Consider the following 47678-nt stretch of genomic DNA (forward strand, 5'->3'; position numbering starts at 1 on the left):
CAGATGCAGCTCACGTTTTTTGTTTTCATAAACAGTTTCATGAAACCGGATAATTATTAATTTTTTAATAACTTTTCGCTGAAAAGTGTTAATTTCCGAAGTTCGACAGTTTGCGTAACATAGATCTCTGCAAATCCTTGCTAGATAAGATTTTTTGTAATGCTAGGTAGTTTTAGGCTGTTTCAGCTTTTTAGGGCCTGCCGAAATTTTTTTCAAAATTTTTTTCATTGTGTCTTTCATCACTACCTCATGGGTCAGTTCTGTGAGTCCACAACATTCCAGGAGATCAGAAATGAGTTCTGAGTTGTTGTAGTCAGGCTGATAACCATTGCCGTTATCTACCTCTATTACACGTATGTCCTTCAAAGCCTGAATTATCTGTTCAATTGAGTATTTTCCGTCGGGATACTTCAGTTTATTCTCGTTTAAGGAAGCAATTTTCTGTTCAACTCCTCGAAGCAGTACCAGAGCCATAAAACAAACAAGAAAATGAGCCGTTATCCTCTGATCCTTGCTATGATAGAAAGGCCGTGATTCCAGATCTGTTTTCATAATCCGGAAACATTCCTCAATCTCCCACCGCCGGGCACTGATTGCAGCAATCTGCTCGGCAGGCATCTTGTCAGCAAAAATATTTGTAGTTACAGCATAAAAGCCGTCAAACCTAGCATCTTCCTCTATCTTTTGAGTGTTTAGGAAAGCAGAGGCATTAACAGCTATTTCACCATCTTCTGTTGAATACGTCTTTTCAATGAGAGATTTGGGGCTATGGTCACTTTCACGGTCAAAAGTCCTGTTCTCAATCATTTTTGCTGCTCTTTTGATTTTTCGTTCTCTCAGAGACCTCAAAAATTCGTAGTACTTGATGGAGAATGTGACAATCAGTCTGGCATCCATGCCTTCAGCTGTTGTCCGCTCCTTGAAAAAAATCGTGTGATAATGCTCTGCATAGCAGGCTGGATCAGACAGTTTGCTGAGATCAAAATTTGTTTTAGTCACCCGCTTTCCGGCTGTATCAAGAGAAAAATAAGACCATCCGGTCTTCTCGACAGACCATTCCTTCAGATGGAGTTTCAGTTTCTTGATTGACTGGGTGCATATGAAGTGCCGCTGCCCGCGGAATCCCATTTTTACCAGCAGGTCATCTTCTCCAACATTGTTGAAAGATCTGTTGGCATCACCCGAAAGCCCCGCATCGGTACAGACTGTGATATCAGTCGTTTTGAAGTTCTTTATAAGCTCTTTTTCAAGTGGAACTATGGTCGTCTGCTCATTGGTATTGCCGGGGTTGATACAGAAACCCAGAGGGATACCGTTGCCGTCCATGAATAACCCCATTTGGACGATTGGATTTGGACGATTCTCTTTTGATTTGCCGTATTTTCTCAGTGTATGGTTCTTCTTCCAATCATCCGGAATATCATCCCTGTCACAATCTTCCAGTTCCTTTTCAGAATAGAAATTGGTGCAGTCGTAGTAGAGATGGTTCACATCACGTTCGCAGACATTCGCTGTGTACTGATACAGTCTGTCCTGAACAAGACTGACGTCTTCGTTTAGAACATCCATGGCTCTGTAGATGTGCTGCAGTTCGATTTCATACTTTTCGAAGAACCTGTGCTGGAAGTCATTAACCAGTGCCAGTTTTGACGATGGGAACAGGATCCGTCCGAAGAGCATGACCTTGAGAACCTCTGTAAGGTCATATCCGGTAATGTGAGGATGTTTGTCCTGAAGCTCCTCGCATATCCGGTTCATTCCAAACTCGTAGTACAGTTTCTCCAGAATCAGATAGCCAGCATTGAAGATGTTGCTTTTCTTGTCCTTAAGGTGATCCTCCCTGAGTTTGATTACAATCTCACGCTGGTTTTCTGACTTTTCCTTCAACGCCCTGGCATTCAGTGAATTCACATAGTTCCTGCACCAGGCTTCAGCGTCATCAACCTTATACTTCTCTCTTATGGCACTGGCACAACCTAACTTCTCAATCGTCCTTGATGTTCTCCTGCCAGTTTCTGTCCGGCAGTCTTCAATAACAAAGTAATAGTAGTTGTCCGGCTTTCCGGTGTGGCTTAGTCTCATGGTAACAGTGGATGGTTAGTTCAACAGACAAACTATAGTATAACATATTACGAATGTTACGCAATATTTTTAATAACTTTTTTAGGCAAAAAAGCAAGCCACCATTGGGCTTCGGGCAATTTTGTTTAAGATCAACTGTCGAACTTCCGGGAATCCTTTAATTATCAGGAATGGTATTCCTGCTTTTAAAAGTGCTGTGAACACGCTGGTACAGTGTTTTTTGAATACGGTTAATCTGAAACCGGCAGCGGGAATTCTATCACAAAAAGGCTTAATTAACTATTCCGGATCCTGAACCAGCGGGGGGTTCTTTCCCGGTATTCCCGGTATTCAGGACAGGTTTTTTCGAGAAAGGCCTCCTCCATGAGAATCTGGCGTTTTAAAAAGTGCCTGACACACAGGAGCGTCAGGGGAAGCAGGGCCGGGGAGAAAATAAGTCCCCATCCTGAAAGCAGAAAAAAGTGGGAAAGATACATGGGATTCCGGCTCCGGCGGTAGATTCCTTCCGTAAAAATGCGGTGCGGCGTTCTCGATAGGGGGTGCGGGCTTATCCGGTACCTGATAAAGGGGGCCAGCGCCAGAGCGGCGATGATGATTCCTGCAGTGATGAGCGTAAGTCCTAAAGCGGTCAGCGGCAGCGCGGATCCGGTCAGAAGATCGCCGGGCAGGTTTCGGAATTGTTCCGTAATCAGGGAGAGCGGACTTTCTTCAGGCCGGACATCATTGCTTTCCGCAAAAAACGGCCTTGCCAGATAACAGGCAAAATGGACCAGAAAGCATTCTCCGGTAACTGCCGGAGGAATAAGCAAATAAGCTTTGATATTGCTAAAAACAGATCCTGACATGGTTATTTCATACTGGTGCGCGTTACGTGCCGTCATGCATTATTCTGCCATGACGGTATCAGATGCAGCTCACGTTTTTTGTTTTCATAAACAGTTTCATGAAACCGGATAATTATTAATTTTTTAATAACTTTTCGCTGAAAAGTGTTAATTTGCTGTAATCAAATGTGATATAATTCAAAAAAAGTAGAAAAGGTTTTCACCTTAAAATAACTGATTATATCTGGATGAAAGATGCGTTTCATTTTTTCACTTGCCCTGGGCTTACTGATCCTGCTGTGCTCTTCGGCCGTATTCGGAGAAGTACCGGTCATTTATGTTACCGACAGCAATGTTCAGATGGATATTTCGGGACGCATCGAGGTCAACCGCGAGTCTCCGAAGGCTCTGTGGCCGTGGGAGGTTGTCGGTCCCTGGGAAAAATACAGTGTTGAGCCCGTAAAGTGGGCAGGCAGCGATAACCGGGTGCGCTGGTTCCGGTTCCGGGTGGAAAACCGCAGCGGAGACAGTGCCAGTCTGGTGCTCAGCGTCAACAATATCTTCATTAACAAGGTCGATGTATTTGTTCAGAACCAGCGGGGACAGCTCATCAATGTCTGGCATACCGGCATTGACCGGGGGCTCAGCTCCAAATTTTTTCCGTCCAGCGGCTGGGATTTTCCGATTTTTACCCGTAATCATGAATACAGCACTATCTATGTCAGACTGATATCGAATCTGGATACCCAGTTCAATTTCGGTCTGGTAGATGTAAAGAAATTTAATTTTCAGGACACCGCAGACAAGGTAATAAACGGAATTACGGTGGGCATCATGCTCATCGTATTTATTTCTTCTCTGGTGTTTTTTATTTTTCTCCGGGAAAAGCGCTATCTTTATTACACCATTCTGGCGCTTTCAGTGACCTCCTGTATCTGGATCTCCGGAAGCTACCTCACCCTGATATCCCGGTTTTTCAGCGGCAATGCGGATCTGGTCCGGAATTATGTCTGTGCCGGTCTTCTGGCTCTGGCCGGGTTTTCAGGATCGGTGTTTACCTTCCTGCCGTATTTCCGGACGGCGCTATTCAGATATTATCAGATTGTCTTTACGGCTCTGGGCATTATCGGTGTCGCCGCGGTCTGGTTTCTGCCCGAAAAGGCCGGTTTTTTCTATATGCTGTCCTGCTATGCCGTTACGGCGGCGATCGGAGTCTATTTCATTTTCCGGGCGCTCCGGGAGCAGAACTACATTCACCTCTGCTATGTGTTTGTCGCGGAGCTGTTCCTGGCGGGAGTTACCGTTCCGAATCTGGCACTTCTGGGCTATCTGGGCTTCGAGGCTGACACGCACCGGTATTTCTGTCTGGTTTCCGGTCTTCTCGGGATTATGGTTTCCATTTCCATGGGCTACTGGGCCTATTATGAAAGAACCCGGGGCGATGAGGCCGCCATCCAGGCTGCTGAAAACAGCAACCGGCTGAACCAGTTCCTGAATCACAGTACCTCCGGACTTTTCATTATGTCCTGGACCGGGCGCATTCAGGAGGTGAATCCGGCCTTTGTTGCACTGGTAGGGAATCCGGCAAATGACAGCTCTGACGGCAAAAGCTACTGCTCCTTCTCCAGTCTCTGCTGCGAGCCTGATGTATTTGATGACTTTTTTGCAAGGCTGGTACGCAAGGTAAATACGGTACTTGACGGGATGAAGAATGACAGCATTCCCTCGGTGAGCGACGTCAGGAATCTGGATATCAGAGGGCGGGAGGGGAAAACCGTGCCGGTGAAGCTCACTTTGACCTTTTTGCCGACCTATGATCTCAGAAGATGCCTGAATTCCCAGGGCAAGGTCAGCAACAGCATGTACCAGTTTATCGGCGAGTTTTCTGACATGAGTCAGGATGAAAGCTACATAAGTCAGCTGCGTTTCCTGGAAAATAATGATCCGGTGACCGGAGTCTACAACCGCAAGTACTTTATGGAAATGCTGAACCGGGAGCTGGGGCTGGAGGGGGCCAACAAGGGAGTGCTCTGCTTTATCCGGATTCAGAATCTTAACTATATCAACGACGTGTCCGGCCATACCTATGGCGATGAAATTCTGCACCGGATAGCGGATTGCCTGAAATCCGGCATCAGGACAGAGTTTGACGTGTTCAGGATTAACGGCAACGAGTTTGCGGTTCTGATGCGTTCGTGCTCCGCCCGAGATGCTCTGGGTTATGCCAAGGAATGGCGCCGGAAGCTTATAAGTCTCAGGCTGAACGTTTCCGGGAATATGCATGTCATCACCATGAACATGGGGCTGGTGCTTATTGATACTGCCAGAGGAAATGTTTCCGCGCTCCTGTCCTGTGCCAATGCCGCCTGCCGGATTGCCATGGACATGGGGCCCAATACCTACCACCTGTTTATTTCCGATAATGCCATAAACCGTCTTCCTGCCTATACTGAGACCGTTTCTCTGGTTACCAGGATTCATCAGGCTCTGGACAGCGGTTCCATTTTTGCAGTCAGACAGAAGATTCTGAACATGCGGTACCGGAACCGGAAGTGCTACGAGCTTTTTGCCAGAATCATCGGGGATCGGCGGGATGTTATTGAGCCCTCCTCGTTTGTGTCCCGGTGCTATGGCTTCAATATCATGTCCAGAATTGACAGCTGGATGCTGGAAAGCCTTAACAGAATATACCGGGACAATCCGGAGGGCTTTAAGGATATTGATGTGGTCTTTGTCAATATCAGTTCGGAAACCATCTGCGATCAGGATTTTGTTTCCAGGCTCCGGAATCTTCTCAACAACAATCTCGCTCTTACCAGGGTTATCTGCTTTGAGATAGACGAGGATGATGTCAGTCATCATCTGGATTCGGTGCTGAACTTTATGAACAAGTTCCGGAACAGCTGTCTCGGTTTTGCCCTGGACAATTTCGGGAAGAGCGGCTGTCTCGGCTACATGCTGAAGCTGCTGCCGATTTTGTATATCAAGTTTCATCCGGACTTTACCCAGAACATCAGCCGCGACGAAAGCAACCTTATCATCATCAAATCGCTGATTCAGATGGCCCGTGGGCTTCATATGCATACCATGGTGTCCCAGATTGAAAACGAAGATGATTTCCGGATCTTCGAGGAGCTGGGGGTGGATTTCTGTCAGGGGTGCTATATCTGTCCTCCCAGTCCGGTAAGTCAGGACTACCAGGTCTCGGAAGCGCAGAATGATGTTCCGGAGGAATGCGGAGCGGTCAGAAAGGCCTGACCGGCCAGAGTGCCAGGCTCCACCGGCCGGCAGATTTTTGTTCCGGCTCTCAATTGTCATTAAAGTCTAAGATAAAGTATAATCACCGGCAGTTTTTGCCGGTTTTTTTGTTGCGGAGGAGCTTTCCCTCCGGTACGGATTTAAGAGGAATTTATGAGTGATTTGAATGAGCTTGTGAGCCAGGCTCAGGCCCGGATTGCCGAGGCCGGAGATGAGGCTGCCCTGGAGGCCGTAAGGGTCGACTATCTGGGGAAAAAAGGCCTTTTTACAGAACAGATGAAGGGACTCGGCAAGCTTTCTCCGGAAGAGCGTCCCAAAATGGGAGCGGTTATCAATGCTGCCAAGACCCAGGTAACCGAGGCTCTTAATGCCAGAAGAGCGGCAATTGAGGCGGAGATTCTGAACTGCCGGCTGGCTTCAGAGACCGTGGATGTTACCCTTCCCGGCCGGAGGGCGGAATCCGGCACCCTGCATCCGGTTACCCGTACTATCAGAAGAATCGAGGAGATTTTTGAGTCTCTGGGCTTCACTACCGAGTCCGGCCCGGAAATTGAGGACTGCTTCCATAATTTCGATGCGCTCTGCATTGAGCCGGATCATCCGGCACGCTCCGAGCACGATACCTTTTATTTCAATGACAACCTGCTTCTGCGCACCCAGACTTCCGGAGTGCAGATTCGCACCATGGAGAAGAAGGCTCCTCCCATCCGGATTATTGTGCCCGGAAGAGTTTACCGTCCCGATTATGATATGACCCACACGCCGATGTTTCATCAGGTGGAAGGCCTTCTGGTGGATGATCACAGCACCTTCGCCGAGCTTAAGGGGGTGCTGCACAGCTTCCTGGTCAACTTTTTCGAGGAGGAGCTGGAGGTGCGGTTCCGTCCTTCATACTTCCCGTTCACCGAACCCTCCGCCGAGGTCGATGTCAGGAGAAAGAACGGCAAGTGGCTGGAGGTTCTGGGCTGCGGGATGGTAAATCCCCGCCTCTACAGCAATGTAGGACTGGATCCGGACAGATATCACGGTTTTGCCTTTGGTCTCGGAGTGGAGCGTCTGGCTATGCTGCGCTACGGTGTAAACGACCTCAGGGCGTTTTTCGAGAACGATATGAGATTCCTGAAGCAGTTTGGCAAGTAAAACCGGCCGCCGGTCAGAATTAGGAGATATTTTTAAATGATTTTCAATAAGCAGTGGCTGGACGAGCTGGTACCGAACAGCCTTTCGGCAGACGAGGTTTCGGACATTATCACCATGGCCGGTCTCGAGGTTGATTCTGTGGATCCTGTAACCGGGGAGTTTTCCGGGGTGGTAGTGGGCGAGGTGCTGACCTGCGCCGATCATCCGGATTCCGATCATCTGCACATTACTACCGTCAGGGTTGGTGAAAACGAGGTTCTGGACATTGTCTGCGGGGCCCCGAACTGCAGACAGGGGCTTCGGGTAGCCTGCGCCAAGGTGGGGGCTGTGCTTCCCGGAAATTTCCGGATCAAGCCGGCCAAGCTCAGAGGCGTTCCGTCCAACGGCATGCTCTGCTCCGCAAAGGAACTGGGACTCAGCGAGGAAAGCAACGGCATCATCGAGTTCCCGGCCGATGCTCCGGTAGGTACTGATATTCACGATTACCTGGGGCTTGACGATCAGGCCATAACTGTGGATCTTACTGCCAACAGAGCCGACTGTCTCAGCATTCGCGGCATTGCCCGGGAATTCGGAGTTCTTACCGGCACCGATGTGCGCTATCCGGAAATCCCTGCTGTTCCCGCCTCCATAAGTGATACCTTTCCGGCTCAGGTTGCGGACACCGAGGGCTGCCCCCGCTATCTTACCAGGGTAATCAGAAATGTGGATCTCTCCCGGAAGAGCCCACTCTGGATGCAGGAGAAGCTGAGAAGACTGGGAATGCGCAGTCTGGATCCGGTGGTGGATGTTACCAATTATGTCATGCTGGAACTGGGGCAGCCGCTGCACGCCTTTGATCTGGACACGCTTCAGGGCGGAATCACCGTCAGAAAGGCCAGATCAGATGAAAAAATCGTGCTTTTAAGCGGACAGGAGGCTTCTCTTTCCCCGGATACTCTGGTGATTGCCGACGATGCCGGAGCGGTGGCACTGGCGGGAATCTTCGGAGGAGACCGCACCGGAGTAAAGGCCGGCACGGTCAACATTCTGCTGGAATCAGCGTTTTTCAGCCCAAAGGCCATCAAGAACCGGGCCAGAAGCTATGGTCTCGATACCGAGGCTGCCCACCGCTTTGAAAGAGGGGTGGACTACCGGATTCAGGCTGCAGCCATGGAAAGAGCTACCAGATTCATTCTGGACATCGCCGGCGGCGAGGCCGGTCCGGTTTCCGAGACCGTGTGCGAGGAGAAGCTGCCGCAGCCGGAGAGAATCAATGTTCCCTTCAGCCTGATAAAGGAAGTGCTGGGTGTTTCCATAGAGCGAAACGCGGTCACTGACTATCTGACCAGACTGGGCATGGAGCCGGAGGTCAGCGGCGATGCGGTGTCCGCTATCAGCCCCAGCTGGCGCTATGATATTGCCATTCCGGTGGATATCTGCGAGGAAGTGGCCCGGATGTACGGCTATGACCGGATTCCGAACGTGGATCCGGTGGCTCCTCTGCGCATGATTCCGCGGCATGAGGCGCAGGTTTCCTCCTGGGACGTGAAGTCCCTGCTGGCAGATATGGGCTATCATGAGGTGATTACCTACAGCTTTGTGGACGACCGCTCTCTGTCAGTGCTTAATCCTGCGGAAAAGCCTATCATTCTTCCGCATCCGATTACTTCGGAAATGAACGCCATGCGAACCACCCTCTGGGCCGGACTGGTGAATGCAGCCCTTTACAATATGAACCGGCAGGCCAGCGACCTCAGGCTTTTTGAAACGGGACTGACCTTTATTTCTGATCCGGATGCGGAAAACGGTATCCGGCAGGAGGAGATGGCCGGCGGTCTTATCACTGGAGGAAGTTCCCGTGAAAGCTGGTACGGAAAGCCCCGGGATCTTGATTTCTACGATATCAAGGGCGATGTGGAAAGACTTCTGGAGATTACCTCCGGCAATGCGGAGTTTGACTTCGTTACCGGAGTGCATCCGGCACTGCATCCCGGGGTTTCTGCCGCCATTCTCCGTAACGGCGAGCATGTGGGAGATGTAGGGCTTATCCATCCTTCCGTGCAGAAGGCCCTGGGACTTAAAAAGAAGGTATTCCTGTTCCAGATAAAGATGCGGGCTCTCTCGGTCAGAGGCATAACCGCATATGCCGATTTCTCGAAATTCCCGTCAATCCGCCGCGATTACGCCATGGTGATTGACAGCAGTGTTCCGGCAGCAAGGATCCTGAATACTGTCAGAAGAAATGCCGGAGCGCTCCTTCAGGATGTTAATATTTTTGATATCTATGAAGGCGATAACATTGCTGCGGGCAAGAAGAGTGTGGCTTTCAGCGTGGTGCTGCAGTCTCCGGACCGTACTCTCGAGGACAGTGATATTCAGGAAATTAATGACCGTATAGTGTCCAGCCTCAGAGAAAGCTTCGGGGCCGAGCTAAGGGAATAATTTTCCGGACATTAGCAAAAACAGTCTGTTAAAGGAGAGGCGGAAATGCTGTCTCTCCTTTTTGTTGCCGGCTAAACAGACTGGCGGCAGCAATAATGGCCGGGAAAGCCCGGTACGGCAGAGATAAACGGGGAGAATTATGGCAATGACAGCTGATTGTGCCGATTATAATGATGGCGGCGAGAGTGCCGGATGTGATTTTTGTAAGGAATATATTCCGTTTTCAGAGGCCGAGATCCGGATGTTCGGCAGCGTATTCGGCACTGCTGATCCCGAATGCTGTCCGGAAGGGGCTCCGGATTTCGGACGTGCCGGGATTCCGGAGAATGTTTCCGGCATGGGAAGCTTCCGGAGACAGCGGGGCGGCGGAAAGTCATTTCCGGCCCCGCAATACGGCAATCCGGCCCGGGATGACAACCAGAGCCGGGTTTATCTGAATGTGCCCTATGCCGAAAAGGATGCTGCCAGGAGACTGGGGGCCCGCTGGGATGCTTCCCGGCGGAAGTGGTATGTGCCGGACGGCTCGGATCTCGGACCGTTTCAGAGATGGCTGAATCTTTCGGAACGTTTTTAGGACGGTTCTTCGGGGGAAATCTGCAATGGATGAAAAAAAATATCTCTACAACACCAATAAGACACTTAAAAGACTGCGGCATCTGACGGGAGATGCCATCAGGGATTTCAATATGATTGAATCCGGAGACCGGGTGATGGTATGCATGTCGGGCGGCAAGGACAGCTACGCGCTTCTGGATATCCTTTCCAGTCTCCGGAAGAGTGCGCCGGTGGATTTCGATCTGATTCCGGTACATCTTAATCCGCATCTTCCCGGATATCCCCAGGGAGTAATGGAGGAGTATCTCCGGGGTACCGGACTTCCGTACCATATTATTGATGAGAATGTCTACGGCATTGTGCGGGAAAAGATTCCCGACGGCCACAATATCTGCTCTCTGTGCTCCCGGCTGAGACGGGGGATTCTCTATCGGGTGGCGGGAGAGATCGGGGCTACCAAAATTGCCCTGGGGCACCATGCGGATGATGTTCTCGGTACCTTCTTTCTGAATCTTTTTTATTCCGGAACTGTCAAGGGCATGCCGGCGAAGCTTCATACAGATGACGGCCGTCATATAGTGATAAGGCCGCTGGTGTACTGCCGGGAACGTGATATTGTCAGACTGGCAGAAGGCCGGGGCTATCCCCTGTTTCCTAAAAATCTGTGCGAGTTTGGAGAAAACAAAATGCGGGGGGAGATCCGGGAGATGATTGCCGCATGGGATCGGAAGTATCCGGGACGAAGCATGAATATGTGCAAGGCCATGGGACGGATCAGTCTCAGTCATATGCTGGATCGCCGGCTTTATGATTTTGACAGAGACGAAATTATTGCCGGAAGCCGGGCCGGAACTGAGAGGCCGGATCCGGAACAGCACCGGAACCCTGTGGCAGGGGAGTAGCCCCGGATCTCCGGGGCGGGAAGGGCGGAAAACCGGGAATCACGTACCGGCAGAAATGCCGGACACAGTCAGAGCCTTGCGCTCTTCTTCAGCACCAGAAGGTCACAGTTAACCGCATCCACAATTTCCTCGCAGATATTTCCTACCAGCGCGGCGGCAATACCGGTGCGGCCGGTATGTCCTATGAGCACGGCACAGGCATTGAGATCAGCGGCTATCTTGGGAATCACGTCATCCGGCTGGCCTTCGATTACATGGCAGTTTTCCGGAGGAATCCGGTGCCTTGCGCCAAAGGCCTCAATCTGTTCGCGGCTGTGCTTCATTACAGCTTCCGAATAGATATCCGGAGTAAATCCCGGGATTTCTACAATGGAAACCGGCATCAGAGGCGGGGTGGCGTTAAGCAGGTGGATTCTGCCTCCCATAAGACGGGCCAGCTCCTGAGCATTGCGGAGCAGTCTGATGTTCATCAGTCTGATATCCCGATCCTCCGTGTCGGAAAGGTTCAGTGCTACCAGAATATTTGCTCCTTCGGGCCAGGGATGGTCTTTGGCGATCAGTACCGGAATGTCGGAGGTGCGGAGGAGCTGCCAGTCTGCGGGGGTAAAAACAACTCCGTCCAGAATGCCATGGCTGTCGGCGCTTTTAATCACCAGATCATAATTTCCGGATTTGATTTCAGCGGTAATGGCACTGGGCAGACTGCGATGCCATACCACCTTGCCGGTGATTGATGTGCCTTCGCAGTGCTGTGCTTTCAGTTCGTTTTCAAGCCAGTTCTCGCTGTTTTCCAGAATGCTGTGGCGCATGGCGGTCTGCTCGTCAATATTCAGCAGTGTGGTGATATCGTAGGAAAAGTCATAGATGGCAAGAAATGCGGTGATCCGGGTGTCCGGGGAGAAGCGGACGATTTCCAGAGCTCTTTCCAGGGAAGGCTGTTCGTTCCGTTCCGGTTCAATAACAGCCAGAATATTCTTAAATTTGCGCATGGGATACCTCCACAATTTTAAGATGTATATTCTGATTGTAGAAAATTTTGGGAAATTTTTCCTTGCAGTACTTCAATTAACGGCAGGAAAAACGGGGAGATTACGGGTGATTTTCAGATTTGGCGGCCTGGCACAGATTGCCGTTTTTAACATCCCGGAGCAGCACCTGATCCAGAATGGTAATATAACGGCCCTTAACTGTAATGATACCGGCATCATGCAGCCTGGAAAACAGCCTGCTGATGGTTTCCACAGAAAGGGAAATGCAGTTTCCGATCTCATAGCGGGTCATGGTCAGCTTTATTACATCCGGTGAGAGATTGCGTCTGGTCTGGGCCTCGGAAAGGTGCAGCAGGAATGATGCCAGGCGCTGGGGTGCTGTTTCCCGGGAAATCATCATGAGAAGCTCCTTTTTGACGGAGATTTCCTGGCTCATGAGTCTCATAAAGCGCATGTTCATTTCCTGATGCCGGTACAGTGCTCTGGAAAGCTGAGCATAGTCAATTTCGCAGATGGAGGTATTTTCGAGAGCCTGGGCAAAGGATTTATGCTTTTTTTCAAAAATGGCATCAAAGCCGACAATTTCTCCGGATATGGAAAAACCGGTGATCTGTTCGTCTCCGGCCTGGCTCAGCGAATAAATTTTAAGGCTGCCGCTTTTTATGGCATAAAGTCTGAGCAGAGGATCTCCCGCTTTGTAAAGAATCTCCCCTTTGTTAAGCCCCCGCCTTTTATCTATAATGTTGTTGAGCGCCGAGAGATCCGAGGACGTCGGGCTTTTTCCGGGAAGGCAGATTTCGCAGTAGGGACATTTATCGCAGGACTGGCATTTCTGGTCCGGGAGAGTTTTAACTGTCATGGCCACCTCTGTTTCGGGATCTCGGGAATTTTAGCATTTTTTAGGGTATTTTCCATGCCGTTATTGAACGTGTTTTCCGGTTCCGGAGCGGCTGCGGCACCGGAGCCGGATTTCAGGGAGACTCTTTTTTTCCGGAGCAGCTCTGAAGAAGGGAGCGACTATGAGTCTTCATGAAAAAATCTGGTTTCAGGGAAGTCCTCTTATGTGGCTGCTCTGGCCTTTTTCCCTGATATTCGGTCTGGTTTCCGCACTGAGACGCCAGCTGTATTTCCGGAATATTCTGCCCTCGTTCCGGAGCCGGATTCCGGTAGTGGTGGTGGGTAATATTATGGTGGGGGGAAACGGAAAAACTCCGGTGGTGATTGCCCTGGCGGAGTACCTGGCCTCCCGGGGCTTCCGGCCCGGGGTGGTAAGCCGGGGGTACCGGGCGCATCCCCCGGTATATCCCTATGAGGTTATTCCGGATTCCCCTGTCGGCGAGGCCGGAGACGAGCCCTTGCTTATCCGGCTTAAAACCGGAGTACGGGTGGTCATTGATCCCCGGCGGTCCCGGGCTGTCGGGTATCTGGAAAACGCTCTGGATGTGATTATTACCGATGACGGTCTTCAGCACTATGCTCTCGGGAGAGATATTGAAATCGTGGTGGTTGACGGCAAGAGACGTTTCGGGAACGGACGGCTTCTTCCCATGGGACCGTTAAGAGAACCTGCTTCCCGGCTGGCGGAGGCGGACTATGTGCTCAACAACGGCGGAGAGAAAGAGGGGGAGTATCCGGTAAGGCTGGTTCCCGACAAGGTACGCCGTCTTGACGGCATGGAGGCGGTTCTTCCTGAGGGGACAGAGGTCTGCGCCCTGGCGGGCATCGGAGATCCGGAACGCTTCAGAAGAACACTCCAGGATGCGGGGTTCCGGGTTTCGCGGAGCATTCCTGTTCCTGATCACGGCTTTGTTACGGAAGCTGAAGTGCGCCGGATTGCCGGAGGTCTTCCCGTGATTATGACCGAAAAGGATATGGTGAAGTACGGCAGAAATCATATTGAGGGTTTTTACAGCCTGGGTGTCCGGGCGGATCTGCCGTCAGAATTCTATGACAGACTGACGGCAGATATCAGCAGAATTCAAAAAGAGAGAGGTATAAGATAATGCATTATACGGTTGTTATTCCATCACGCTATTCTTCGACGCGGCTTCCGGGAAAGCCGCTCCTTGACATTATGGGAAAGCCTATGGTGGTGCGGGTGGCGGAGCAGGCGGTCAAAGGCGGTGCCGACCGGGTTATTGTGGCTACCGACGATACCCGTATCAGGGATGCCGTTTTGGCCTCAGGAGTTAAGGCTGAAGTCTGCATGACCTCTCCGGATCATAATTCCGGTACCGAGAGAATTGCCGAGGTGGTCAATGTCCTCAAGCTGGAGGATCAGGAGATTGTAGTAAATGTTCAGGGAGACGAGCCTCTGATTCCCCCGGAGAACATTGCCCAGGTGGCAGATCTTCTGGAATGCTCCCAGGCCCCCATGGCCACACTGTGTGCCAGGGTTACCGGCGAGGATGTGTTTGATCCCAACTGCGTGAAGGTGGTTATCAACCATCAGGGAGATGCGCTTTATTTCAGCAGGGCGTCAATTCCCTATGAGCGGAACAATTTCCGGGACGGCAACAGGGAGGCTCTCAGAGGACATGCCCGGCATATCGGAATTTATGCCTACAGAGTGGGCTTTATCAGAAAGTATCTGACTCTGCCGCCCTGTGAAATCGAGGCCATGGAATCCCTGGAGCAGCTCAGGGTGCTTTATCATGGCTACCGGATTGCCGTAACCTATGCTGAAAAGGATCCTATGGTGGGGGTGGATACTGCCGAGGATCTGGAGAAGGTCAGAAAGATCTTCAGCGAAATGGCCGGTAAATAGCTTTCGTTCCCGGAAGCAGGCGACGGGCTGGGCTCTGATTTGTCGGGGCCCCGCCCGTTATTGTTATCCTGTTTTAAAATTTCCGGAACAGGCCGGGGCCGGCAGTTTTTCATCGGACTTCTGATTTCAGAAAGATGCGGCGGTTTCGGAGACTGTAACATAAAATCACACAATAGCGGCTGGGAATCCGTTAAATGCTTTCTAAATATGGTATATTGCATACGGAGTTTTTTTTAAGCTGATTGCAGTCAGCCTTGATTTATTTAAGGGATAAAAACATGAGTTACAACTATTCGAATCCAGTGGTATCCTCTCTGGAGAGAAATTCCGAAGTTCTGGCAGGAACCTCCGGCCAGCTTATGACTCTTGAGGGAACTGCCAAAAAGGCCGTAATGCTTATTGCTCTGTGCCTTATAACCGGCTTTATGATGTACTTTAAAGCTGAGGGCATGGTTGCCGATATGATAGTAAACGGCGGTTCCGGCGGGGGGCTGTACGGGATTACCACGATGGCTCTGATTGTCGGTGCCGTGCTGGGACTGGTAGGAACCTTCTTTCCGAAATCAGCCAAGGTGGTAGCTCCCATATACAGCATTGCCGAAGGTATTTTCCTGGGCGGGGTTACTGCAGTGTTTGAATCCAGGTATCCTGGTGTCGGTTTTGCGGCTCTCAGTGCCACAGTGGTGACTGCTCTGTCCATGTTTATTGCCTTCTCCACCGGCCTGATAGCAGCAACTCCCTTCCTGAAGAAGTTCCTGATGATGGCTGGCATTGCCATTATCCTGACATACATCATCAATCTCGTGATGCATCTTTGCGGGGGCAGTGGCATTGAGACCATTCAGGTTGAGAATCATTCCCTGCTCAGCTATGGTGTTCAGACTCTGATCTGCGCAGTGGCCTCTCTCTTCCTGATCTGGGATTTTGACAATATTGCCAACAGTCACGGCCGGGTAGGCAAGGAATACGAAATGGCCTATGCTATGGGACTTCTGATGACCCTGGTATGGATGTACCTGGAATTCCTGAAGCTTTTTGCAAAAATCAATTCCGATAACTGAGGCGTTGCCTAAAAGACGGCGGAACAGTGCCGGATAAATCAGGGGCGGGGATATTTCCTCGCCCTTTTGTGTTTTTCTTATTTCAGAATGAAGGAAGCACAGGTGCTGACTGAAAAAAAACGGCAACAGAGAATCGTTAAGCCCCTACGGGAAAGGGAGATCTGAAATAAAAAAACGGGAGATGTCTCCCGTTCTTTATAATCTCAGATAATGCCGCCGGGCGGTTTATCTGATGTTCTGAGGATTGCCTTCCAGAAGGTGGTGATGCAGCTCGGCAATAGCCTGTTCTGCCTGAGACTGGTCAACCAGGAAGCAGAGGTTGTGAGAGCTGGCACCGTAGCAGATCATCCGGATGTTGACATTCATGATGGAGGAGAATACAGCAGCACCGGTTCCGGAAACCTGGCTCATGCCGTTTCCGATAAGAGCGATGAGAGCCAGGCCCTCGGTAACTCTTACACTGCAGATGCTCTTAAGCTCTGCCAGAAGTCTGTCGCTGAGAACTGACTGTCCGCTGGACTGAGAGCCGGTATGGTCAAGGGTAATGGCCACACTTACCTCTGAAGTGGTAATCAGGTCAACGGAAATGCCGTACTTGGCGAAGATGCTGAAAATGTTTGCCAGAAAGCCGCAGGCTCCAATCATGTTCGGGCTCTTCAGAGTCAGGAGAATCTGATCTCTTCTGAGGGCTACCGCTCTGAAGGTCGGCTTGGTGTTGGTCTGGGATCTTACCCAGGTACCGCCGGATTCCGGATCCTTGGAGGAACCTACAAATACCGGGATATTGCGGCGTACGGCCGGGAAGATGGTGGCCGGGTGCAGAACCTTGGCCCCGAAGGTTGCCATTTCTGCAGCCTCGGAGAAGGTGATTTCCGGAATCACGTGTGCTTCCTTTACCAGACGGGGATCGGTGGTGTAAATGCCGGGTACGTCAGTCCAGATCTGAATGGCCTTGCAGTTGCCGATGGCCTCGCCCAGAAGAGCGGCGGAATAGTCGGAGCCGCCGCGGCCCAGGGTAGTGGTCTGACCGATGGCGTTAGAGCCGATGAAGCCCTGGGTTACCACAATGTAATCATCAAGAAGCGGAGTCAGGAGTTCCTTTGCGGTATTGCTGAGCACCTCGATGATCGGGGTGGCCTTGCCGAACTGGTTGTTGGTGCGCATTACGGAACGCACGTCGAACCACTTGGCGTTGTAGCCCTTGGACTTGAGAACCTCGGTAAAGATCTTGGTGGACATGATTTCGCCGTAGGAAACAATGCGGTCGGTGAGAGCGTCGTCATGCTCGATGATAGCGTGCTTGGCCAGATCACGGATTTCGTGGATGAGCTTTTCGATTTCCGCAGTGATTTCGGCTGGGCGGCCGAGATCGTCAAGAATAGAGAACTCAATATTGCAGATCTTTCCCATTCTTTCTTCAATGCTGGCCTCGTCGAGAGTTCCGGAGGCAAGTTCAACAAGAAGATTGGTGATGCCGGCACTGGCGCTTAATACCACCAGTTTGGTGTCCAGATTGGAGGTAACAATTTTGACACAGTTGCACATGGCTGCATAGTTGGCAACACTGGTGCCGCCGAATTTGGCAACGCAAACCTGATTCATTTAAATCTCCTGATAAGTGTTTTGTTTGAGTTACCTAAGGAAAAAGATTTGGAGGCGGGGAATACTGATATCCGCCAGAAGCCCTTCACCTTAGTGTGACAGCCTGAAGGATTCAGCCTTCATGGCCGACAGCCGCACCGTGTTCCAGCGGTGCTGCCGCCTCGGCTTTTCATTCCCTCTCCGGCCGAACTGGAATTCCCGGGATGCCGGATACCTAAGAAAAGCGCCTCTTCTGGTTCAAGTAAGAATTGGTTAGCAAAATACCTTTTTAGGGGGTTTTTGTCAATACCTGATATAGTTCACAATTTAAAGATTTTGAAGATGTGGCAGTGTGTCTGATTTTGTGGGGGTTTACGGGAATTTGTGTGTGAACTGCCGCTTCAAAAGAGGGCTTGCGCTGCGGGGCGGGCTTAATGCCCGGAGTCCGCAAAAAAAGGGAGCACTTGGCTCCCTTTCAGGCGTGAACCTATCAGTAATTGATTTTTCTGAAGAAGATCTTGGACATTCTCTTGTAGTTGTAATGATCCTGCTTTTCCTTTGGCAGATCCTCGATGCTGCCGGAGACAAAGCCCTTCTCCAGGAAGAAGTGAGCGGATCTGGTGGTGAGAACGAAGAGGTATTCCATTCCCTGTTCCCGGGCCAGCTCCTCAATTTTGTTTATAAGCACAATGCCGCGGTTTGATCCCCGGTAGTTCGGGTTTATGGCCACGCAGGCCAGTTCGGCCTTCTTTTCCTCGGGATAGCAGTAAATGGCTGCTGAAGCGATAACCATGCCGTCGCGTTTGATAATGACATAGTGATCGATATCCATTTCCAGCTTTTCCCGGCTGCGGTGTACCAGAATTCCCTGTTCCTCCAGCGGTCTGATGAGTTCCATAAGGGAGGGAATGTCGTTGATGGTGGCTCGGCAGACGGTTTCGGCGCTTTCCCGGACGATCTGAGTACCGATACCGTCTCTGGTAAAGAGCTCCTGGATCAGGGCGCCGTTCTGTTCGTAGGATACCAGATGGCAGCGTTCCACGCCTTCCTTGCTGGATTCAATGGCAGCGCTGAGGTAGCGGCAGGTGGAATTATGGGTTTCCGGATCAATTTGTTCAAGATACTTTTCGGCATCGCTGGGGAACATTTCGGCAATTACATCGCCATTCCGGTCTCTGATAAGCTCTTCGTCAGAGCAGTAGGTGATAAGCTTGTTGGCTTTTATGGCCACGGCAACAGAAGCGGCGATCTGCTCACTGTTGATGCAGAAGGTTTCACCGGCAATGGAATATCCCACCGGGGCAATGAGTACTACGGAATTGTTATCAAGCTCTCTCCTGATATTTTCCCCGTCAACCCGTCTGACCATACCGCTGTGCATATAGTCGATGCCGTCAACAACGCCGAGAGGTCTGGCGGTTACGTAGTTTCCGGAAACTACATTGAGCCGGCTTCCCTGCATTGGGGTGTTGATAAGCCCCATGGAAAGCTTGGTGGTAAGATCAATTGACATGATGCCGCAGACCTTTTTGATAACAGCGAAGGTTCTGTCATCAGTAATGCGGATGCGCTTATGGAAGCGGGTCTCGATTTTTTCCCTGGCCAGTTCCTCGTCGATCTGCTCCTTGGCTCCGAAAACCAGTACCAGCTTCATGCCAAGACTTTGAATCAGGGCAAGATCACTGATAATGTTATCGATCTGGGGGCTGGCCAGAACCGATCCCGGAAGAAGAACCACTGTGGTGGCACCTCTGTGATGCTTGAGATACGGGGCACTGTGTCTGAATGCCTCCACCAGGCTGTCATTGTTAACTCTCATGTTCATGTTCCTTAAAAATGAGGGAAAAAATAAGGACAACTCCGCAAGAAAGACCTAAGCCTTTCAGGTTCTGCCTATTGTAAGATAATTTGAGATCAGTGTCAGAATTTTTGCCCCTTTTGCCATTAATAAAATGGATTTTCCGGAGATGTCATCTTCTGAGAGGGTGGTGGTCTTGGTGCCGCAAAACATAGAAAATAAAAAAGGAGACGCACGGCGGCAGTCTCCCTTTTCAAAAAACGTCACTTACTCAGATACTATTCGATGGAATCATCTCCGGAATCGTAGGATCCCTCACCATCCTCATCTCCGCCGGATGCTGTAAGATCATGAGTCTTCCGCGGGCTGATTTCCTTCAGGTACTTCTTGAATACCTTGGCATAAAGATCCGTTGGAATGTTGCTGCTGCGGATCTGGGCCAGAAATTCCTTTTCGACACTGTCCTTGGGTTTTCTTTCGCCCTTGTAGATTTCCATCATGGCGGTACCGAATTCTTCAAGAAGCTCAGATTCCTTTACAGAAAAGCGTCCGCTTCTGCGGATTCCGCGGGGAAAGTTGGTAAAGTCGCTGAAGGACTTTTCTGATTCAAAGCTCATATTATGTTGTACTCTCTTTAGTAAAAATCATCACCGCAGCCGGTAAGGCGCCAGGGATCTGCAATCGGTACCGGCAGACCGGCGCGTTATATATTCCAGTCAGGCTCCGTCCGGCGGCAGGACAGGATTCCTGTTCCCGAAAAAAGCGATATCTGCCTGAAAGCATTACCGAAAACAGAAGAGTGAACCAGCGGGTAACTGAATCTGCACTCCGGTTCCGAATCTTCAGGCTGCTACGGAAAATCTCCGGAAAGCCCCGGTATTTCTGAAATTATATTATCTGCCGGAGTTTTCATCAAGAGAAAGACTTGGAGACCGTCTCCGCCAATTGTTCCTGTAACAGCGGGCTACGCCGGAAATATTTCTGCCTACAGGGACAGCACCTCTCTTTTTACGGTCGCTATGATTTCGGAATTATTCTGCTGTGTTTTCGGGTCAATCTCCAGATCGGCAAAATACCACCAGCGGTAACGTGTTCCGCAGATTTCAAACTCCTCAGTTTCCGGCAGACAGCTGGTTGCAACTTTGAAAAAGCGGTGGTAGTAGACCTTGAAAACATTGTCTGATACCGAGTACTTGCGGGTATGCTCAGAGAAGGATAATTTGCATTGGGCCGCGTCTTCGTTATTAATTCCTAAAACGGCATTGAGATATTCTCTGACCAGGGCTGTTTCAGTTTTGTCGGCATTGGATCCTCCTTCGGAAGAGGAAGCCTTCTCATAAGGCAGAAGCCACATATCCCACCGTTTATCATAGACAGTCAGAATTATATTTGTTGTTTTGTTCTGGATAATCATTAGATTGAAGGGGTGTTCATTATTCCCGATCCCTTCAATCTCTTTAAAAAGCTGTTCGTGACTTAAAGCGTTCTTTTTGCGGTAGATGTAATTTGACAGAGTTATTGCAATCCAGATGCTTCCGGCGAAAACCATTAATGCTCCGAAGATTATGCTATCAGCTACAAAAAGCTGAAAAGAAGCAGTACACAGCGAAAGCAAAGCCAAAATATCAGCGGCGATCACTTTCCCTGATGCGGAGTGAACGATGCTGTCCCGTCTTTTTTCGAGAAGCAGTTTCAGATCCCCTTTATCAATCCTAATGTGGGTATCCATGGTATAACTCGTTAGTTAAGGTTATTGCATGCAAGAATTTAACAGGAACTAATAAAATCCTGTCAGACTCTGTTTCACTTCCTGATTTTTCTCTGTCATTGAATGCTAAGGAGGCGCTGCCAGAATTTGTCTTTTGTGTTCTTTACCTGACAGCCCGCTTATTAAGAGCTCTGTTATGTGATTTCTTTGCAAAGGCTGTTTTGTGGGAGCTATTATTAAAAGTCAAGGTTTTGCACCGCATCCCTCTCTCTTCCTTGGTGGATTATATTGGAGCATTCTGCGCCAGCTGGAACTCCGGCTCTTGCTTTAATCCACGGATCCTCCATATGAGTCAGCTGACTGAGCCATTGAGCATCGTGTTTTCCGTAATATTCCAAAACTTTGTCAATGGTATCTTTTTGATTATCAGAGAGATCGCCAATTCCTCTGGTCTCATCGCTGGCATTTACCGAAAACTTTCCTTTTGTTTTAAAAAACAATTCGGGACATACAGGGCCGTTTGCCCATGCCTGAAAATCTTCATCAAATAACGGAGCATCATCCCAGACAAGCGACCACGCCTGAGAGTAATAGCACAGTTTCTGCAGCTTCATTGTGGACATAAAGCCTGATTCAGACTGCTCTAAAATGTATTTTGCCGTGTCAAAAACATTTGCCATGACTTTTAAGCTCCTTTTTTAATGCCGTGTGACTCCCATTAATTTACTGCCTCTCCGGGGCGGATTTTTGCTCGTTTTTTTATTTCGTCCCATGTGCTGCGCATCCTTTCGCCCGCGTTGTCAAAATAGATGCCAATACCTCTTTCGGAGCTTTCTTTGATCCCCTGTTCTTTAACAGCTTTTTTGAAGGTTAAAGAGTCTGATCCACTTTATGACTCTGCCCATTTGTACCTGGTTTTATACCTATGATACCACGTCCACGGAATAACTTTTTCTTTCTGCAATCTTCCGATTACGACGTAAAGCGGAACGCTCTGCGTTTGCGCATATTCCTTAATGGCCGGAATGGAAAATGTTCCTTGATCCAGAAAACGCTCGTAACTTGCCGGGTCAAGAAGCGATCGACTGGCAAAGTCATCTGCCGCAGCCTCTTTTTTCTCATCCTTTATGCAGTCAGTGTCAATAAAACTTCCCGGTTTTGAAATGTCGCCATTAATTATATGTCCCAGCTCGTGGAAAAGGGAGAACCAGAAGATGTCGGCAAAAGCACCTCTTAATGTCAGAACCATTTGGTACGTCCCATCTTCATTCCTGGCTATATAGCCATGAACTGGCGCTCCTCGAAAATTGCGGACAATGCTGAAATAAATTCCATATTTTGCAAAGAGTTCTTTCAAAACTTTCTGGAGATCGCCTCTGTTTGTCAGCATAATCCGCCTGATTGCGGAAACAAGTTCATCCGCACGATCCGGATCAAAGCTAGTATCAACTTGCTGTCCTGATCCCTGTATCTTGCACAGGCAAAGCCAGGCTCCAAGAACATCCTGATTAATCGCAGCCTTATCTGACATCCTGAATGCGCCTGACGGCGCAAGTGTCCGAAGCCCTGTCAGTCTACTTACCTGAAATAACTTCCTCAATCCGATAATCATCTGTTCCTGAGTCAGCTTGTCTGAAATGACGGATCTTTTCTTCAGATAATCAATCACTTCATGGATGGAAGTCAGAACCGCTTTTTCTTCCTCCTGAATACTATCTTCTTCCTGAAGGCTTAAGAGCTCTGCATCATAGTTTGCCTGCAGGTTAAGCCAGAAAGACCTTGGTAATCCCAAGGCATACTCAAGCCCCATTGCAAGCCCTTTAGAGATGTCCTTCTTACCATGGATAACGTCACTCAAAAACGCTTCAGATACACCAGCTCTCTGAGCCAGCTCCTTCTGTGCGATGTTGCGTGCCTCCAACAGATCAGAAATTGTCTCACCGGGATGGATCAGCAGATCAGGGGATATACCACGATTCTTTTCCGCCATGATAATCGACCACTCCTTCTATTTCAATTTCTTCACAGATCATTACAGTATCGCCTTTTTCGTTAGGCTTTATTATCAGCCTGACATTTCCCGTAATACGAACAGAGTACTTCCCGACATCTTTTTTTCCTTTTAATGGTTCGGGATGACCGAGATTCAATTTCAGGAAATCTTCAAATTTGTCAGCCGCTTTTAGGCGATCTATATGTTTTTTTATGGTTCGTGCCCAGTCGGCGGGGATTTTTTTCTTCATCTCCCCATAATCTTCAAAGTATCGTTCAACCTTTTTGCTTGCATAAGTTATCCGCAATTGACCACCACCATCTAAAAGTCTATCATTTATTCAATTAGCCAATCGGTTAACAAATGTCATTGTAACAAGTCATATCGAATTAGTCAATAGGCTAATTCACTTTCTGTTAATTTCAATTATCTCTAACGTAAGGCATAATTCCAATCTGCCGGAAATACCGGCAGATTTTGCGAGGTTTTTACATGGTTTTGCGAGGTTATGCCAGACTCATTCCCTGAGAGCTTGCCGTTATGAAATCGCTCCATTGCTGCATCACAGTCTTCCGCTCTTCCAGATAGTCAGTTCTCCGGTAGGCATTCACTGTGCTGTTTCCCGTCTTGTGGCTGAGACACATCTCGGCCACCTCGAATTTCACATTCTGACTCTCCATCCAGGTGCGGCCGATTGCCCGGAATCCGTGAGCGGTCTGAATGCCCTTGAATCCGTGCCGCTTCAGGGTAGTGTTCACTGTTTCATGACTCATGTGCCCGGCAAGCTGCTGCCGGCTCTCGAAGAGATACGGATTCTTCGGGTTCTTCTTGGCGCTGATGGCTATGTTAAGCAGCTTCACCGCCTGATCCGAGAGCGGCACACGGAAGCCGGAACCGTCCCGGATTGTCTTGGTCTTCTGCACGGTCAGAATCCGGGACTGCATATTCACATCGGTCACCTGAAGCTCCACAATCTCGGAAGGTCTCAGGAGAAGGTGCAGGGAGAGTTCGCAGAGACATCTTGAAGACATCTTGAAGACATCTGGGAGATGCACCGGAACACGTCATACAGGCTTCTGATGTTGGAGGCCGAATCTCCGTCCGTCATGGCCGGATGATGCTGAGATGTCCCGGCAGGCTTCTGGATCAGCATGTCAATCTCAAAGAGTCCGTCCAGATTCCACTCGGGGTATTTTGCCCTAGCAAGCTGCATAACTTTCTGAAGAAGGCGTTTCAGGTAGGAAACCGTCTCCCAGTTCCCGTTATCAATGACCGGCTTCAGAATAAGGTCGCATACCGTCCGTGTTTTAATTTTGGACAGCGGATAATCAAAATGCGGCTTCAGGTACTTGCCGACTATCAGATTAAGCTTCTTTTCGGTAGCCGGAGCAATCTTTTTCTGCTTCTGGAGGGCTTGATAATCGCTGACCGCATGTGATAAAGTAAGGTCGCATTCGGATATTCCTTCGGGATGCAGTCTGGATTTTGCCTTGGTGTAACGGTCAAGGGCAATTTTCCGGGCTTCTTCAATATCGTCCTGTCTATTCGCTTCCCGTCCAGCGTAGTCCTGTGCACGTATGAATACGTGGTGCCTTTCTTAGTTCCCTTGATTATCAGACTCAGGCCATTAATATCAGTGATTCTGACATTTTCTCCCTCTGCAATTTTTTGCTGCAGATCCCCTTTTTTATCATTGTTAACCTCTGCTTACAAAATTTTTTAGACCCCAATTTCAGACCTCAGAAAAACCCAAAATTTGGCAAAAAACGGGGGCAAAATCACAAAAACAGGGGGTAATTTTGGAGGGTAGAGGCTTAAAGGTCAAGAATTTGAGGTTTTTGAAAAAATACAGTGGTGCCACTTACAGGAATCGAACCTGCGACCAACTGTTTACGAAACAGCTGCTCTACCGACTGAGCTAAAGTGGCGTTTTGATATAAAAGTGGAGTAACGGACAAAAGAAACCGCCATAATCAGGCGGTTTCCTGTACGGCAGTGGATTATACCACAACGCCGTGATTAATCAAGAGGGCAGCCGATACGACGGGCAACCTCTTCGTATGCTTCAATAACACCGCCAAGATCCTTGCGGAAACGATCCTTGTCCAGAGATTCCTTGGTGTTCTTGTCCCAGAGGCGGCAACCGTCAGGAGAGAATTCGTCTCCGAGAACCAGCTTGCCGTCATAGAGCCCGAATTCAAGCTTGTAGTCAACAAGAATCAGTCCGGCATCGTCAAAAAGCTTCTTGAGAACATCGTTGATCTTGAGGCTGAGAGCCTTCATCTCATCAATCTGTTCCTGAGTGCCCCAGCCAAAGGAGATGATATGAGAATCATTAACCATCGGATCGTGGAGAGCATCATTCTTCAGAAAGAATTCAAAGGTAGGAACCTTGAGCTCCAGACCCTGCTGTACGCCCAGACGCTTGCAGATGGAACCGGCGGTTACATTGCGAACAACGCACTCTACAGGAACCATTTCGAGCTTCTTTACCAGAATTTCGTTGTCGTTGAGAAGTTCTTCAATCTGGGTAGGAACACCAGCTTCTTCAAGCTTCTTCATAATGAAGTAATTGAACTTGTTGTTGGTCTTACCTTTACGGGCGAGCTGCTCGATCTTAAGGCCGTCGAATGCAGAGGTATCATCTCTGAAAGTGATGATTAAACGCTTTGGATCGTTAGTAGCATAAACAGTTTTTGCCTTACCACGATAAAGCTCTTCTTTCTTTTCAACCATTTGAAAAAACTCCCGAAAATTACTCGAAATGAGGTATTGGTCAATGTTCCGCATTGTACCACAAAATAAGTGAGCGGTATCACTTTCCTGCAGTGCGGTTCAAATAAAACTGCACGTTCAATGACGAGGCGAATCCGCTGTACATCTTGGCGGTAACCGAGGTATTTACCGGCTTGTTCTTTTCGTCGTACATGGTGATTGATGTCTTGCCCTGGAACACTCCCAGCTTGAAGGTGTACTTTCCGGATTCAAGTCCCCAGGATTCCACGCCCTGGGATTCCCAGAATTCCGGATCCGGTTCGCTGTACTTGATGGTAACTTCCCCGGAAGTTGAAGAGTACTCCTTGATAGTTATTTCGTATGCCTTGAGGAGATCCACGAGAGCCTTGTAGGTATCATCGAATCCGGCATCCACCAGCCAGCATGGCAGATCGTTGTTGTCCCGCCCGAGAGCTATGGCCACATAGGCGCTTTCACTGCCGCTGTGCTTCTTCTTCATATCCAGGTTGTAGGACCACATCAGTCTGTTGGCCATGAGAGCGGTAAATCTGGAGGGCTCGAAGCGGTTCAGACCGGCCTTGAGCTCGGTGCCGTCGGTTTGTTCGATTATATTGTCAGTGAGCTGTATGGAGACTCCGGGAGCTCCTTCGGTATTTTTTCTGAGACCGAAGGCATAGCGCTGCCGGTAGATGAGGAAGCCCTTTTCCATGGCATCGGGACTGTAGGGGGTGGCGAATTCTGTGGCATCGTACCAGTCGGTCTGAATGAGACTGTTCATGGCGTCGATGGTATCCACGCTGATGGCGGATCTGGTGAACATTCTGAAGAGAGTAACCAGAAGATCATTTGAGCTTATTTCGTTGCCGTCTTCATCGGGATAAAACCAGACATAGGCAATATCGCCGTCCTGTCCCACGGCCACATTGCTGTTCAGAGGAATCAGCTTTTGCGGCGGACGCACATCCACGGCCTTGCCCACCAGAGCGGAACGAACATCATCAAACTGCATCGCCGGAAGATCGAATTTTTTGGAATAGCTGATAGGAGTTGTTCCCTCCGGCTGAACCAGCTGACGTTCCACCGGGACGGAGTCCAGGTATCCGAATTTGTTGTTGGCCTGTCTGATGTCATTGTTAACATAACTGGAACGGCAGCCGGACATAAGGCCGGCAGCGACCATCATTCCGGACAGCATCAGCAGGCCGGCAACGTTCCTTTTGTTAGGCATAGCGTATGGATTCCTTTGTAATTAACTCTGCATATTCTGAAAATCAAACAGCATTCTGTCAACTATGATTTATCTCGGGAGAGACATAGCAGGGATGTCTGCTGTCTGTAAGGCATTGCCAGAAGGTTATACCCGGGTCTGAAAGGACAGACAGATATCCGGCGGAAGCCGCCGGGAGAGACGAAAATCCCGGTTGACGGGACAGTTGATACCGGGTACTCCGGAGCCCCCGGAAAAACCTTTCGGCGAGGACGATGCCGGCAGCATGCAGAGCAGGATTTCCCTCTGCTGCCGGCATGCCAGAAGCTCAGCAGCAGAGATTATTTGCAGGCACGAGCCTTGGCAGAAGGAAGGGCCTTTTCACCTTCCTGAAGTGCCTGTCCCAGGAACTGGCGGTATTTGGTAACCAGCTCTGCGGTATTGAAGGTCTTTTCGTAAACCTGGCGGCTCACCCGCATCATGTGAGGTTTCTGATCAATGCTGTAAACCTGAGCCAGGCACTGCTGGGCGTTCATGAACTCCTTGTTTACAGAAATCACGGATTCCTGGCTCTGCAGATCAATGTTTGCAATCTTGTCCAGACTCTCGGCATACTGGGTAACGGCACGCTCCTGACGGGAGTTCAGTCCAGAACTGGAAATGAATCCGGAAATGTCGGAGCTGACTGCTGCGGAAGCGCCTGCGGAAAGGGCAACACCGGCCAGTGTCAGTAACAATCTTTTGAAAAACATAAGAAAATCCCTATTCAAATGGTTTGGTAAATAAAAAATACCAGCATCCCGTTAATGTTTATCTGTTAATAACTTTGCCCAGATAGCTGGCAAGGTTATCCACTACCTTTTCAAAAACCTTCTGGATATCACGGCACTCGTCGGCGCCGTCTCTTACCGGAATAGCCGGGCTGAGATTGCCGTCGGCATCCTGGTAGTATAGCTCTATATGAGTAAAGGTCATTTCAATTTCCAGATCCGAAATGGCCAGCGTGCTGCGGAATCTGATGTAACGCACTCCCTCTGAGGCCGGATAGTCGGGATCCTTCATTCTCTTTATGAATGAGAAGACCAGATCATCCTTGTCTTCCCGCAGAATTTCTTCTGGGCGAACACCTTCGTGAAGCCAGTGTCTGGTTCTGGGGAAAATCTGCTGAAAAACATCGCCTTTGGGAGCTCTTCTGCTGAGTTCGACCTCAAAATCATTGTCAAACTGACCGTCGTCGGCCACCTCATCGGCAGCTTCGGTATCGTTTTCGTATAAATCTTCGCTCATAAAACTTCCTTACAAATTAAGACTGTGCCTTCTGGGAATCTTCCTTAAGAGCCACTGTCAGATTAAATACCTTTGCGGAATCACCGGAATATCTGCTGTCAGGACAGAAATAGCCGGTACGTTCAAACTGGAATGATTGACCGGGGACGGCATTTGCCAGAGATTCTTCAAGCACGGCGTCCTTTACAATTTTCAGAGAATCCGGATTGATGGTAGCCAGAAAATCTTCCTGGGCTCCGGGATTCGGCACCAGGAAAAGTCTCTGGTAGAGACGGACTTCAGCCTTAACATGACGTTCGGCACTGACCCAGTGAATTACCCCCTTGGGCTTGTGATCCGGAATTTCGGTACCCAGAGATTCCGGAATATAGGTACAGTGAACCCTGATGATATTTCCGGCCTCGTCCTTTTCGCAGCTGTCAGCCCGGACAATGTAGGCATATCTCAGGCGGACTTCCTTCCCCAGCACAAGACGCTTGAATTTTTTATTGGCTTCCTCCCGGAAATCCTCGCGCTCGATGAAAACCCGCTTTCCGAAAGGCAGTTCTCTGGTGCCGAGCTCCTCCTTCAGAGGATGGTTCATGGCGGTAACCGTTTCCTCCTTTCCCTCCGGGTAGTTGTCAATTACGAGCTCCAGAGGATCCAGTACGGCCATTCTTCTTTCGGCGTTCTCGTTGAGATCTTCCCGAATGCAGGATTCCAGAGCTCCCATCTCCACGGTGTTTTCCTGCTTGGTTACGCCGATGCGGCGGCAGAATTCTCTGATGGAAGCCGGAGTATAGCCGCGTCTTCTGAGACCGGAGATGGTAGTCATGCGGGGATCGTCCCAGCCATCGACAATTCCTTCCTTCACCAGAAGATTAAGCTTTCTTTTGGAAGTGATGGAATATTCCAGATTAAGACGGCTGAATTCATACTGGTGCGGATGGTGTTCAATGGTGATATGCTCCAGAACCCAGTCATAAAGCCGGCGGTTGTCCTGGAATTCCAGAGTGCAGATGGAGTGGGTAATACCCTCGATGGCGTCCGAGATGCAGTGGGTGAAGTCGTACATCGGATAAATACACCACTTGTTCCCGGTACGGTGATGATCGGCAAAGCGGATTCTGTAGATTACCGGATCTCTCATGCACATAAAGGGGGAACTCATATCGATTTTAGCCCGGAGACAGGCCTTTCCTTCGGCAATCTCCCCGTTTTTCATCTTTTCGAACAGAGCCAGGTTTTCTTCCGGGGTGCGTTCCCGGTACGGACTGTTTTTGCCAGGTTCGGTAAGGGTGCCGCGATATTCCCTGATTTCATCCGGACTGAGCTCGTCCACATAGGCCAGTCCCTTCTCAATCAGTTCTCTGGCGTAGCCGTGCAGCTTTTCGAAATAATCAGAAGAGTAGCGGGGCTCTCCGTCCCACTGGAATCCCAGCCAGTTAACATCCCTTTTGATGGAGTCGACATACTCGGTATCCTCCTTGACGGGATTGGTGTCGTCAAAGCGGAGATTGCAGGTGCCCCGGTAGCTTTCGGCAATGCCGAAGTTGAGACAGATGGATTTAGCATGCCCGATGTGCAGATAGCCGTTGGGCTCCGGAGGAAAGCGGGTTTTTATAACCTGATATTTCTGCTGAGCCAGATCTTCGTCGATAATCTGAGTGATAAAATTTGCCGGACGGTCAGAATCAAGTTCACCGGTCATGAAAATACCCCTGAAACATCTAATATTAGGAACACATTCCGGTATTATATTCCAAACAGCAGGGGATACACTAATTTTTTGAGCAAAGAAAACTCCGGATTACCGGAGTCCGGAAGAGGGCAGGAATGCCGGATTTTTATGCTGCGGCCGTCTCTGTGGTGCTACTGCCACTTGAAATCGGTGAACATCACATCTTTGACTATACGTCTTCCGACGCAGTCATCCATAACCCGGATCACAGCTTCGCGCACTTTGGCGAGGGTGGTATTTCTGCTTCCGGGTTCCGAAATCCGGTCATATTTTTCTGCCCCCAGCACATCGGTGATGGTATCCTTTATCATGGGCTCATGCTTCTGAATAAGCTCGTAGTCGCGGGAATCGGTGAGAGAAATGGTGATGTTCACTGAAACGTAATTGAGCTTGTTTCCCGTGGAGCTCAGATTAGTGGTGATGGCCCCCTTTATTTCATAGTAGCCGGTTACCGGTCCTGAGATCTGCGAGTCGGATCCGCCGTCCGACGCCCTGGCGGGAAGCACTGCCAGGGCGAGACTAAGAGCAGTCGCAAGTACGCTGGCGGTTTTCAGAAATCCTTTCATAAATCCTCTCTGTTACGGGAAAGCTCCCGTTTGCTATTTACGGGATATTTTTCATTATACGTTATCCAGACTCTTCCGGATCTCTTCGGGGAGAAGCGGTCCGGCAGCATTTATGAGCTTTTGCAGCTTTACCGGATTTTTGGTGTAGGTGCCGTCAATTTCGGATACGTATACATAACGATGCCGGACAAAGGTTTCGCTCATTACCCTGAAGGTTATCGGGTCTGAAAATTCCGGAGAATTGTTGGTTATCTCCTCCGGCAGCCGGTGACACAGACGGACGCAGCTTTCAATAAACTTATTCTGATCGCAGGTGCCGTTCTGGGAGCGTTTGACAGCTTCCACCCCGATAACGTAGCGCATCAGGTTGTCGTGGATGGAATTGCTGAGAATGTCCAGGAGGGCGCGCTTGCCGGGATCCGGATTCACCTGATAAAGACTCTTGTCCACGATGGAGAAGTATTCTGCCAGCTGGAAGGCCTTCACATATGCCCTTATGGTCTGATCCAGCACATGCTCCCTTACCGGTGCAAAAAGCTCGTGCCTGAGAAAATAGAACACGTTTCTGGTATGAAGCACAATGTCCGCCATGGACAGATGCCGGTGTACCGCGACGATGGTGGCTATCAGTGCTGGCAGAACGAAGAAGTGCAGGATATTGTTCCTGAAGTAGCTGAGGTAGATGATCTGCTTCTTGGAGGGCACGGCCCATTTTTCTCCGTTGATCTCCTCGATGCTGAACGGCTTGAGCTCCAGCGCCTGCTGGAGCAGTACCTGTCCCGGTATCCGGGGCAGGGCGCTTTCCGAGATACTGTGGGAGCTTTTAAGGATAAAAATATAAAAGTTTATGATGTTCTGGAGACTGGCAAGAGGGAGCCGGTGTTCTCTTACTGATAGTAGCGCCAGAGCGGAAAGATTGAGTCCGTTGGTGGTGGCGGAGCTGTTAAGGCGCATTACAATTTCGTCCGACAGGGCGTTTACGGTGTCAAACAGCCAGGCGGGGCGGGAGAATTCCCCCGGAGTGATGTATTTTCTCCAGTCGGGAACGGTTTCTCTCAGAAATGTCGTGAGAACAATCGGCTCTCCGAAGCTTACATAGCCCCGTCCGTAGTATCTGAGCCTTTTATAGAAGTTCAGAAGCTGCCAGGGGCTTTCCTTGGCCTTTTTGGCGCCGTTAAGCTCCTTCATGTAGGAACTGACCTCCAGAACCTTTTCATAGCCGAGATAAATCGGAACGAAGGAAATCGGCCGTTCAATGCCGGAAAGCTGGGCCTGTACCGCCATGGCCACGATTCCGGTGCGGGGGGGCAGGGTTCTTCCGGTGCGGGAGCGGCCGCCCTCAATGTAGAATTCGGCGCTGTAGCCCCGGTTGAACAGGGTATAGAGATACTGCCGGAATACGGCGGTATAGAGTTCATCCCCCTTGAATTTCCGGCGGATGAAAAAAGCACCGCACTGCCGGAGAAACCGGTTTATGGGAAAGAAGTTCAGATTGTTTCCCGCTGCCACGTGGGGCATTACCAGCCCCTCGCTGAAAAGAACATATGCCAGAAGCAGGTAGTCCATATGACTGCGATGGCAGGGGATATACACGATTTCATGTCCCGAGCTGATAAGCTCCCGTACCCGGTCTGCGCCAAATACGTTTATTCCGTGATAGAACTTGCTCCACAGAGGGTGCAGGAGCGCTGCGAAAAACCTTGTGGTGTGGTAGGAATAGTCGGCTGCCATCTCGTTGAGCATGCCGTACGCCTCCGCCTCGATTTCGGAATAGTTTCTCCTTGTCTTGTCGGCCCGGGCTCTGATGGCGCTTTTTACATAGTCGGAGTTAAGCAGATCCTGAATGAGGTGATCCCGGTTCAGGCATTTCGGGCCCACTATTTCGTTGTGCCGTCTTTCAAAATGAAGCCGGCAGGCCCGGGCGATGCTTTCGGTGGCATCTTCATCAGTGCCGCTCCGGTGCTCCAGAATGCTGGAAATGCGTATGGGGCCGGAAAGCACAGTCAGATTGTCATACCCGAAAAACATGATTCTGAAAAATTTTTTCAGTTTGGAATAGGGCTGATTAATGGTATCCCGGTACGGTTCTCCCTCGTGTCCGGGATTTCTGCTCCAGAAAATTGTTACCGGAACGATCTGGATATCAGTATGATATTCCTGGCAGTAGTCAATCCATTGCCGGAAGACCTTCTGGTATCCGTAATCCCGGGCTTTTCCTCCGATAAACGGCACTTTTTTCATAAAAACAGTGCGGGTCAGGGGATCCCCGAGACTGGTTACCGGTACAAAGGGATTTGGCAGTCTGCTGGTTCTGGTAAGCTTCTCCAGGGTAAGCAGGTTGCTTATGGAATCAGACTGCATGACGTAGACTACAGGAGTGTCGGCATCAAGCTTCAGGCCTTCCCGGGGGTTTAGCGGTCTCGGGTTGCAGGAGGCGAATATCCTTACCGGCAAATACCACAGATATCTCAGCAGAAGCAGTGTATTCATAAGAGCCCCCTGACATGCCAAATGACTGTCGTTATATTTTATAAAATCCCGGAGAGCGGCAGTGCGATCCACCTAAAAAATGCGTTATCCGTTCTTTGCATTTTTTAATGCAGGTCAGGATTTTGGAAAATATTCTTTGTGCTACAATGCCCAGGAACAGTGTACTTTAAAGGCAGTCCGCTGATTTACAGAATTTTCGGGGATCGGAGATCCGGCCGGGGAACGATTTTTCCGGGACAAAGGACAGTTTATGAACAATTCGGATAATTCGGAAAATCAGGAATCCGCCAGACGAACCAGGGATTATGCCCGGCACGTGGTTTTTGCCGGTTTCGCCTCGGTATGCGTGGCGGGTATTCTGATTGCTGCCAAGCTGCTGGCTCTGGTACTGACCAATTCCGCTTCCATGATGGCTTCGCTTACTGATTCCCTGATGGATGTCATGGCCTCGGTGGTTAATCTGATGGCACTTCGCTATGCGGTGTATCCTGCGGACGAGGAGCATCGCTACGGGCACTGGAAGGCGGAGGCACTGGCCGGACTGGTGCAGAGCGCCTTTATTATCGGTTCTTCAGTTTTTCTGCTTATAAACGGCTGTATCAGCATCGCCAGTCCCCGGCCTCTGGCCAGTCTGGATGCCGGCATCTGGGTTACGGTTTTCGCCATGGCAATTTCCGTCGTGCTGGTGTGCTATCAGAGCTATGTCATCAGAAAAACCTCCAGCACTGCCATTCAGGCGGATCGGCTGCATTATGCCAGCGACATCCTGTTTAACGCCGGAGTTCTGGTTTCGCTGGTGTTTTCGTATTTCGGCTTTTTGCAGGCTGACGGTTTTTTTGCGGTTATTCTGTCGCTTTATATTATCTACGGCGGAATCTCCATTGGCAAAAAATCCCTGGCGTCCCTTCTGGACAGCGGGCTTCCTCCAAAGGACGTGAGCGCCATATATGATCTTCTTCTGGATGTCCCTGAGATCAGAGGCATTCATGATCTGAGAACCCGGGCGGCAGGTCCCCGGATCTTTATTCAGGCGCATGTGGAAATTGCCCGCAGCGTCAGTCTGGAAACGGCTCATAATGCTGCCGATGCCGCTGAGGCCAATGTTCTCAGGGTTTATCCTGACGCCGATATCACGCTGCATATGGAACCGGTTCGGGATGATCTCCCCAAGAGTCCCTTTATGAATAACCCTGAAGGGAGCGAAAAACGGGAAAGATGACAAATAGTAACAGACAGGAAAGATATTTATGATAATCGATGAAATCTGGCAGATTATCCGTGAAGAAGCCAGAAGCATGATGGCCAAGGAGCCGATGCTGGGAAGCTATTTTCTTCAGGGCATTCTGAATCAGAAAAGATTCCAGGACGCCCTGGGGTTTCAGATTGCGAACAGGCTGGAGTCTCCGGTAATGCCGGCGGTGGTCATCAGGGAAATCTGCGACGAAGCCTATGCCGGCGATCCCGCCATAGTGGAATCCGGAGCCATTGATCTCAAGGCGGTCCGGGATCGGGATCCGGCGGTAGTCTACTATTCCACGCCCCTGCTTTACCTCAAGGGCTATCATGCCATTCAGAGCTATCGGGTGGCGCACTGGCTCTGGGATAACGGGCGTACGGAAATGGCCTGCTTTTTACAGAATCTGATTTCGCTGAAGTTTGCGGTGGACATTCATCCTGCAGCCCGCATTGGCCGGGGGATAATGTTTGATCATGCCACGGGCATTGTCATCGGTGAAACCGCTGTGGTGGGGGATAACGTTTCCTTCCTGCACAATGTGACTCTTGGCGGTACCGGACATGATCTGGGGGATCGCCACCCCAAGGTAGGCAGCGGAGTACTTCTTGGAGCCGGTTCCAGCATTCTTGGCAATATTACCATCGGAGACTGCTCCAAAATCGGAGCCGGCAGCGTAGTGGTAAAACCGGTAGCGCCGCATTCCACCGTGGTGGGGGTTCCGGGCCGGGAGGCGGGCCGCTGCCCTGACAAGATTCCGGCCATGGAAATGGATCAGCGGATTTAACGATGCTGAAATCGGCCGTATACCCGCAATTCTGATAAAATGGCGGCTCTTTAGCGGTTCAGAAGGATTTCCGTCATGAAGGGAAAGATTAAGTTTTACAAGGAAGCCGACGGCTACGGCTTTATTCAGGGAGAGGACGGCCAGGAATACTACTTCAACGTTCACGGGCTCAAGGTGTTCGACGGCCCGCCGCGTACCGGCCAGATCGCCGAATTCACTGCCGTTCCTGTTTCCGGAAAGGGCCGCAAGCCCAAAGCTCAGGATATTGTGATTACCGGAAATTCTGCTCCAGGTGCGTCCTCTGGAAAGCGTTCCGAGACCGACTACCGGATGATCTGCCCGCATTGTCAGAGAAAGATGGTGCCCCGGATGGTTACTCAGAACGGTGCGCCGTACCGTTCCTACTGTCCGTACTGCGGCGGAATGGTCAGAAAATTTACAGCCTGCTTTATTGCCACTGCCGTCTATGGCGATTCCCGTGCTCCGGAGGTTATTGCCATAAGAAGGTTCAGAAACGAGGTTCTTGAGCCCCGCTGGTATGGCAGAATTCTGATTCGCTGCTATTACCGGATTTCGCCGCCTCTGGCCAGGATGATCCGCGGCAGAACTCTGGTAACGGCTCCGCTGAAAAAGGTGCTGGATATGCTGGCCCGGCATTACGGGTAACCAGAATGCCGGGAGCGGCAGGCGTCAGTCGCGGAGTTCCCTCCAGGGATAAAGCCTGAGGGGGATTTTCCGGGCGCGCAGGTATTCCTCGGTAATGGTTTTTCCGAGGGTAAACTGGGTTTTCAGGAGCTTCGTGACTGCGCTGGCAGGGTTTCCCCGGGAGTATCTTTCAAAATCCCTGAATATCCGGTCTCCTGCTCCCAGGTCCTTGCCGTTTTTACGGAGATGCTCCCAGTCTTCAGGCGTCATTTCCGGAAGCAGAATCCCGCCTTGCGGTGAGACTCCGTTTTCTCCCGCTGCGGACAGTCTGCCGTAAAGTCCTTTCATCCAGTCAATTCCTCCCGGATCGGGATCTCCGGCCATGACTACCGGGATTTCCGGGAAACGCCGGAAAAGAACAGTCATGATCTCGTTGCAGTATTCGCTGGCGGTAAAACGGCTGCCGGGAGGCATGTTCCTCTGTACGAATAGTGTATGCGGGTATTCGGCCGCGATTTCGAGCGTTTCCGGATCCCCGGAAAGTACAGTCAGCCTTTCGAAATCGAAGAACACCGCCTGGTTTTCCACCACCACGATCCGGGAAAAATCCGCCACCTCCCGGGCAAATTCCTGCGATTTCGGAAAAAACGGTATTCCGGCAAGATCGCCAAATGCCGTGTTCCGGAATTTTACTTCCGAGCCTGCTCTTGCAAATACCCGGCCTGCGGTGGTGCGGATACCGGAACGCTTTTCGCTGCCGGAGGCGGCGTTGGTGATCCGGTCTTCAGGAGCGGCAAGTTCCTGCAGGAATTCTGCGGTAATGCCGTTTTTTTCCAGATAGTCCTGAATAAGAAGTCCCAGTTCCAGAAAAAGCCGCTTCTGCTCCTCCTTTTTTCCAGGAGGAAAGGTACGATACTTTAAAAGTGTCCGGGCAGCATGTTCCGGAAGATCCTCCTCCAGAAAATTCAGAAGTGCAGCATGCTTCCGGAGGACGGGATCCTGCGAGGGATCCTGTAAAATTTTCAGAAGGCAGACCGCGTGGATTTTATTGGCGTTCAGGAAGCTTCGGAGATCCTGCATGATCCTTATTCCTCAAGATGTCTTTCGATAATGATATCGTCCAGAATCATGTCGCCGTAATGGAATTCTGTGCCGCTGTCCGCTGTGTCGATAACGGCAGCTCCCGGGCTTTCGTCTCCCCGGAGCCGGCGCAGTTTTTCAGTATACGAGGGAATCAGGCGGCCCACCGGAGTGGAGCGGTAGAATTCCTGATGCCCGCTGTCCATGTTGTCATAGTAGGAGCTTACCGCAAAAAGCCAGTGATCCGGAGAACAGGGAATTCCGGATTCCTCCGGAGTGGCGCATTTTCGGTGGTAGTATTCCAGAGCGCTTACCGGTACTCCGGCGTCCACCACATACACAAAGAAATTAATGACATCGTCTTCAATGCCGGAATAGATCAGCTCTTCCTCAGCAGTTTCCGGGGGGCTGGTAAAGCCGGTATCCTCATCCTCCAGGGGAATCTCTTCAAGATCCGGATGTCTGGTCCGGATGCTCTTGACAAGTTCGGCCAGTGTGTCCAGATTCATATCATCGGTCACCAGAGCGTGGCCTTCCAGCTCCAGGGGAGCGGCTCTGGTGAATATTTCCGGAGGAACTGTCTGTGAGACGTAGTCGCCGGGATGGTAGTTTTTGTTTTTGGTGCAGTGATCGCAGTAGGCCTTGATAAGGCTGGTTTTTCTTACCTGCTGCCGGAAGCGGGAGAGCATGTTGCGCAGCGGTCCCATAATGGCATTGAGTTCGTTCTGGCAGCGGGTGATGGAGGTCAGGAGATCGCTTATCAGGATGCGGTAGAGCCGGGTGTCATTATCCGCATTGATCACATACTGATTAAGCTCCTGGTAGGTATAGGCCGTCAGGTTATCCACAAGATCCGAGGCCTTTTGAATGGCAGCTTCGTTTTCTGCAATTTTATCCCGGAGACTGTGGACAAATCCGAATTCCGTAAGAAGTTTCCGCGAGAGTCCGTCCACGGCAATCTGGGCGTCAAAGCCAATTTCATGTACGAGCTGCGTGAGGTCTGTGAGCACCCGATCCGCCTGCTCCGAATTTCGTGATTTAAGATGCTCGATGTAGCTGTTGCAAAGAATGGCGATGTTTTTAAGACGGGCGGCGATATCGGTGTCGATATAGCTGCGGGTATCAATTTTTAGAATATAGTTGATAAGCCGGCTCAGGTGGGGGTTCAGCCAGTAGCCGGTAACGGTGTCCATCAGAATGTTGCGGTTCTGCAGTGCCTGGAACAGGGCGGCGTTTTCCTGGGATACGGCCGAGAGTTCGCCGTTATAGGCGGCGATGATGAGATCGGCCCCGTTGCTGAGGTCTGCAAGAATGGAACGGATTACCCGGTTTTCGTTGCGTTCCGGGGATCCGGAGCTGGAATTTTTCATGAGCTGAAGAGATCCTCCTCGAAAGGTTCCTGCTTCTGCTGCTCCATGGCAGCCTCTTCCTCCGCCAGAATGTTTTCGTGAGCGTCAATGAATTCCAGAACCTCATAGATATAGTCAACCTTTCCGGTAAAGGTGAAAATCCGAGTGCCGGGGAGGTTTTCCCGCAGGATTTCGAACTTTACCATGCGGTCGATAATGTTTCTGATGATTTCCGGAACCTCGACCTGCGGTCTTTTATTAAGCAGGGTGCCGATTTTTTTGGCTCTGGTGGTCAGGTACTGGTTGTTCTGTACCCGGGCGGTGAGCTCGGCTTCGGTGACCTGGCTACCCGGCATCATGGGATGATCCCGGGTACTGGCATCCATTACCAGCAGAATAAATTCCAGAACCGGCCGGAGCTGTTCCATAATGCTCTGAAATTCCCGTCTTATAGAGGCCCGATCCTCGCCGAGATCCAGATTAATCCAGGTGGCATAATAGGCGGCCCGGTTGGCAGTTACCGATATTTTACGGTTCAGGGGTGCCAGAATAGCCTCCACCCTGGCACGGGTTTCCGGTTCTTCAAGATCCCGGTAGGCCTCGGGGGCGGAGGTGCTGCAGACAAACTCTCCCCGAAGCAGTCTTTCCGCGGTATCTCTGATCATCTGCTGTTCTCCTCGGATTTGATGCGTTTTCTGATGGCTTCTCCCACGGGATCCAGAGCATCCTGATTGACATATACCCGATCCCTGGTTATGCGGTAGATTCTGCTGAATTCCGAAGCTACTCCGGTGCTGAGATCCGGAGCGGCGGATACCATGACAATTTTGTTGCGCTGCATTACGTCCAGAAGCAGCCTGATATTCTTGCCGGAAAGCTTGCTCATTTCGTCTACCGGCCAGTGCACGGCAATGTTTCTGCCGCTGCGGGATTCCTGGATGAGACTGATGTACAGGGCGCACAGGAGCAGGAAAGTGAGACCGTTGGAGCTGACATCCTCCAGCTCCTTTTCGGTTTCGGCTGTTTTTTTCTTTCCGTTTTCCACTACTGAGAACACGATGCTGAACAGATCGTTAAGGTCGTTTCTGAGTTCGCCGTTTATAAAAAGATTGGCCAGACTCCGCAGTTTTCCGGAGACCTCGGCATTCGGGAGCTCGGACTGGATCCGGCCATTGTTCTGCCATTCCTGATAGAATCCGGAAAGATTCTCGATGAATTCCCAGCCGGCGATGTTCTTTATGCGGGGCTCCAGGGTAATGGAAAACTCTTCGAAAGCCTCAAACTGGAGATTGTCGGACACGATTCTGGATATCCTGCGGCTGAACCCACGGATTCTTTCGTCAAAGTCCCGCATCTGATCATAGTACTGCTTAATCATGTGAAGCACATCCCGGGCCTGATCCAGAATGCTTTTCCGGTGCTGGGGAAGTCCGTGGTTCAGAAGCTCCTGTGCGGCCAGGGGATAGGCGAAATTCTCAGCGTTTTCCTGGTTCTTCTCGTCATTGATATCTATTCCGGCCAGCCGCGCCCGGTTTCTGGCGTCGTTAAGACAGGAGACCCAGTAGTCCTTGATCTTGGAGGTCATGCCGCCCATGATCCGGCAGATGGTATTAATGCATTCTCTCAGCCCGGACTGGTTTCTTTTCAGGCTGTCGAGAGCAAATCTGGAGGTGGTGACCACATCGGAGTATATCCGCGCTGGCGCCTCCTGATCGATGGCGTCGGGATGGGGCCGGATATTGAGATCCCCGAGCTCGTCCAGAAGCTTTTCCGCACTGCCGGCGTTTTTGTCGGAGGCGGCTTTCTCCTTTCTGAAGGCGTCAAGTTCCCTCTCAATGATCTTTGCGGCGGAATCATATTCTCTATTGGCATCCGCTCTGCGATTCAGCGTGTCCTGCAGAACCGGCTCCAGGGCACTTTCCTGCTGCCGGTATTCCGGAAGTTTTCCATAGCTGCTTTCCAGCCAGTCCCGGTAGGTCAGAATCTCCTGTCTGCGGCTTTGAATTTCCGAAATCCGCTTTTCTTTGGCAGTGATCTCGTTCTGAATAAGATCGATAAGCCTGGCGTCCACATTCTGATTGGCTAGCTTCTGCTTCATGATATCTTCGTATTCGGAGACGGTTTTCCTAAGCTCGGCCTCCAGATCCTGGATTTTCTGGCTGAGAGCCCCGGCGGTTTCTCCGTGGGCTGTTTCCAGATCGCTCCTGTTCAGGAGGTAGTTGTCTCTGGTATTCGCAGTCATTCTTTCGTACTCTTCTTCCACGTCCCGGAGAGAACTGCGAATCTGGGCGAGCTCTTTTTTGGCAGCGGTGAGGGCGTTGGTCAGCTCCAGATTCCGATCCTTGCGGTAGCTTTCAATATTGCCGTCCAGAATGCCGAGGCGATCCCGGAGATTTGCAAAGCATTCCTCGGAAATCAGCCGGGATTCCAGCCGGAATTTTTCAGAAAGAGCATCTTCCATGGCCTTCTGAGTCTTTTTCTGCTCCTCTTCGTTTTCATTCCGGAACTGGATGCAGTTTTTAACTGCGGTCATCAGATTCTGCTTTTCTGTCCGGAGATCCTGATCGTTTTTCTGTGGCGATTTTAGGTCTCTCACATCCAGGGACAGAGACCCTACGGCGATACGGTGCGGCCGCTCCTCCGCAGAGGGAATAATTTCCGGGGAGAGATCATTCCGGGAAAGGAGATCTTCCCGGATAACTTTTCCGATGCCGTTCTGCCACTCCGGGCAGTATTCGTTCAGATATTCGGTAAGAATGCCGGAATCAGGATTCAGAAGCACGTCGATTTCATTAATACGTTCCTCGCTTTCCTTCCGAATACGGGCGTTCTTTTCTGCGGCGGCTCCCAGGGAGGCCAGGCGTTTTTCATGGTTCTGAATATCCTGGCACAGCCGGTAGAGCTGTGAGTTCAGGTCAGAATTAGTACGGTTGCTTTTGTTAATTTCCTCCTGAATTTCGTTTCGGCTGCTGAGGAGATTGTCCGGGGGAATGATATTGCATCTTTCCCGTTCCAGGTTTGCTATTCTGTTCTGGACATTGTTTTCCTGAATCCGGAGCTCTGCGGTACGGGACTGTCTGTTAAGCTCCAGTCTGCCCAGACTGTCCTTCAGGTTTTTCTCCAGTTCATGAAGCTGATCCCGGAATTTCTGCTCTCCGGTAGTGAGCTCCTGCCGGATGCGGGATTTTTCGTCATCAATCCTGCTTTTGGCGGTCAGTTTCCGGTTTTCAAATTCTGTTTTGATGTCGTTATAGACAGCCTTTACGGACCCCAGCTTGCGTTCGTTCTCCTCAAGAGAGGTCCTGAGAGCGGAGATATTGTCGTACTCCCGGAGCCAGACGGCCATTTCCTGTTTTTCATATTCGGCCTGCTCTTCCTCGATTTTCCGGATTTTTTCCCGGATGCTGTTGAGATCGGATTCATGATCCTTCTGTTCCTGGGAGAGCTTCTTGTCCTTTTCCTCCCAGAGCTGTTTCAGTTCAGTCTGTCTGGTGCTGGCGTTGGCGATGTCCAGCTCCAGCTTTTTGACGGCATTTTCGAAGCTGTGGTGATACCAGGCTAGAATTCCGGCCTGTTCCCGGAGGACCTTTTTGTCTCCGGAAATCTTTTCGCCCAGGACAGAAGCGCTTTCCAGGGTCTGTCTTTTTTCATCCACTGCCCGGTAGTCATCAATATCTGCGCACCATTCCAGAACCTTGGCGGGATCCAGAATCAGCGCCACTCCCGGATGATCCTGCCGGAGGATTTCCCCCAGAAGAAGCTTGATGCTGTCAAACTTGACATGTCCGGTGATGAGGCTGTGGGTGATGCTTTCAATGTAGCGAAGCTGCCGGTTCCCGCCGCTCAGGCTGTAATCGTACCGCAGGTTGTTATTGGCTCCCAAGGAAATATTCTGAATCACCGAACGGTACTGATCTACAGTGGTTACCAGTGGTTCGGAACGAATGCCGCGTTCCTTCAGGATCTGCTGGTACTCCCGCCATTCCCGGGCCCGGTAGCATTTCAGATTTTCATCGTAAACCACGATATCCTCTACCCGAAACGGCCCTTTCACAAAGCGGTAGTTCAGGCTTTTACTGTTCTGGCTGTTTCCGGCATTGGTCATCATCACATGGACGATTTCGGAGCGGGAATTACGGTATTCGAACACCAGAGCACTGTCGGAACGCGGCAGGTAAAAACCGGAAAAGCTTTTTCTGACGTTGCTGGAGCTGGTGACTCTTCCGGGAACCAGTCCGTAGAAAAGGGGAATAAGCTTGAGCAGACTGGTTTTTCCGGAACCGTTGGCTCCGTTGATCTGGGTATGCTTTTCGAAATCGAATTCGAAGACGCGGTTCTCCCGGGATCCGATGTAGGAGTCGATAAGAACAATACGGATAAGACCGGCAGGGCGGGGCAGTCCGGCGGCGGATCCGGAGCTGTTACTGGTGGATTCGAGCATGTTTTTTGTCTGAAAAATAAACGGGAATAATAGTGGAATTCTAACTGAAAATGCTTTCGTGTTCAATTGTGGCAGAGCGGCTTTCCGAAAGGGAGGAGCGATTAGGTACACGATTATTATTTGAGGGGGAGGTGGTGATTTCCCGGAGAGAACAGAGGGTGTATGCTGAAAAAATATGACAGCGTTCCGGTACCTGTCAGGAAGTTCCGTAATCCATACAATTATGAGTGGTCAAAAAATGTAAACCTGGCCGCGGCTGAGATATCTGAAAAACCTTTCTATAAATAAAGAAGGGCTGTGCATTATGAAGGCCACATTACTGGCACTGCTGGCTAGGTCTCTCAGGATGCGGCAGAGGTTCCCAGTTAACGGCCGGCGGACTATCCTCAAATCGGAATTGAGGATGTTCCCGGTTATCAGAATTTTGCCGCGACGTTCTCGTCCGCCCTGATCGGGCATGCTTTCTGAAACATGCCGGATGAATTTCTTTTCTTTTCAGCTCTCTTTGCTGTTGATTTTTAGTGCAAACGTGTTAAATTCTGAAACAGAATCTACATCACAGAATTTTTAAATCTCTGACGCCGCGCATAGTATTTCCGAAGGAAGACTGACAGCCTTGCAGCCCTGATATTCAGGTTTGGGGAGCCGCTTCTTTCTCCGGAAGATCTCTCCTTTGCCGGACTCTGATTTTCAAAAACAGGAAGCACATATGATCCCGCAGCTCTCAAAGGAATATTCACTGGATCCCTTGTATCTCAGCTATTTCAAGGCAGTGGCAGCCGATGCCTCGTTTACCGGTGATGTTGAGTATTCCTACGCCGCAAGACTGTCGGAAGCCACCGACAACAGTGTTTACCAGCTCCTGCCCGCCGGCATTATTTTTCCGAAAACTCCGGAAGACATTCAGACGGCGCTTCGCATTGCGTCCCGGGAGGAATTCCGGAAAATAAGGTTTGCGCCCCGAGGAGGCGGTACCGGCACCAACGGCGGTTCTCTCACCGGAGGAGTGATTATTGACGTTTCCCGGCATATGCGGGGAGTGGGAAAGGTGGATCCCGAAAAGCGCACGGTGCACGTGGAATCCGGAGTGATCAAGGACAGTCTGAACCAGGATATCAGGCAGTACGGACTGTTTTTTTCACCGAATCTTTCCACCTCGAACCGGGCCACGTTTGGGGGGATGATTTCCAATGATGCCTCAGGGCAGGGCTCCCTGAAATACGGTAAAACCTCCCGGCATATTCTGGACGTGGATGTGGTGCTTATGGATGGCAGTCTGGTTACCTTCGGCCCGGTGTCAGGAGAGGCGCTCCGGGCTAAAATGGAGCTTAACACCCAGGAGGGGCAGATTTACCGGACAGTTTATGAAATTGCTTCCGGAAAACGCGCCGAAATTGTCAGCACCTTCCCGGATCTCAACCGTTTTCTTACCGGCTATGATCTCAAGCATGTCTGGGATCCCGATACCGGAGTTCTGGATATCTCCCGGATTATCTGCGGCGCCGAAGGCACCCTGGGTTTTATCACCGGAGCCACGCTGGATCTTACACCGCTGCCTTCATTCCGGGCGCTGGTAAACATCAAGTATGACAGCTTTGATTCTGCGCTCCGGCATGCTCCGGTGCTGGTTAAGGCCGGGGTGCTTTCTGTGGAAACTGTCGATTCCGTTGTGTTTGGCATGGCCAAAAAGGATATTGTCTGGTATCAGGTACAGGATCTGCTGACCGAAGTGCCCGGCAAGAACATGGACGGCATCAACATTGTGGAGTTTGCCGGTACCGATGCCGCTCTGGAAAAATCCCGGATGGACGAGCTTGTCAGAATTCTTGATGCGGATCTCCGGAACGGTAATGACCGCGGAATCATCGGCTACCAGATCTGTACTGAAAACAAGGATATCCAGGCGATTTACGCCATGCGCAAAAAGGCCGTGGGGCTTCTGGGAAACGCCGAGGGCGATGCCAAGCCGGTGGCCTTTGTGGAGGATACGGTGGTGCCGCCGGAGCATCTGGCGGACTTTATTCTGGAATTCCGGGCACTTCTGGACAGTCATCATCTCCGTTACGGGATGTTCGGCCATGTGGATACCGGGGTACTGCATGTCCGTCCTGCCCTGGATCTCTGTGATCCGGAGCAGGAGGTGGTTCTCAGAACCATTTCCGACAAGGTGGTCGAGCTTACTGCCAAATATGGCGGCATTATGTGGGGCGAGCACGGCCGGGGGTACCGGAGCGAGTACGGCCCGAAATATTACGGGGGACTTTTTGATGAACTCAGAAAGGTCAAGAGGGCGTTTGATCCGGACAACAGGATTAATCCTGGAAAGATCTGTACCCCGTACGGCAATGATGCCGATGAACTGGTCTCTGTGGATGCGGCCAAGCGGGGGAGCTTTGACCGGCAGATCCCGAAAGGAGTAAGACACAGCTTCAATCGGGCTCTGAGCTGCAATGGTAACGGCGCCTGCTTCTCCTTTGACATTACTTCCCCCATGTGTCCTACCTACAAGTTCATGGGAGACCGGAAACAGTCTCCTAAAGGCCGGGCCGGCCTTATGAGAGAGTGGCTCCGGGAACTTGAGGAGGCCGGAGTAAATCCGCTTCTCGAGGAAAAACTGTCCGAAAGCCGCGGATTTTCGGTGCTGGATCTGGCCCGCAAAACCCGGAACACCATTGCTAAAAGGGGATATGATTTCAGCGATGAGGTGCTGGAGGCTATGAACTGCTGTCTGGCCTGCAAGGCCTGTGCCTCACAGTGTCCCATAAAGGTGGATGTCCCGGATTTCCGTTCCCGGTTTTTCAATCTGTACTACACCAGATACCTGCGTCCCGCGGGAGATCTTATGGTTCGGCATTTTGAGGAGAGCGCCCCTCTTATGTCCCGGGCTCCGGCGCTGTTTAACGCTGTGACTGCCCTGAATCCGGTGAAGATGATGGTGAAGAAGGTTTTGGGCTTTGTAGATGTCCCGGTGCTGAGCAGTCCCGCTCTCCGCGAGATTATAAAGGGGCAGCCCCTGGAACACTTTGATCTGGCACGTCTTGAGCAGCTAACCCCGGCAGAAAAGGAAAAGCGGGTACTGATTGTTCAGGATACCTTTACCACGGTCTATGATGCCACTTTGGTGCATGATCTGATATCCCTGGTGGCCAAAACCGGAAAAATTCCGGTACTGCTGCCGCTTAAGCCCAACGGCAAGGCTCTCCATATCCGGGGCTATCTCCGTGAGTTTGCCGGCACGGCAGCCAGAAGTGCGGATTTCTACAACCGGGTATACCGGCTGGGCATTCCCATGGTGGGGGTGGATCCGGCTATTGTGCTCTGCTACCGGGACGAGTATCGCAAAACTCTGGGAACCGCCCGGGGTGATTTTGTGATTCAGCTGGTGCAGGAATGGCTCCTGGACAATCTCAGCCTTTTAACCCCGCGGATCCGTGATGAAAATGAGTACTACCTGCTGGCCCACTGCACGCAGAAGTCTCTGAAGCCGGCTACCCATGATGACTGGGTCAGAATTTTCAGACAGGTTTCCCTGAAGCTGATTCCTATTCCGGTGGGCTGCTGCGGCATGGCAGGGTTATATGGTCATACGGCCGCCAATGTTGCCAGATCCGAAGCTATTTACCGCCAGAACTGGGCTCCGGTGTTTAAAAAATACCCGGTAAACCGCTGTCTTGTTACCGGCTTTTCCTGCCGGGAGCAGGTCAGGAAAATGGAAAATGCCGTGGTGCGGCATCCGCTGCAGATTCTGAACGAGATTATGTAGCTGAGCCGCTGGTGCAGACGGGGCGGAGTAGTTCCTGGAGGCCGGGCCGGGATGTTGACAGAGTTTCTGGAACATCCGGGGCCTGTTCATAAATCTGGGGACAGCCCGGCTTGTTGCTGGCTGTAAACAGAAATTGGGGCTCTGGCAGGTGGCGCCTGGCCGCGTGCACGAACGGATTCCGGCTAAAATCAGCTTTTATCACCCTGGCGTCTCATTTTTTATTTCCTCCGGACGAGTGCCTGCAGTCTCAGACAAAAATTAAGAGGAGGTAGTTACAGGAAATGCTGACGGCAGGTAACATAAAAACGGGGGAGGAAAATACAAAATCCTGAAGCTGAAACACAGACAGCTCAGCGAGGGGATTCACGGACTATAAAAAAAGCACTGCCAGTTTTCCCAGGATGATTGCCCCTCAGAAAGTAAAGAAACCTCGGGGTATTCCGTTTATCCTGGTTAAAAGTGGGCTTATCAATAATAATGAGCCATGAATTTGGTATAGGATTCAAAAGTGCAGTGCAATTAGATATGGTGCCACTTTGCTCATCATTATCACTTTACTTCAGTGCAGCTTTCAGTATCACCAAGGGCACAGGCCTTAGAAAAATATTCATTAGCTCTTTTCAAATCCTTCTCCACAGAAATTCCATTGAGGTAGCAAAAGCCTGCATTAGAACATCCTAATGAAGAACCTAAATTACAGGCTATCTCTGAATAGGCCAAAGCTTTCGCATTATCTTTAGTAACTCCAAGACCTTCGGAGTACATATAACCAAGATTTGCACAGCCATTTTTATCTTCCAGGTTACAGGATTTTTCATTATACGAAAGGGAACGAGCATAATCCTGAGTTACTCCTAAACCAAGATTGTATAAAACTTTCACAAACCTCAGGACTATAGAAAGCTTCTTGTTCTGAGGTCTTTTCTTTTCAAATCATATCAAAAATTCATCTGTTTCCCCTGTTTTTTGGAAATATTCTGCCTTTTTAACTCCTGTTTTATCGTAAAAGTTAGTGATTTCTTTGCAAAATTATCATTTTTTATGTCTTTATTAGTCCGTTTATGATATAATACGGACTATATATAAGAGGTGTTTTTATGAAGGTTCCTGAAGAAATCAGAAAGGTTAAAAGACCGGTTAATACTATTGTTGAAGACTCTGGCAGAGATGGTCCTAAAAGGTATTCTGTACGTGAGCTGGAAATTTAGTGAGGTCGTGACCAGCTTTTGAGGTAATTCATGACTCCCTTTTCCGGTGAATCTTGATCGATGATTACGTCCGTTCCTGGAGA

Annotated in this window: 37 protein-coding genes, 1 tRNA gene and 1 riboswitch; of the genes, 12 read left to right on the plus strand and 26 right to left on the minus strand. The window is 50.5% G+C overall.

Going from position 1 to position 47678, the window contains the following annotated elements; genetic code table 11:
- Positions 1–162: 162 nt before the first annotated feature.
- Positions 163–2082 (minus strand): IS1634 family transposase, encoded by a 1920-nt coding sequence (locus F557_RS20315; protein WP_084761670.1) that lies wholly within the window; start codon positions 2080–2082, stop codon positions 163–165.
- Between the two features lie 275 nt (positions 2083–2357).
- Complete coding sequence (locus F557_RS21515; protein ID WP_084761671.1) at positions 2358–2963, minus strand: methyltransferase family protein; 606 nt, start codon at positions 2961–2963, stop codon at positions 2358–2360.
- A 198-nt stretch (positions 2964–3161) separates the two neighbouring features.
- On the opposite strand from F557_RS21515, the gene F557_RS0114760 reads away from it, so the two are divergent.
- The 5 genes from F557_RS0114760 (at position 3162) to ttcA (ending at position 11185) form a co-directional block, all read left to right on the plus strand.
- Positions 3162–6164, plus strand: coding sequence for an EAL domain-containing protein (locus tag F557_RS0114760; RefSeq protein WP_019002993.1), 3003 nt, complete (start codon positions 3162–3164; stop codon positions 6162–6164).
- Between the two features lie 153 nt (positions 6165–6317).
- Positions 6318–7304, plus strand: coding sequence for a phenylalanine--tRNA ligase subunit alpha (gene pheS / locus F557_RS0114765; protein ID WP_019002994.1), 987 nt, complete (start codon positions 6318–6320; stop codon positions 7302–7304).
- A 36-nt stretch (positions 7305–7340) separates the two neighbouring features.
- Positions 7341–9728 (plus strand): phenylalanine--tRNA ligase subunit beta, encoded by a 2388-nt coding sequence (gene pheT, locus F557_RS0114770; RefSeq protein WP_019002995.1) that lies wholly within the window; start codon positions 7341–7343, stop codon positions 9726–9728.
- A gap of 139 nt (positions 9729–9867) precedes the next feature.
- Positions 9868–10302, plus strand: a complete 435-nt coding sequence (locus F557_RS20325; protein WP_019002996.1) for a DUF5710 domain-containing protein — start codon at positions 9868–9870, stop codon at positions 10300–10302.
- 25 nt (positions 10303–10327) lie between these two features.
- Positions 10328–11185: a tRNA 2-thiocytidine(32) synthetase TtcA gene (gene ttcA, locus F557_RS20330; RefSeq protein WP_019002997.1), complete on the plus strand. Its 858-nt coding sequence runs from the start codon at positions 10328–10330 to the stop codon at positions 11183–11185.
- Positions 11186–11253: 68 nt separating this feature from the next.
- On the opposite strand, the gene uspE is transcribed toward ttcA, so the two are convergent.
- Entirely contained in the window at positions 11254–12174 is a 921-nt protein-coding gene (uspE, locus tag F557_RS0114785) for a universal stress protein UspE (RefSeq protein WP_019002998.1), read from the minus strand.
- Positions 12175–12274: 100 nt separating this feature from the next.
- Complete coding sequence (gene fnr, locus F557_RS0114790) at positions 12275–13033, minus strand: fumarate/nitrate reduction transcriptional regulator Fnr (RefSeq protein ID WP_019002999.1); 759 nt, start codon at positions 13031–13033, stop codon at positions 12275–12277.
- A gap of 160 nt (positions 13034–13193) precedes the next feature.
- Here fnr and lpxK point away from each other — a divergent pair, with 160 nt between their 5' ends.
- From lpxK to F557_RS20335, 3 genes are all read left to right on the plus strand, one after another.
- A complete protein-coding gene (lpxK, locus tag F557_RS0114800) occupies positions 13194–14177 on the plus strand; it encodes a tetraacyldisaccharide 4'-kinase (RefSeq protein WP_019003001.1) in 984 nt (327 codons plus the stop codon).
- Positions 14177–14941, plus strand: a complete 765-nt coding sequence (gene kdsB / locus F557_RS0114805; protein WP_019003002.1) for a 3-deoxy-manno-octulosonate cytidylyltransferase — start codon at positions 14177–14179, stop codon at positions 14939–14941. The genes lpxK and kdsB overlap by 1 nt, the downstream gene beginning before the upstream one ends.
- Positions 14942–15219: 278 nt before the next feature.
- Positions 15220–16002 (plus strand): Bax inhibitor-1/YccA family protein, encoded by a 783-nt coding sequence (locus F557_RS20335; protein ID WP_019003003.1) that lies wholly within the window; start codon positions 15220–15222, stop codon positions 16000–16002.
- A gap of 225 nt (positions 16003–16227) precedes the next feature.
- On the opposite strand, the gene lysC is transcribed toward F557_RS20335, so the two are convergent.
- The 17 genes from lysC to plsB form a co-directional block, all read right to left on the minus strand.
- The gene (gene lysC, locus F557_RS0114815; protein WP_019003004.1) at positions 16228–17604 is read right to left on the minus strand and encodes a lysine-sensitive aspartokinase 3; all 1377 of its coding nucleotides are present in this window, start codon (positions 17602–17604) and stop codon (positions 16228–16230) included.
- Positions 17605–17674: 70 nt separating this feature from the next.
- Positions 17675–17844: riboswitch (Lysine riboswitch) on the minus strand.
- A gap of 229 nt (positions 17845–18073) precedes the next feature.
- Positions 18074–19402, minus strand: a complete 1329-nt coding sequence (gene argA, locus F557_RS0114825) for an amino-acid N-acetyltransferase (RefSeq protein WP_019003006.1) — start codon at positions 19400–19402, stop codon at positions 18074–18076.
- A gap of 257 nt (positions 19403–19659) precedes the next feature.
- Positions 19660–19998: a MaoP family protein gene (locus tag F557_RS0114835; protein ID WP_019003008.1), complete on the minus strand. Its 339-nt coding sequence runs from the start codon at positions 19996–19998 to the stop codon at positions 19660–19662.
- Between the two features lie 368 nt (positions 19999–20366).
- Complete coding sequence (locus tag F557_RS0114840) at positions 20367–21110, minus strand: hypothetical protein (protein WP_019003009.1); 744 nt, start codon at positions 21108–21110, stop codon at positions 20367–20369.
- A 215-nt stretch (positions 21111–21325) separates the two neighbouring features.
- On the minus strand, positions 21326–21769 hold the full coding sequence (locus F557_RS0114845; protein ID WP_019003010.1) for a Panacea domain-containing protein: 444 nt from the start codon (positions 21767–21769) through the stop codon (positions 21326–21328).
- Positions 21770–21978: 209 nt separating this feature from the next.
- Positions 21979–23079, minus strand: coding sequence for a HigA family addiction module antitoxin (locus F557_RS0114850; protein ID WP_019003011.1), 1101 nt, complete (start codon positions 23077–23079; stop codon positions 21979–21981).
- Positions 23048–23389: a type II toxin-antitoxin system RelE/ParE family toxin gene (locus F557_RS0114855; RefSeq protein WP_026297946.1), complete on the minus strand. Its 342-nt coding sequence runs from the start codon at positions 23387–23389 to the stop codon at positions 23048–23050. The genes F557_RS0114850 and F557_RS0114855 overlap by 32 nt, the downstream gene beginning before the upstream one ends.
- A gap of 199 nt (positions 23390–23588) precedes the next feature.
- Positions 23589–24113: a tyrosine-type recombinase/integrase gene (locus F557_RS20340; protein WP_019003013.1), complete on the minus strand. Its 525-nt coding sequence runs from the start codon at positions 24111–24113 to the stop codon at positions 23589–23591.
- On the minus strand, positions 24068–24295 hold the full coding sequence (locus F557_RS22785) for a hypothetical protein (RefSeq protein WP_169335215.1): 228 nt from the start codon (positions 24293–24295) through the stop codon (positions 24068–24070). The genes F557_RS20340 and F557_RS22785 overlap by 46 nt, the downstream gene beginning before the upstream one ends.
- Before the next feature lie 639 nt (positions 24296–24934).
- A tRNA-Thr gene (locus F557_RS0114870) sits at positions 24935–25010 on the minus strand.
- A 91-nt stretch (positions 25011–25101) separates the two neighbouring features.
- Entirely contained in the window at positions 25102–25818 is a 717-nt protein-coding gene (purC, locus tag F557_RS0114875; RefSeq protein ID WP_044143697.1) for a phosphoribosylaminoimidazolesuccinocarboxamide synthase, read from the minus strand.
- Positions 25819–25897: 79 nt separating this feature from the next.
- A complete protein-coding gene (gene bamC, locus F557_RS0114880) occupies positions 25898–27046 on the minus strand; it encodes an outer membrane protein assembly factor BamC (RefSeq protein ID WP_019003016.1) in 1149 nt (382 codons plus the stop codon).
- 320 nt (positions 27047–27366) lie between these two features.
- Complete coding sequence (locus F557_RS0114890) at positions 27367–27777, minus strand: hypothetical protein (protein WP_019003018.1); 411 nt, start codon at positions 27775–27777, stop codon at positions 27367–27369.
- Between the two features lie 58 nt (positions 27778–27835).
- Complete coding sequence (locus F557_RS0114895) at positions 27836–28312, minus strand: hypothetical protein (protein ID WP_019003019.1); 477 nt, start codon at positions 28310–28312, stop codon at positions 27836–27838.
- Positions 28313–28328: 16 nt separating this feature from the next.
- Positions 28329–30002 (minus strand): glutamine--tRNA ligase, encoded by a 1674-nt coding sequence (gene glnS, locus F557_RS0114900; RefSeq protein WP_019003020.1) that lies wholly within the window; start codon positions 30000–30002, stop codon positions 28329–28331.
- A gap of 161 nt (positions 30003–30163) precedes the next feature.
- On the minus strand, positions 30164–30598 hold the full coding sequence (locus F557_RS0114905; protein ID WP_019003021.1) for a flagellar basal body-associated FliL family protein: 435 nt from the start codon (positions 30596–30598) through the stop codon (positions 30164–30166).
- Positions 30599–30652: 54 nt separating this feature from the next.
- Complete coding sequence (plsB, locus tag F557_RS0114910) at positions 30653–33088, minus strand: glycerol-3-phosphate 1-O-acyltransferase PlsB (RefSeq protein WP_019003022.1); 2436 nt, start codon at positions 33086–33088, stop codon at positions 30653–30655.
- Positions 33089–33338: 250 nt separating this feature from the next.
- Here plsB and F557_RS20345 point away from each other — a divergent pair, with 250 nt between their 5' ends.
- The 3 genes from F557_RS20345 (at position 33339) to F557_RS0114930 (ending at position 35775) form a co-directional block, all read left to right on the plus strand.
- On the plus strand, positions 33339–34307 hold the full coding sequence (locus tag F557_RS20345) for a cation diffusion facilitator family transporter (RefSeq protein ID WP_019003023.1): 969 nt from the start codon (positions 33339–33341) through the stop codon (positions 34305–34307).
- A 28-nt stretch (positions 34308–34335) separates the two neighbouring features.
- Positions 34336–35109 carry a serine O-acetyltransferase gene (gene cysE / locus F557_RS0114925; protein ID WP_019003024.1) on the plus strand — a complete coding sequence of 258 codons (774 nt, stop codon included), beginning with the start codon at positions 34336–34338 and terminating at the stop codon, positions 35107–35109.
- Between the two features lie 75 nt (positions 35110–35184).
- A complete protein-coding gene (locus F557_RS0114930) occupies positions 35185–35775 on the plus strand; it encodes a CFI-box-CTERM domain-containing protein (protein ID WP_019003025.1) in 591 nt (196 codons plus the stop codon).
- 24 nt (positions 35776–35799) lie between these two features.
- Here F557_RS0114930 and F557_RS0114935 read toward each other — a convergent pair whose 3' ends face one another.
- From F557_RS0114935 to F557_RS0114950, 4 genes are read right to left on the minus strand one after another with little or no spacing between them, the layout of a single operon-like run.
- A complete protein-coding gene (locus F557_RS0114935; protein ID WP_019003026.1) occupies positions 35800–36834 on the minus strand; it encodes a hypothetical protein in 1035 nt (344 codons plus the stop codon).
- 5 nt (positions 36835–36839) lie between these two features.
- Positions 36840–38204 carry a hypothetical protein gene (locus F557_RS0114940; protein ID WP_019003027.1) on the minus strand — a complete coding sequence of 455 codons (1365 nt, stop codon included), beginning with the start codon at positions 38202–38204 and terminating at the stop codon, positions 36840–36842.
- Positions 38201–38848 (minus strand): condensin complex protein MksE, encoded by a 648-nt coding sequence (locus F557_RS0114945; protein WP_019003028.1) that lies wholly within the window; start codon positions 38846–38848, stop codon positions 38201–38203. Before F557_RS0114945 ends, F557_RS0114940 begins: the two co-directional genes overlap by 4 nt.
- Positions 38845–42624: an ATP-binding protein gene (locus F557_RS0114950; protein ID WP_019003029.1), complete on the minus strand. Its 3780-nt coding sequence runs from the start codon at positions 42622–42624 to the stop codon at positions 38845–38847. The genes F557_RS0114945 and F557_RS0114950 overlap by 4 nt, the downstream gene beginning before the upstream one ends.
- A 709-nt stretch (positions 42625–43333) precedes the next feature.
- Here F557_RS0114950 and ydiJ point away from each other — a divergent pair.
- On the plus strand, positions 43334–46387 hold the full coding sequence (gene ydiJ, locus F557_RS0114965) for a D-2-hydroxyglutarate dehydrogenase YdiJ (RefSeq protein ID WP_019003032.1): 3054 nt from the start codon (positions 43334–43336) through the stop codon (positions 46385–46387).
- Positions 46388–46936: 549 nt separating this feature from the next.
- Here ydiJ and F557_RS21950 read toward each other — a convergent pair.
- Positions 46937–47269: a tetratricopeptide repeat protein gene (locus F557_RS21950; protein WP_084761672.1), complete on the minus strand. Its 333-nt coding sequence runs from the start codon at positions 47267–47269 to the stop codon at positions 46937–46939.
- Between the last annotated feature and the right edge of the window lie 409 nt (positions 47270–47678).

This window comes from Succinimonas amylolytica DSM 2873 (assembly GCF_000378405.1).
In the GTDB taxonomy this organism is placed as follows: domain Bacteria; phylum Pseudomonadota; class Gammaproteobacteria; order Enterobacterales; family Succinivibrionaceae; genus Succinimonas; species Succinimonas amylolytica.

What these genes read in the sequence shown, in the direction of transcription:
- F557_RS0114850 (WP_019003011.1), bottom strand. Translation starts at nt 23,079, where the DNA reads ATGGCGGAAAAGAATCGTGGTATATCCCCTGATCTGCTGATCCATCCC.
- F557_RS20325 (WP_019002996.1), top strand. Translation starts at nt 9,868, where the DNA reads ATGGCAATGACAGCTGATTGTGCCGATTATAATGATGGCGGCGAGAGT.
- purC (WP_044143697.1), bottom strand. Translation starts at nt 25,818, where the DNA reads ATGGTTGAAAAGAAAGAAGAGCTTTATCGTGGTAAGGCAAAAACTGTT.
- F557_RS0114905 (WP_019003021.1), bottom strand. Translation starts at nt 30,598, where the DNA reads ATGAAAGGATTTCTGAAAACCGCCAGCGTACTTGCGACTGCTCTTAGT.
- plsB (WP_019003022.1), bottom strand. Translation starts at nt 33,088, where the DNA reads ATGAATACACTGCTTCTGCTGAGATATCTGTGGTATTTGCCGGTAAGG.
- lpxK (WP_019003001.1), top strand. Translation starts at nt 13,194, where the DNA reads ATGAGTCTTCATGAAAAAATCTGGTTTCAGGGAAGTCCTCTTATGTGG.
- F557_RS20315 (WP_084761670.1), bottom strand. Translation starts at nt 2,082, where the DNA reads ATGAGACTAAGCCACACCGGAAAGCCGGACAACTACTATTACTTTGTT.
- pheT (WP_019002995.1), top strand. Translation starts at nt 7,341, where the DNA reads ATGATTTTCAATAAGCAGTGGCTGGACGAGCTGGTACCGAACAGCCTT.
- pheS (WP_019002994.1), top strand. Translation starts at nt 6,318, where the DNA reads ATGAGTGATTTGAATGAGCTTGTGAGCCAGGCTCAGGCCCGGATTGCC.
- F557_RS20335 (WP_019003003.1), top strand. Translation starts at nt 15,220, where the DNA reads ATGAGTTACAACTATTCGAATCCAGTGGTATCCTCTCTGGAGAGAAAT.
- F557_RS0114935 (WP_019003026.1), bottom strand. Translation starts at nt 36,834, where the DNA reads ATGCAGGATCTCCGAAGCTTCCTGAACGCCAATAAAATCCACGCGGTC.
- lysC (WP_019003004.1), bottom strand. Translation starts at nt 17,604, where the DNA reads ATGAATCAGGTTTGCGTTGCCAAATTCGGCGGCACCAGTGTTGCCAAC.
- uspE (WP_019002998.1), bottom strand. Translation starts at nt 12,174, where the DNA reads ATGCGCAAATTTAAGAATATTCTGGCTGTTATTGAACCGGAACGGAAC.
- ttcA (WP_019002997.1), top strand. Translation starts at nt 10,328, where the DNA reads ATGGATGAAAAAAAATATCTCTACAACACCAATAAGACACTTAAAAGA.
- F557_RS0114760 (WP_019002993.1), top strand. Translation starts at nt 3,162, where the DNA reads ATGCGTTTCATTTTTTCACTTGCCCTGGGCTTACTGATCCTGCTGTGC.
- F557_RS20340 (WP_019003013.1), bottom strand. Translation starts at nt 24,113, where the DNA reads ATGTCTTCAAGATGTCTCTGCGAACTCTCCCTGCACCTTCTCCTGAGA.
- ydiJ (WP_019003032.1), top strand. Translation starts at nt 43,334, where the DNA reads ATGATCCCGCAGCTCTCAAAGGAATATTCACTGGATCCCTTGTATCTC.
- F557_RS0114895 (WP_019003019.1), bottom strand. Translation starts at nt 28,312, where the DNA reads ATGAGCGAAGATTTATACGAAAACGATACCGAAGCTGCCGATGAGGTG.
- F557_RS0114890 (WP_019003018.1), bottom strand. Translation starts at nt 27,777, where the DNA reads ATGTTTTTCAAAAGATTGTTACTGACACTGGCCGGTGTTGCCCTTTCC.
- F557_RS22785 (WP_169335215.1), bottom strand. Translation starts at nt 24,295, where the DNA reads ATGCAGCTTGCTAGGGCAAAATACCCCGAGTGGAATCTGGACGGACTC.
- argA (WP_019003006.1), bottom strand. Translation starts at nt 19,402, where the DNA reads ATGAGAGTTAACAATGACAGCCTGGTGGAGGCATTCAGACACAGTGCC.
- F557_RS0114945 (WP_019003028.1), bottom strand. Translation starts at nt 38,848, where the DNA reads ATGATCAGAGATACCGCGGAAAGACTGCTTCGGGGAGAGTTTGTCTGC.
- fnr (WP_019002999.1), bottom strand. Translation starts at nt 13,033, where the DNA reads ATGACAGTTAAAACTCTCCCGGACCAGAAATGCCAGTCCTGCGATAAA.
- cysE (WP_019003024.1), top strand. Translation starts at nt 34,336, where the DNA reads ATGATAATCGATGAAATCTGGCAGATTATCCGTGAAGAAGCCAGAAGC.
- F557_RS0114845 (WP_019003010.1), bottom strand. Translation starts at nt 21,769, where the DNA reads ATGGCAAATGTTTTTGACACGGCAAAATACATTTTAGAGCAGTCTGAA.
- glnS (WP_019003020.1), bottom strand. Translation starts at nt 30,002, where the DNA reads ATGACCGGTGAACTTGATTCTGACCGTCCGGCAAATTTTATCACTCAG.
- F557_RS0114835 (WP_019003008.1), bottom strand. Translation starts at nt 19,998, where the DNA reads ATGAGCTTTGAATCAGAAAAGTCCTTCAGCGACTTTACCAACTTTCCC.
- F557_RS21515 (WP_084761671.1), bottom strand. Translation starts at nt 2,963, where the DNA reads ATGACGGCACGTAACGCGCACCAGTATGAAATAACCATGTCAGGATCT.
- F557_RS0114930 (WP_019003025.1), top strand. Translation starts at nt 35,185, where the DNA reads ATGAAGGGAAAGATTAAGTTTTACAAGGAAGCCGACGGCTACGGCTTT.
- bamC (WP_019003016.1), bottom strand. Translation starts at nt 27,046, where the DNA reads ATGCCTAACAAAAGGAACGTTGCCGGCCTGCTGATGCTGTCCGGAATG.
- F557_RS20345 (WP_019003023.1), top strand. Translation starts at nt 33,339, where the DNA reads ATGAACAATTCGGATAATTCGGAAAATCAGGAATCCGCCAGACGAACC.
- kdsB (WP_019003002.1), top strand. Translation starts at nt 14,177, where the DNA reads ATGCATTATACGGTTGTTATTCCATCACGCTATTCTTCGACGCGGCTT.
- F557_RS0114950 (WP_019003029.1), bottom strand. Translation starts at nt 42,624, where the DNA reads ATGCTCGAATCCACCAGTAACAGCTCCGGATCCGCCGCCGGACTGCCC.
- F557_RS0114940 (WP_019003027.1), bottom strand. Translation starts at nt 38,204, where the DNA reads ATGAAAAATTCCAGCTCCGGATCCCCGGAACGCAACGAAAACCGGGTA.
- F557_RS0114840 (WP_019003009.1), bottom strand. Translation starts at nt 21,110, where the DNA reads ATGGATACCCACATTAGGATTGATAAAGGGGATCTGAAACTGCTTCTC.